The sequence below is a fragment of the Desulfobacula sp. genome (assembly GCF_014237455.1).
Taxonomy (GTDB): domain Bacteria; phylum Desulfobacterota; class Desulfobacteria; order Desulfobacterales; family Desulfobacteraceae; genus Desulfobacula.
The window spans coordinates 1-47,386 of the sequence record NZ_JABZFL010000034.1; the positions used below are offsets into that span (position 1 = coordinate 1).

Below are 47,386 nucleotides of genomic sequence, written 5' to 3' on the forward strand. Positions count from 1 at the left end.
GGCGTTCTTCCGATAATACCATGAAAGCCTTCGTCGATATAATACATTCTTTTTATGGATGCCAGTTCATTCTTATAATTAATATTTTCAGATATATCTTTCAGGGTCTCGACTGCACCAACAATCTCTTTTTTCTCATTAAAAAGCACAGTTGCGCTCTTAACAACTGGTATGGTTCTGTTATGGCTGTTGGTAATCACACATTTTTTTTCCCTGACAAGCTCTTCAGAAAAAAGACTGCACCAGTTCTTTCCTTTACCTTTTCCAATAATCTTGCATCCGGTGCAATTCAAAATCCGGCAGGATTGGCCTTTTAGTTCTTTTTCGGTGTAACCTGTGATCAACTGGGCCATTTGATTGGCTGCAACAAAAATTCCCTTCTCATCAACGATGATAATACCATCCTGGACGGAATCAATAATATGCCGCCATTGTTTTCCAATTTCCATACTACCTCCACAAAGATTAACACTGTTAATCAACAAGTTAACATATCATTAACACACTTGCAATAAAAATAGTTAAAACTCGATAGTAAAAGGAGGCTATATATTTATGAATCTCTTTTAATTTTAATTAGTTATAACAATAAATATTGGATTTTTTTACAATGGCACACTCATTGCTCTATGATTTGATTAACATAATTTACACTGTAACTTTAAGGAGAACAAATGAAAGTAAACAAAGTAAAAATCTTACTTCTGGCCTCGCTGGCAGGTCTGGTACTGCTGACAGGATGTACGGCAACTAAAGCGGTAAAGACCGCAGCAACTCCAGCCGAGGACACCGCATGGATGTTTCATGACATCGTGAATGCCAAATTTGTAAAGGCACATATGGCTGTTCCCATGCCTGAAAATGTGATGATGATTGATGCAAGGCCGTACAAGGGTAAATACGCAAAAGGACATATTCCCGGGGCCATCAGCATTCCTTTCTCGCAATTTGATAAAAAAATAAATCTTCTGCCAAAAGATAAAAACACCCTCCTGATTTATTATTGTGAGGGAGTTAAATGCAAACTCAGCCACAAATCCGCCAAAAAGGCTGAAAAGTTAGGCTACAAAAATGTAAAGGTATATGCAAAAGGATACCCTGAATGGGTCAGCCTGAAAGACAATTATGGTTCTCTCAGCGCTGAACATGTAGCAAAACTGATCGCTGATAATAACACCGTAATTGTTGATGCCAGACCCAAAAAGATTAAATTTGATAAAGGTCATATCCCTACAGCTATCAGTATTCCCTTTTCTCAATTTGATAACTTTAAAGGAAAACTGCCACGGGACCTTAACACCCCGGTTGTTTTCTATTGCGGTGGTCTTAAATGCCGACTAAGCCATAAATCAGCAGCAAAAGCCCTTGAAATGGGCTACACCAACGTAAAAGTGTTTGCTAAAGGATACCCCGAATGGAAAAAAACCTATGGACAATCCAGGGCGACCATTCAGGTGCAAGCTGGTGAAGTTGAAGGGTCAATTGATCTTGAACGATTCAAGTCCATTATCGCAAACAATCCCGAATCCATTCTGCTCATTGACGTAAGAGATGCAGATGAATTTGCAAAAGGATCCTTTAAAACAGCCGTGAATATCCCGATTGAAAAACTTGAGCCCAAAATCAAGGACTTTCCCGATACCAAACCCATTGTTTTTGTTTGTCCAACAGGCGCAAGGAGTGGTGAAGCGTTTTACATGGTAAAAGATGTTAAAAAATCCTTGAAAGATGTCTATTATGTGGAAGCTGAAATTAATTTTAAAAGTGACGGAAATATTGAGATTAAAAAACCTAAATAAACTCGATGTTACCTAATAAATAAGAATCAGAAGGAAAATATAACATGTTTAAAAAGAATATGGCCGCCCTCATGATGATAATATTTTTACTTGTATCCTTTTCCATGGCGTTTGCCTCTGAAGGACCGGACGGCAACGATAGAAAAGGCAAATACACATATCGGAAGGTATATAAAGCCTGTGCCCAAACCGGCGAGGTTGAATCTGCTACCCCTACAATAAGCCCTGCCGATAAAACAATGGTACAGTGGCAAGAGATTTTTGAAAACAAAAACTTTGATGAATTCGGCTGCAAGGATAACTGGGCAGGGCTTCCTGATAAGGATGTCCTTGACGTTTATTCATATTTCTATAAACATGCATCAGATTCGCCCACACCTGCTAAGTGCAAATAATAATTATTTCTAGGCGCAAACAAAAAGGGCGGCCATTTTATCCCGCCCTTTTTAATTAAGAATATTTAACAACCTCATGGAGATGTCTATGGAAAAACGGTATTTTATACTGACAGGCCTGACTATGCTCACTATAACAGCACTCGTTTTATCCTTTCAGGCTGTCTTTGCATCAACGCCCCCTGACGGAAAAGAAGCGTTGGGGCGCACACTTGCCAAACAGGCAGTGAAGAACAGTAAACGGTGGACTACAGTGGATCACGCAAAGATCGATGCGTTAAACCAGAATTTTACATCTGGTGAAGAAATCACTAAAGCCTGCATATCCTGTCATTCCGAAGCGGCTACCCAGTTCCATAAATCCATTCACTGGACCTGGCTGGCTTCCGGGGACAAAAGCGATATGCGATATGGCAAGGCAGGATATTCTGTGAATAATTTTTGTATTTCAGGAAATGCCATGGAAGACAAAAGCTGCCTGGCATGTCATCCTGCCTGGAATAAAAAAGGGTCCCAAGGTGTAGTCAACTGCCTTCAATGCCACAATTCATCGGGATTTAATTTTGAGGAAGCCCTTGGGGACATTGAGGCATTTTCTAAAGATGATGATCCTGACACCAAAGAGATGATGGAAGATATCCAGAATGAAGTCAAAGAGGCTGTGAGCAAGGTGACGTTTCCCACCAGAAAAAATTGTGGCGACTGCCATTTTACCGGCGGAGGCGGAGATGGTGTAAAACATGGTGATCTTGACACCTCTCTGACAAAGCCGAACAGGATGCTGGACGTGCATATGGGAATCGACGGCAAAAACTTTTCATGTACCCGGTGTCACACAACAGTGGATCACAATATTGCCGGCAGAATCTACACAAATCCAGCCGTTACAAAGCGGAAAAGTCTGATTGAAGATGATCTGGCGCCAAAAATCACCTGTGTTTCCTGCCATAGCAGCGAACCCCACAAAAATGATTCAAAATTGAATGACCATACAGATGTGGTTTCCTGTCAGGCATGTCACATTCCAAAATACGCAAGGGTGAACCCCACAAAAATGTGGTGGGACTGGTCTAAGGCAGGAAAGATGAAAGACGGCAAACCCTATGTTGAAAAAGGTCCTTTTGGAAAACCGGTTTATAAATCCATTAAAGGGGAATTCAGATGGGAAAAAAATGTAGTGCCTGAATATTTCTGGTCCAATGGCTCACAGACCAGTACAACAGCAGATGATGTCATTGATCCTGGTCAAATTGTAAAAGTCAGTCATCCCGTTGGCGACAGGACTGATCCGGAAGCCCGGATTTTTCCGTTCAAAATTCATCGGGGAAAACAACCCTATGATAAAGTTAACAAAAAACTTTTAGCGCCTCTGCTTTCAGGGGAAAAGGGTTACTGGACAACACTTGATATGAATGACGCCATTGAACACGGCAATAAGGCCATTGGTATCCCATATTCCGGAGAATTCGATTATGTGGAAACAACCTATGCATTTCCCATCACCCACATGGTTGCACCCAAAGAGAATGCAGTGAACTGCACTCAATGCCATATCAGGGAAAACTCAAGGCTGGCCAATATAACAGGGCTGTATATGCCTGGAAGAGATAAATCATCCCTGTTTGATACCATTGGATGGCTCTCGATTTTTGGTGCCCTGGCAGGTGTATTGCTCCATGGTTTGGGACGATTCTTTACCCGGAACGGCAAGGAGGATTAAATGAAAGACAAAAAAATTATTAAAATTTATCTTTACACAAGATATGAGCGTCTATGGCACTGGCTCCAGGCATTTATGGTTATCAGCCTGATCGTCACCGGACTTGAAATTCATGGAACATATAAATTGTTTGGCTTTCAAACAGCCGTCAATATCCATAATTTTATCGGCCTGTCCTGGCTGATTCTATTTGCCTTTTTTGTATTCTGGCTATTTACAACAGGGGAATGGAAACAATATATCCCCACAACCAAAAAACTGTTTTCAGTAATCCTCTATTACTCCTGGGGAATTTTTCAGGGCAAGCCTCACCCGGTTCAAAAAGCAAAAGGGGCCAAGCACAACCCCCTGCAGCGGCTGGCATATCTTGGCATTTCCGCCATGCTGCTGCCAATTCAAATGGGCACAGGTCTGTTATACTACCTGTATAACGACATACCGCAAGTTTTGCCCCTACCGGTATTGGCTGTCATACACACCCTGGTTGCACTTTTCCTTTTAAATTTTCTGGTCATCCATCTTTATATGACGACCACAGGTCATTCCCTTTTCAGCCATATTGCAGGAATGATTACAGGCTGGGAAGAAATTTACGAAACAACTAAAATTGCAGGCTGGGAAACCCAGGCGACAAAAAAAGAATAAACCAGCTTTCGAATTCAGACCCCGTATTTTTTACAATGCTTTTTATCAACATCCTGGTGATGAATCCTGTTAACCTTAAAGATGTTGTGATACATTGTGAATAACTGAAAGGACTGAACCCGATGAAAAAGAAAATACTGGCGTCAAGGCTATACCCTAAGGCAGGAATCAGGCTCCTGGAAAAAGAGGATTTTCATCTTACTCTGTGGAAAAAAGAACGCCCCATGACACAAGTCGAACTTATTGAACAGGCGAGGACCCATCATGCCCTTCTCTGCACCCTGACCGACCGAATTGATCGACATTTTTTAGATGACTGCAGCCACCTTGAAATCATCTCCCAGTTTGCCGTTGGGTATGATAATATTGATATTGCCTCGGCCACGCGTCTTGGTATTCCTGTCGGGTTTACCCCTGACGCCATGAGTGAAGCCACCGCAGACATCACATTCGGCCTGATGATAGCTGTTGCAAGGAAAATGTTTTTTCTGCATAAAACCATTATCAACGGCCAGTGGGGACATTTCAATCCTACAGGAAATCTTGGCTTTGAGCTGAAAAATAAAACTCTGGGTGTATTCGGGCTCGGGCGTATCGGTATTAAAATGGCCCAGCGCTGTAAAAATGCTTATAATATGGATATCATTTATCATAACCGGACCCGGAATAAAGCGGCGGAAAAACTTTTGGGTGCAGCATATGTCGACTTTGACGATCTTCTGGCGCAAAGTGATGTGCTGTCGGTTCATTGCGCATTGACACCAGAAACAAAAGAAATTTTTAGCCGGTCCGCCTTTAAAAAAATGAAATCCTCAGCAATTTTTATTAATACCGCCAGAGGGCCTATCCATCATGAAAAAGACCTGACCCGAGCCGTCCTTTCGGGTGATATCTGGGGAGCAGGCCTGGATGTGACAAACCCTGAACCCATGCAGCCCGATAATCCCCTGTTATTCATAGAAAATGTCTGCGTTCTTCCCCATGTGGGGTCGGGCACGATAGAAGCCAGAAAGCAGATGTCTGTGCTGGCAGCCATGAATATCATCAAATTTTACCGGAATCGCCGGGTGCCCCATATCGTTAATCCGGAGGTTCTGGAATCGTGACCATTGAAAGCTCCCTGTTACAAAAAATGAGACAAGATGCTGTCCGCATCTTTAATGAGGGACTTGCGGCTGTAGATCCAAAAATTTGTATTCATCGCTGCTGCAGGGTTGAAAACAACGTTCTCAAGGTGAAGAATAAGGCATATAATCTGGATAAATTCGAACGGATCTTTGTTCTTGGCGCGGGAAAGGCCGGGGCATCCATGGCCTGTGCCGTGGAAGAAATTCTGCAGGACAGGATAACTGCCGGAATTGTCATTGTAAAGTATGGCCATATTAAAAACCTGAAAAGAATAGCGATCGTTGAGGCCGCCCACCCGGTGCCGGACACAAACGGTGTTGCCGGTGCAGAGAAACTCTTGAAAATGGCCTGCCAGGCTGATGATAAAACCCTTGTCATCTGCCTGATTTCCGGTGGCGGTTCCGCATTGATGACTCTTCCGGCCCACGGATTGACCCTGGAAGATAAACAGAAAACCACAAGGTTGCTCCTTGACTGCGGTGCCACCATTCATGAGATCAATACCATCAGAAAGCATTTGTCCCGGATAAAAGGGGGTCTTCTTGCAAAAACCGTGTATCCAGCCCCCATGATTTGTCTTGTTCTGTCCGATGTGGTGGGTGACGACCTTGATATCATCGCTTCAGGGCCCGCTGTGGCGGACAAAGGAACCTTTGGGCAATGCCTTGAAATCATTGAAACCTACGGCATAAAAGATCACCTGACCAGAACTGTTCTACAGCACTTTAAGAAAGGTTCCAAAGGCCTTATCCCTGAAACCTTGAAACAGGGAGACTCCGTATTTGAAAATATTTTTCATACCATCATCGCAAGTAATATCAACGCACTTTTAAGCGCTGAAAAAAAAGCAAAACAACTAGGATACCGCACGCAGGTTCTTTCTTCCATGATCGAAGGGGAAACCACTGACGTGGCAAACGTCCATACTGCCATTGCCCGAGAAGTCCTTGCTACAGGACACCCTTTGAAACCACCGGCCTGCATCCTGTCAGGCGGTGAGACCACCGTCACCATAAAAGGGAGAGGGAAAGGCGGCCGCAACCAGGAATTTGCCCTTGCTTCTGCCATAAGGATAAAAGATCTTGAGCATACCGTCATCCTGAGTGCAGGCACGGACGGTACGGACGGCCCCACAGACGCGGCCGGTGCCATTGCCGATCATACGACTATCCAAAGGGCTGTGGCTCTGGACCTGAAGCCCGAACTATTCCTTGAGGAAAACAATACCTATTCATTTTTTGACCGCATTTCAGATCTTTTCAAAACAGGAGCCACCCACACCAATGTTATGGACCTGAGGATTATGCTGATCCGGTAATCCGGATCGACAAAGAGAGGAATCGCAGACAGGGGGGGGGGTTACCTGTTGTCCAGAAGATATCTAATCGTCTTCAGGGACTCTTCTTTACGAACAGGTTTCAGTAAAAAGCCATCCACACCCATATCATGAAAATTATCTTTGTTGATCTGTTCGCTGAAACCTGTACAGATGATGACCGGAATATCAGGCCTGATCTGTTTGATCCTATATGCCAGTTCCAGTCCTGCCACGATCGGCATTGCCATATCGCAGATGACAATGTCAAAAGTCTCGGGCCGGGTCTTAAATTCATTTAATGCATCAAGGCTCTTAATAAAAGGTGTGACAATATACCCATACCGTTCAAAGGTCTTTTGCTGAACTTGCACAATAAAGGGATCATCATCAACAAAAAGAATCGATTCATTCCCATACAGATCCTTTTGTTTGTCATTATTAGCCCGAGTGGTAGTGGTGTCAAAGGGGACATAACCTCGGGGAAGATAGACCCGGAAAAGAGTCCTCCTTCCCGATTCATTGGAAAAACAGATATCTCCACCGTATTTTTTTAAAATATGGGAAATAACGGAAAGTCCGATTCCTGTTCCTTTTTCTTTTGTTGTAAAATGGGGATCAAATATTTTGTTCATTATAGAAGCCTCTATACCCTTCCCGGTATCGCCAACGCTTAAGCAGACATAAGTACCGGGAGTCAGGGCCAGGTCTCCGGGGACATCCCGGGTGATTTCAATCTCTTTCAGTGTTACATCAAGAATTCCGTCATCATTCCCCATGGCTTGAAAGGCATTGGTAATCAGGTTCATGACAATCTGATAAATGTGAGTGGAATCTGCCATGACTGGTCCGCATTCATTGTCAATGGTCTGAATAATTTTTATATTGGCTGGCAGGGTTGACCGGTTCAATTTTAAGACTTCCCTGATAATGGGCTGGATTTTTATGAGGCCGACCTCAAGATCCGCCTGGTGACTGAAGCTGAGAATCTGTTTCACCAGATTGCCGGCCCTGTTGGTACCGATAAGAACATTTTTGAGAGCCGCCTGGAGTTCTCTGTCACAGGCTGCATCTTCTATCAAAATTTCGAGATTACCAACAATAGGATGAAGGATGTTGTTGTAATCATGAACAATGGCGCTTGAAAGTACACCAATGGCTTCCACCTTCTGTCTCTGTTCAAGCTTGCGTTCCAGTTTTGTTTTTTCCTGTTCTGCCTGTTTCAGGCCTGTAATATCACAAAGCATAAGCCTTATCTGCCTGCCGTAAAAATGCAAATTTTCATTAATAGAAACATAGACCCTGATCCATAACAGGTCCTGGCTTTTTTTTAACCGAATATCAAAGGAGTGAGACGTCAGGTCAGAAAGGCTGTTTTTGTCTAACTGGAGGTTTTTTTGATCTTCCTTGTGAACAAAACTAAGAAAATCAGTGTTAATTAAAAGGTCCTTTTCAACACCCAACATTTCAGCAGCAGTCAGGTTGCCACTTTTAATCATTCCTTTTTCATCAAGGGTCACATATCCAATGGGTAGAAAATCATAAAACCGAGATTGATCTTCCCGGAGGATGTCAAGACAATCCGGTACCACCGGAATAGTTCTATGGGGCTTGGAGTTTTGGTTGATTGTCAAGTGAACCTTTTTCTCCTAATCTATCCAACGTAATTTAATTAAAAATTCATATCATCTAGAATAAAAAAGGCAATGATTATGCCAGAGTATTCAATAAATTAAAATTTTATTAACTATTTTAATTTATTGAATAAAAACTTCTTTTCGATCCAATTGGAAAACCAGAAAGATAAAAAAAGTGCACGGGTTTGTGAGCGCAAACCAGGCCAACAACAGCACAAAACATATAACCCCTTGAAATATAAAGAAAAAAAGGAGTGCCTATAAATATGGCTATTTTGCACATATTTATAGGCAAACTACGGGAAACAAGACCCTGCAACATGAAAAAAGAAAAAGAGGAAAAAGAAATCCTCTTTTTCCCTTGTTGCGATTTTGCCTGCACATAAGAATGTGCACTTCTCAAGGAGTATTTGTTTTTGTTCTGTTTTAAATATTAAGAAATATTCTTTTAATTTCAAATGGTTATAAAATATTTTCTGGAAATAAAATCCGTGGCCCCTGCCTTGCTATATTGATAACCAACGAGATGATAATTGTATCGTAATTTTAACTAACCAGGAAAACAAAGGAGAAAAAAGATGAAAAAACTCATGGTAAAATTATTTGTAATTGGTGTTTTGGTTGCCGGATATGCACTGCCTGTTCTGGCATGTGGCAGTGGCGGGCCTTAATTCTTTCTTGAAAAAAATGCCTGTTCATTAAGACAAAACAGGTTAAGAAAAGCACGGTATCCTTTCTCTCGTGCTTTTCTTTGCCAATTGGTCCTGACTTCAGGAACGTTTTAATAAAATTTGAGATACTTGCATATGTATCTTCTCTGTGGTAAATTTTTTCCTCTTTAAACACATATCAATAAGGAGGAAAGATGAACCAGTCAAGCCTGTTTTCATTCTTTTTCACTAGTTTTTTTTTCTTAAGCCTGGTTATCCTGCCAGGCTGTACTAATCAGGAAGAAAAAGAAATAACACAAAAGGCTGTATCCGAACCTGTGCCTGTCTTGGGCGGAATTTACCGGGCACCTTTACGAAGCAATCCTGCCACACTTGATCCCGCTTATGTTCAGAATGAATATGGTGTATCCATAGTAAAACAGTTGTTTGATGGACTTGTCCGGTTTGATCCCTATCTATCGGTTTTACCGGCCCTGGCTGAAACATGGCAGGTAAAAGAAAAAGGGAAAGTATACCGGTTTACCTTAAGAAAAAATGCCCGGTTTCATAACCTGGAACCTGTCACTCCAAAAGATGTGGTTTTTTCCTTCAACAGGCTTTTGCGGGCAGACCCCCCTCCTGCTGTTCTGCCCCATCTGCTTAAAATTTCCGGGGCAAAGGAATACAGGGCCAAAACCCTTGAAAATGTCCCGGGACTGGAAATTGAAAGTGACACAGTTTTTAAGGTCCGCCTGGAAGAATCCCATGTGCCCTTTCTGACTGCCTTGGGCATGTATCAGGCCGCTATTGTTCCTCAAAAAGAGGTGATCCGGCTGGGGAATAATTTTGGAAACCATCCCGTGGGAACCGGCCCGTTCAGGTTTGTGTCATGGGATGGGGGAAAATCTGTCCACCTTAAGCGGTTTGAAGACTATTATGCCGAGCCTGCTTTTCTTGATGAGATCCATTATAAAATCTACCCTGGAGGGCAGGACCCCCTGGTGTTAGCTGATTTTCAGAATGGTATTCTTGACGAAATGGCAGTCTACGGGGATGTTAGAGAAAAACTTGCAAACACAAAGAAGCTTCAATGGTTTCACAGACCCTCCCTGAGCCTCTTTTTCTACGGTATGAACCTGAAACATCCCAACCTTGCAAATCCGGATCTTCGAAAGGCCCTTTCCATTGCCGTTGACCGCACTGCATTTGTCAACCAGATCTATAAAGGTCGGTTTGAAATTGCCAGAACCATTCTGCCACCCGGTATGCCGGGGTATAATCCCTTGAATCGGATGGAGGACAATAACCCGGATCTTGCCCGCCGGCACTTGAACAGATCCTCTGGCAAGACGATGAAGGATCAACCTGAATTGGAAATTGTGTCAGCTCTTCAATTCCCGCGAGTGGAAAAGGAACTATCTATGATCAAAGACTTCTGGGCCGGACTCGGTATAAAGCTCAGGGTAAAATACATCACGGACTGGGAAAAATTTGAAGCCTATTTAAGATCAGACTCTGTCCAGCTCTACCGGTATGCCTGGTTTGCAGACATGCCTGATCCAGACAGCTTTTTATATTCCCTTTTTGCCTCTGAATCCCCAACCAATTTCATGAAATTTCAGGATGAAAATGTGGACCGGATGCTGTTAACTGCCCGGGGGATTGTGGACCCGGTTGAACGGGCAAAGATGTATCAAAAGATCGAAGCAACCGTCATAGACTCCGCACCCCTGATCCCGCTTTTTTATATGAGTGTGGACCGGGTGTATCAATCCTATGTTAAATCCGTGAACGTGAGTGCCCTTGGCGCTCATACCATGCCACTCAATAAAATCTGGCTGGACAAATCTTCACGAAATGACTGACTCTTTACAAAAGAACGGTTTGCACCCGGAAAAAAAATATAGATTTATTTCCCTGCGCTATCGATTCATCCTTATCACCTCAATTATGCTCATGCTCATGCTGGGCACCCTTGCCCTGGTCCTGGGGATGCTTCAAACCCGAACCATCCGGGGGAAAATTGAGGAACAGGGGATGGCTATTGCAAAGAATCTTGCTGCCATATCCATCGAGCATCTGATCACTTATAACTATGTTGCCCTGGAAAAACTGGTCAACCAGGCTGTCAAAAACCCAGAGATCCTTTATGTGATCATCCATGACAAAGAAGGAAGGGTGGCTGGTTACAGCAAAAGGCCTGATCTCCAGAACAAGGTGTTGTCAGACAAAGTCAGCCTTACTGCTGTTGAAGTAAAAGAACCTTTGATTTCAGTCCATTCTCCTGAATCAGGAGGCATCCCTGTCATGGATGTGGCCGTACCTGTATACCTTCCCGGTTCCCGGGACCGGTGGGGAACCATACGGGTCTGCTTATCCCTTGAACTGATGCGCCAGCAGATCCGCCAGACCCTTTGGACCATTCTTATTCTGGGATCTGTGGCTCTTGCCATCGGCACCCTGATCTCCAACTGGGCTGCCCAGCGGGTCACACGGCCTCTGGAAACATTGGTTAAAGCCACCATTGAAGCAGCCCGGGGGAATTTAAAACAAAAAATTTCCATTCACACCCGGGATGAAGTGGAGATTCTGGCATCCAATTTTTCCTTTATGATCCGTGAAATCCTTGCTCAAAAACAGCAATTGGAAAACCACCTCAAAGAAATCAAACGGTTGCAGCAATATGCCGAGAAAATACTGGACACAATGAGTGACGGCCTTTTGGCCGTTGATATGAATAAAATTGTTACGGCTGTCAACCCTGCAGCCCTTGCCATCCTGGGCATCCCTCCGGGCCATACCGTAAAAGGCCGCTCTGTCTTGGAATTTTTTGATAAAAACACACAGTTTTCTGCCTATATACTGCAATCCCTTGAAAACCCTTCAGGGCCAAACCAGCGTGAGATTCATCTGCAACAAGGAGAAGATACAAGGGTACTCCTGGCAGGTTCAGGTGTTCTTGAATCGGATGAAAAAAACTCCAGGCAGCTCATATTCAACCTTAATGATATTACTGCCCTCAAAAGACTTGAGGCACAGATCCGCCAGACACAGCGGCTTGCGGATCTGGGAACCATGGCTGCCGGCATGGCCCATGAAATTCGAAATCCCCTTTCTGCCATCAAAACCTATGTGGCATTGTTGCCGGGAAAAATTGAAAAACCAGATTTCCTGGAAAAGTTTCAAAGGACTGTTCCCAGGGAGATCAACCGGCTCAACACCCTCACTGAAGAACTCTTAGAGTTATCAAGGCCGCCAAAATACAATTTCAGGCTGACAGATATCCGGAAGTTGTTAACCCTGAGCATTGAATTGCTGGAAACGGATTTTAAGGCCAGTGGTATTGACTGCCAATGGGATATTCCAAATGAACTGCCCAAGGTCATGGCAGATGCAGACCAGCTTGAAAAAGTATTTATAAACCTCATGCAGAATGGGGCCCAGGCAATGCCCAATGGCGGGGTGATCTCCATTCATGTATCCTGTAAAAACACTTGGGTGGTCATAGATTTCAGGGACACAGGCCATGGATTTTCAGCTGAACTGGCCCAGAATATTTTTAATCCGTTTTTTACCACCAAGGCCAAAGGGACCGGGCTGGGGCTTGCCATCACTCATAAGGTGATCTCGGAACACGGGGGGCAGATAGAAGCAAAAAGCAAAAAAGGCGAGGGCTGCTGTTTTTCAGTTAGTCTGCCAGGAAAACAGGCTTAGGAAACATTTTTGTCCCGGGTAAGATTCAACGCTTTCATTTTCTGAATAAGGGTGTTCCTGTGAATTCCAAGAAGATTTGCAGCCCGGGTCTGATTCCACCGACAGTTCTGAAGGGCCCGCAGGATGTAGAGACGTTCAAAGGACTGGCGAGCCTGGATCAATCCCTTGTTTTCTCCAGCACCTTTTTGCCCCCCTTTTATGGATTCCCTGTGGAACAAAAGATCAAAGGGAAGGTCTTTTTCATCAATGAATTGATTTTCTGATCCCAGCACCACCATCCGTTCGATAAAATTTTCCAGCTCACGGATATTTCCAGGCCAGGGATAGGCCTCCAGCACGGCAAGGGCAGCCTGGGTAAAGCCTTTTATGCTTTTATTCATCTGACGGTTGAACCTGTCCAGAAAAAAATCTGCCAGAAGCGGAACATCGCCTTCGCGGCTGCGAAGGGGCGGCAGCAATACCGGAACTACATTAAGCCTGAAATAAAGATCATCCCTGAATAAGCCTTCTTTCACCATCTCCTCCAAGCTGATATTTGTGGCGGCAACAATTCGGACATCCACTTTAATGGTGCGATGGCTGCCCACCCGTGTGAATTCCCTTTCCTGGATAAACCTTAAAAGCTTTGCCTGGAACTCAGGTTTCAGGCAGGAAACTTCATCCAGAAAAATGGTGCCCTGGTGGGCAAATTCAAATTTACCTATCGTCTGCTTATAGGCGCCGGTAAAGGCTCCCTTCTCATGGCCGAATAATTCTGCTTCCATAAGTTCTGCCGGTATGGCTGCACAATTAATAACAACAAAGGGCTTATCTGTGCGCAGACTTGCATTGTGAACTGCCCGGGCGACTAATTCTTTTCCGGTTCCACTCTCTCCTGTAATCAGGACATTGCTCGATGTTTCAGCAACTTTTGCAACCCGATCAAACACAGCAGCCATATTTTTTGAGTTGCTGACAATTTCGGTCTGCCAGGACACCGAAACTGCCTGGGACCTATGAAAATTGACCTCTTTGATGAGATTTCGTTTTAACAATACCTTTTCCAGACGGTTCAATATAATTTCATGGTCAAATGGTTTTGTAATATAGTCATAGGCCCCGTGTTTAATGGAATCCGTGGCTTCCTGGGCACGGTCAATGGCAGAGACCATGATGATATCCAGATTCTTGTCATGGGCCTTGATCCGTCTCAAAGCTTCAATTCCATTCATTTCAGGCATTACAATGTCCAGGAAAACAAGGTCAAACACCTGGTTTTTAATCTCTTCAACGGCCTTGAACCCGCTGTCAACACAGACAACATCATAATTATCCTCAAGGATCACCCTTAGGGCATCCCTTATGGCTTCATCATCATCTACCACCAGAATCCGTGCGTGTGTTGAAATAATATTATTCCCCGCCAAAAATGTAATATCCTTTCTTTTTATCCATTCATATCCAAAAGCCTGCCTTCACATCACCACGAATACTACAGATTCTTTTTTTTTACCATAGTTTCAAATGAATTTTCGAAACGATTCTTTTTGTAATGTCATGCAAATGTTGTATAACAGATAAAAACATAATTTTAAAAAAAGGATTTCCCATGAATTTAGACATTTTTAAAACCATGACTAAAAAAGAACTCCAGACCTACATTGAATTTCTTTTATGGAACTACAGGGTCATGGATGCATTCTGGTTTATCAGGATCGCTGAAAAATTTGATCAGCCAACGGCAGAAAAGATCAATGAACAGGTCTGGGACCGTGTAGCAGGGGATGCTGCCAAAGATCTTAAGAAAAAATTTAATATCCCTGAAAAGGGACTTGCAGGGTTTGTTAAGGCATTAAAATTATTCCCCTGGTGTATCCTTGTGGGCTACAATTTTGAGGAAAAAAAAGATGAGGTGATCATTACAGTGCCTTCGTGCCCCACCCAGCAAGCCCGTCTCAAACGCGGCCAGGGAGAATATGTCTGCAAATACATGCACATGAAGGAATTTGAAAGCTTTGTAAAAGTGATTGATGAGCGCATCAACGTGGAATGTGTGTTTGCGCCGCCGGACCCTCACCCGGATGATATGTTCTGCAAATGGCGGTTCACGTTAAACGGTTAAGACAGATCCCCTTTTCTGATCTTGCCAAGGGAAGTACGGGGAAATTGTGATTTAAAGGTTACCTTTTTAGGCCATTTGTATTTTGCAAGCTTGCCCTGACACATGGCAATGACATCCGCCTGAGTCAGGGATGCACCAGATGACACGATAACAAAGGCATGCCCTGTTTCTCCCCATGTCTCATCAGCCATTCCTATGACAGCCACATCCTCAATATCCGGATGGAGTTTGAGAATTTTTTCTACTTCTGCCGGATAAACGTTTTCCCCGCCTGAAATATACATATCCCCTGCTCTTCCCTTCAGGTAGAAAAATCCATCCTCATCCATACGGGCCAAATCTCCTGTCCGAAGAAACCCGTTTTTAATAGTCTCTTCTGTTTTTACGGGGTCCTGCCAATACTCTTTCATCATGATAGATCCCCGAACAACAATCTCGCCTGTTTCACCCGGTTTTGCCGCTCTTCCCCGTTCATCCAGGATGGAGACCTCGGCATGGAAAACAGGCCGTCCCACAGTTCCCGGCTTTTTCAAGGGGTCATCTTCAGACGCCCACAACAGGATTGAGGTTTCTGTCTGACCCATGATCTGACGGAAGGCAAGGCCGGCTTCAGCACATTTTTTGATCAGGTCCTGATTCAGTTTTTCCCCGCCTCCGGCGCAGACCCGCAGGGAGGAAATATCACTTCGCTTTTCCGGATCAACTTTTAATAATTCCCTGTATACCGTAGGAACTCCTAGAAATTTGGTCACCCGATATTTTTCAATATCCCTGTAAATCGTAATAGGATCGAATTTCCTGTGAAGGACAATGGTTGCCCCTTTATAAAAAATCGGGGCTGCCTGGATAAACAGGCCGCCCGAATGAAACAAAGGCAAAAAAATCAGCATGATATCACTGAAATGAAGCTTGAAAAAAATATCGGCATTCAGGCAGTTAAAAAACGTCTTTCGGTGGGACAGAACCGCTCCCTTTGGCTTCCCGGTTGTACCGGATGTATACATGATCACCTGGGGTTCTTCAGGATCAGCAGGCCCAAGAGACCTTGTCAGAAAGGCCCGCTTTCCATCAAAATTTTTTGTTTCTTCAACAAAATCAAACATCCTGCCGTTAAACTGAGCCTCTCCCACAACCGCCACCATCATGGGAGGCAGATAGCTTTCCAGCTCAAGTGCATTCACTGCATCGGCAAATGCGTCTCCATGGACAAAAAGCCTTGGGCGGCAGTTTTTAATAAAATAATCCAGTTCAACCGATGTAATACGAAAATTTATAGGAACAAAAATAGCTCCAAGCCTGGCACATGCAAGAAACAAATCGAGAAACTCGGGACAGTTATTAAGCATCGCGGCCACACGGTCACCCTTTTCAATCCCTATGGACTGAAGCCAGCAGCTTGTCCGGTCCGCCCGCCTGCAAAGCACTTGATAAGAGATGGTCTGTTCTTCAAACAGGATCGCCGCCTTGTCCGGTGTCAGCTCAGCCCAGCGCTGCACCCACCAGGCAATATTCATGGATTTAATCATTTTTATTTCAGCCCGATATTATCAAAAAACTGTTTGCGTTTCATCCGGTATAAATCCTTATCCTCTTTAACCAGATAAAAAAACCGATTGTTATCATCATCAAAACACTCAAACAGACCGGTATAATCTTCCTTGTCTGTTACATCACAGATACGGGACACATCATCATTGAATTTTTGGCAGACCATTGCCCAGTCTTCCTCTTTGGCATCTTTTTTAATGGTGGTTTTTTTTGACGCCTCTTTAAATTCCGCCTGGATGGATTTCATACTTTCTCCCCCAAACCCTATAATATTTGAATAAAAATTAAACTTATCGGAATGATCTTAACAAATGACGGCAGATGATGTAAAACAAATTTAAAAAACACAGAAAAACCAAGGATACAAACATGAAAATCGGTCGTAATGACTCATGCCCGTGCGGCAGTGGAAAAAAATATAAAAAATGCTGTTTGAATAAAAGCAATATCATACCCGCCATTGACCTGGCTTACAGACGCATCTCCAAGGCCTATGAAGAACTTGAACCTAAACTTGAAAAATATATGCTCAAACATTTTAACAGCGAGATCATAGAAGATGCATTGCATGAGTTTTTCTGCTGGCCGGATGAAGAGGATGAATATTTTACCGATGACGCCATGGATTCTCTTCAGGATCTTTACCGGCCATGGATTCTCTATAACTGGGATTGCAAACCGGACCTTGATGAAGCCTGGGCTGAAGAAGAGAGTGAAATCACCATTGCTGAAGCCTATATGAAGGAAAACATCAAAAAAATCAGTAATCTGGAAAAAAAACTTGTCAAAGGCATCAGCCGAAAGCCTTATTGCTTCTGGGATGTCATGGGAGTTAAACCCGGTCAATCCATTGACCTTAAGAATATTATGACCGGGAAGACCGTCACGGTTCAGGAGCATATGGGTTCAGGATACCTTAACCCTAAAAATATTGTTTTTGCCAGAGCAGTTGTCATAGATAATATCGACATGCTCATCGGCATGGGCCGGGCTATCATTCCGACCGGACTGAAACCGGCGTTGATCGAACTTCGGAAAGATATTAAAGAAGGCCGACTTCTGATAACTGATGAAGACCTGCTGGAATGGGATATGGACCTGCGGGAAGCCTATCTCGATATTGACCATCATTTGCACAACCCTCCAAAAATGCAGAACATCGACGGAGAGCTGCTGGAATTTCATAAACTTGTTTTTGAGATAAAAGACCCTGACTCCGCATTTGAAAAACTGGCCTCCCTGTGTACTGTTGAATCCCCCGAGACTATCCGGAAAACAGCCGAATCAGACAAAAAAGGACGAATCAGCAAGGTAAATTTTTCCTGGACAAAAAAAGGGAATAAAAAAATTCAACACTATGATAACACCATCTTAGGCGAAGTGCGTATCGACCATAAAAAAATGATAATACAAATCAACTCTGCACAGCGGGCTGAGCGCATATGCAAAGAGATTAAAACCCGGATGGGCAGTGATGCCAAGTTTAAAGTTGATGTCATTGAAGACATGGATCCGATCATGAATCATCCAGACGAAGATTCCTTTGACCATAAAAAATTTGAGGGGGAACATGATGCCCTGATGAAAAACCCTGAAATACAGCAGCAGTTAAAACAAATGCTCTCCAAGCACTGGGATAACTGGGTGGATATGAAAATTCCTGCCCTTGGAAATATAACCCCGAGGACAGCCGTAAAAACGGCAGACGGACGAGAGGCTGTAGAAGCGTTGCTATATGATATTGAGACCGGAAAAACCCCTGATCCGGTTTTAAATGAGCTGCACCGAAAAGGTGTTCAAAAAGTCAAAAAAGAGCTAGGCCTGGATTAAATGGAATTTTATCATAATTGCATTTTCCCAAAGCTGACCCACTGGGTTTGTTCCCGGAAAGATTTCATATATCAGCGTAAAAAGGTGGTCCCGCAAGCCTTTGGAAGAGTCCTGGAAATCGGGATCGGGTCAGGACTGAATTTGCCATTTTATAACCCGGAAAAAATCGACTTTGTATGGGGGTTGGATCCTTCAAAACAATTGCGGGAAATTGCAGAAAAAAATGCGGAGAAGGTTCCATTCAACGTCGAATTCATAACTTTGTCCGCCGAAGAGATTCCGCTTAAAAAAAATTCAGCAGATACTGTATTGGTTACTTATACCCTTTGCTCGATCCCTGATGTGGTGAAAGCTTTAAAAGAAATGAACCGGGTTTTGAAACCAGGGGGTGAATTGATTTTTTATGAACATGGGAAGGCACCGGATAATCATATTAGCAAATGGCAAAACAGAATGAATCCCCTCTGGAAATTAGTCAGCGACGGGTGTAATCTGAACAGACCCATACCCCGCCTTATCGAAAAAGGTGGTTTTAAAATCAGACATCTTGATATGAAGTATACGAGCAGTCTGAAACCGTTAAGTTTTAATTACTGGGGTACTGCTGTCCATGGATAACGTCTCTCCCTGTCCAAGGCAAAAACTTTCTTAAAACAATCTGCAATCCGCATGAACTGATCAGGCAGCAATCTCTCGAGCAAATTCAATCGCCTGCTGTTGAACCAAATCATTGAGCTTGTCAGGGGTTGTGCACGAACCAATATAAAGCTCACCGGCATTGATGGCCCTGTGGGGGTTCTGCATACGCCTGAAAGCTGTAAACACGCCTTCTGCATTGTCTTCGTAGGGTCCGGCACCCGTCACCAAAAGGGCCTGCCGCTGTCCGGCCACAAGGGATGCATGACCCGGCTGGTGATAGTTTGTGTACAGGCTGTAAGTCCTGTCAATCACTGCCTTGATCTGTGCGGTAAAGCCCCAGAAATACAATGGAGAGGTAAAAATAACCAGTTGTGAACTGACCATTTTCCCCAGGATTTCAGGTACATCGTCTTTTTGAATACACCCTATTGTATCGGGTTTTTCCTTGCACTTGGCGCATCCCATACATCCGTGAAGATTTTGAGAATTCAAGTAGATCGTCTCAACTTCATGACCCAGGGAAACCAGTTCTTCTTCAACCCAGCCAATTACCCTGGCCGTATTACCTTTTTTTCTGGCACTGCCCTGCAATATCGTTATTTTCATTGTATCTCCTTTTATTCAATTCATTTTTCAACTTAAGATTTTATACTCTCTTTTACCGGGGGCATCAATATTATTCTGTTTTTCATATCTTTGTGCCGGCCCCTGCGCCGGTTGCCGATTCCCTTTCAAGAGTTAATCCAGGGCTTTCTGGATGATGATTACACCTGAAAGGGAGAGCACCATTCCCAGAATAAACACTGGTCCCAGGTCCTGATGACCCGGAAGAAATCCCGCTGCCGCCGTTACTGCTGCAAGAAGGGTGGTTGCCGGAGGTTGAGCATTGGTTGTAATCGCTACCTGAACCGGTGTGAGATGCTGTAAAAGGATATTCCACAATATCATCATCACAGAACTTGTGATCACAATCATATATCCGAGCCCAAACCATCCGGCTGTTGAAACCGCGGAAAAATCAAAAGCCATCAGTGGTCCGACTGCTATGGGAAGCATAATGAGAACACCTAAAATCAAGCTCCAGGCTGTGACGGTCAACGCATTCTTCTTCCTGCATATGTCACTGGCCAGAACCGTATACAGAACCCAACAGAAAACAGCGGCGATCAACCAGAGATCACCGGTTCTCATTTCACTGATTTGAGCCCCGGATGCCCAAGGCCTTAAAACGATCACCACCCCTGAAAATGCAATAAAAACGCCTGCAAATTTCCGGAGAGAAGGCATTGTACCGATCCGAATACTTGAAACCAGAAGTACACCAAGGGGAGTCATAGCATAGAGAAGGGCGGAATGCCCCGGAACGGTAAGTTCAAGACCTTTTAAAAAACAATATTGATTCAACGGGACCAGCAACACGCCCAGCCCCAGAAGCCCAAACCATTCCCTTAAGGTGAAATCAGGTTTGGGGATTTTCCATCCGGTAAACATAAGAAAAATCACAGCAGATCCCAGGCCCCGGGAAACGGTTAAGACCATGGGATTTGCAAAGCTGACAGTTGCAGCCTTGCTGAAAATAAATGTGCCGGCTGCACCAAGCACATGAAGCGTCATAAACAGATACAGATAGTTTTTAGACATAACAGATGTTTGCTTCAATGATCCTTCCTTTATATATTAAGCCTGTAATTTAAAGGAATATTTCATTTTTTGAAACACAATTCTTATCTTTTTTTCCTGTGTTCCTTTTTTTTTCAAATCTGTATCTTTTTTCAGACAGCAAGGGCATATTAGACTATATTCAAAAAGGAGAAAATAAAATATGTCAGATATGCTCAAAAAACAGTCTGTTCTTGCTGGCTATCTTTGTGCCATTGGCGCCACAGCCTTATGGTCAGGGAACTTCATTGTCGCAAGAGGGCTCAGTGACAATATCCCCCCTGTCAGCCTTGCTTTCTGCAGATGGATGGTAGCGGTGATTGTTTTCACACCCTTTGCCGTCAAAAATCTTCTTCAAGAATGGCCGATCATAAAAAAACATATCACATACTTTTCAATCACATCCTTTCTGGGTATTACAACCTTCAATACCCTTATTTATTTTGCAGGCCAGACAACAACGGCCATGAATCTCTCGCTGATTTCCATCACATTTCCCATCTTTATTATCCTGTTTTCCAGATTTCTCTACAAAGAAATTTTAACCGTCAAAAAAGGGGTGGGCATCACAATCGTTTTAATCGGTGTTCTGTTTCTGATCACAAAAGGAAAATTCTCCACCCTCTTAAGTATTTCTTTCACTATTGGTGATGTCTGGATGTTAACAGCGGCCATCATATTTGCTGTTTACAGTCTTTTTTTAAAAAATAAGCCAAAAGGGTTAAGTATTAAAGCATTGCAGCTTTCCACTTTTATCTTAGGATTGCTTTTTCTATTTCCATTTTTCTTATGGGAACTCACCACGGTCCATCAATCCTTTTTAAATCAAACCACCATCCCGGCAATCCTTTATGTCGGCATCTTTGCATCGCTGTGTGCCTTTGTACTGTGGAATAAATCCATTGTCATACTCGGGCCCTCCAAGGCAGGCATGGTATATTATACCCTTCCCCTCTTCACTGGTTTTTCAGGGTATCTTTTTTTGCATGAGAGCATCGGCATGGTTCATTTTTACAGCATGATACTTATTTTTTCCGGTATTATCGCCACGAATCATGAATCCAAATGAAACCCAATAATGCTGCTTTAGATTTTAAAGGGGTGCTGCTGCTTATACTTCTTTGTGCAAGCTGGGGGTTTAACCAGGTGGCCATTAAGGTTGCAATTGAGGGTATCTCTCCGGTTCTCCAGGCCGGTATCCGGTCAATCGGTGCAACCATATTAGTGCTGATATGGATGAACGTACGCCGTATTCCTGTCCTGGCAAAAGACAATACCCTTTGGTGGGGAATCGCTGTCGGCCTTCTCTTTTCAATAGAATTTATTCTGATCTACCGGGGCCTTAATTTCACTAATGCATCACGGGCAGTCATTTTTCTGAACACGTCACCATTTGCTGTCGCCTTAGGTGCCCAGCTCTTCATTCCCGGAGAAAAACTCAACAAAATCCAGGTATCCGGTCTTTGCCTGGCCTTTATCGGTATAATTATCGCATTTAATGAATCCTTAAACCTTCCCACCAGACAGATGCTCATCGGGGATATCATGCTGACCGGTGCGGCAGTCATCTGGGGTGCAACAACCGTCGTAATAAAAGCAGGTCCCCTTGCATCTATTGCGCCGAGCAAAACACTTTTATACCAGCTTGGTATTTCTGCAATGGTTCTTCCTGCCGTCTCCCCGGCATTTGGAGAGCCGGGTATCACAAACATGACCCCTTTAGTTATCACCAGTCTTTTTTACCAAATTGTCTGGATCGCTTTTATCACCTATATTGCCTGGTTCTGGCTGATCAGCAATTATGCTGTATCAAGACTGGCATCATTCACTTTTTTAACACCTTTTTTTGGGGTAATTGCCGGGGCCGTATTCCTCAACGAACAGATAACCCTATACCTTATATGTGCTCTTGTTCTGGTAGGGACAGGGATATATCTTGTAAACCGACATTAAAATTAAGGATCTCTTTTTGCTTTAATCTTCAGATTATTATGATTCAGAATGGCAACGATGCCATCTCATTTAAACAATTTCTTCTTGACAACAGAAGAGTATGGCTCTAAAGAAATAAAGGAAGCTATTAATGTCAGATGAATACAAGCAAATGTCAAACAAAAATAATCATAAAGGAAAGTCATGGCACGAAGTGAAATCAAAATGATAGAAGATTTTATTTTTGAGACTGAACTTGCAGTAAGGCTTACAGATATAAGCTATGGTAATCATGTTGGAGATGATGCTTTTGTTTCCCTTATTCATGAAGCCAGGGTAAGGTTTCTGGAAAAATTCGGTTTTCCAAAACCAGATATTTCTGGAAAAGCGTTAGTTATTTCAGACCTTGCTGTTTCATATAAATCGCAATCGGTTTATGGCGATAAATTAAAATTTGAAATGGGCGCAGGTAATTTTACCAAATATGGGTGTGATATATTTTACCGGGTAACAAATACAGAAACCGGCAACTTAGTAATACTTGCAAAAACCGGGATTGTTTTCTTTGACTTTGCCCAAAATAAGATTACGACTCCCCCTGAGGCATTTTCATTTCAATTTGCGCCTGCCTGATTAGATTCAAAATCCTTCCTAATCCGTCCAGTTTTGTTTCCATTCATACTTAAAATCGCCAGAAGAACGATGGCTCCAGACAGCAGACGTATAATGGTAAAGCTGGATGCATCAATGGCTCTCTCACCCAACGCCAGTCGACACAGCACTGAATTTGCAGCAAACGCAATTAGTGCTAAGCCAGTAAAGATAATAGTTTTGACTAAGTAATCAGTGGATTTGTTGATCAATCTCGACTCCATATAAAGCATCATAAGTTGGTTATACAGTTTTGGATCATTGAAGTGGACCCTACGATGGACCCCATTGTTTGGACAGCCTGCTAAGAAAGTTAGGCTATCATTTCGTTGATCATATACCACATTTTTGCACCACTTGAGCAAAAAATTTTTAAGCGTGAGCTCACCTGAAGGCTCCCACATTCTCCCGATATCTATTCCTTTCAACGTACCAATATATAGATCACAATTTGGCAGATTTCAGAAAAATATTTCTCAAGATTTGAACTGCTGGGAAGTGTATCTCCAATAAAGATTAAGGTGATCTTGATTAATTTGAATTTACCCTTTCTTATATATTTGAATTAATTTATGAAAATTTATTTACTTTGCATCACAATATACTGTACGGTGATTATTATTGAAATCTACCAGAATATAAAAATCATTCTGTTGTTGTTACGATTTGGGGAGTGTGCGGAACATGGCAAGTATTCCACACCAAGGATCAAATTCATTCCGATATTGAAAGAGAATTTTTATGTTTGAAAATCTATCCTATGAAAATTAGGTATTCATTCACGGGGTTGTCAAGTGATTATAAGTGGCTGAAATTATAAACAATAATAATTTATTTTGATACTGCATTAGTGATTAACATTTTAAATCGGGTCGGATATTCTATTTTGCATTGTTAATTATGGGATTAGCCTGTTTCTGTATAACATATCATCATAGGATGTTACTCAGAAAAAAACTGGTAAGCTTATTGTTATATTTTCGTCGGCAAGGTGGGACTACGAAAAAACAAAAAGGGAGATGGCAATGGTTCATAACGGCTTTCTAACTCGCAGGGATTTCTTAAGACAGAGCGGGGTATCTGCTTTTGGATTTGCTGTCATTATGCAATCCAGTGGGCTATTAACCGGTTGTGGAACCATGCCAGTTGATGTGGTTAAAGACTTGAAATCTGTTCACTATCCCAGGCTTTCGGGACAAAAAATACAATCCCCAGACCATTATGGGCAACACGGGTGCATGGTAGGGTATTACTATGGCCAAAAACTTGTTGGTAGACCTATCAAAATTTTTCCTGAGGTGATTGAGCGTTATATTCGGATCATAGGAAAGCCACCTTCTGTAATTTATCAACCAAACCCCTTTTACAGAAATCAACCCAACGTGGAATTTGCAAAGGATCAAGCAATCACGGCTGCAGAACATGGCGTAATTCCTTCCCTTATCCTTGACGTAAGAATGCTTTACGAAGCACGCCGGAGTCATCTCCTCGAGGATATTATTCGCGGGAAAGCCGATGCCCGTCTAAGGAGATATGCAAAAGAGAGCGTCAAATTTGGCAAACAATACGGAGGCTTTTTTTTCAGAACACTGATTGAAGCCAATGGGGGGACTTATCCCTGGCGGGGTCAGCCGGAAAAAGTCAAAGAAGCCTGGCGGCACATGTGGGAGTTATTCGAAGTGGAGGGAGCCAATGAATATGTAACCTGGGTATGGGATCAATTCTATCAGGGCTGGTATATTTCGAATAGCAATATTGTCAAATGGTCCAGCTGGCCAGATGATTACTATCCGGGTAACCGTTATGTTGACTGGATAGGAATGAACGTCTGGAATTTTGGCGACTCGCAATCATATAGCCACTGGGAGTCTATTGATGAAGCTCTTGGTTTCGGGTATTCGAACGTTCGAAAGAACCATCCTGACAAGCCTGTGATGCTCGCTGAATTTGGATGCCACGAACAGGCGGGTAAAGCAAAGTGGGTAAAGGATACCTTTAAACAGGTAAAGGAGAAATACAAAGGGATTAAACTTATAGGCTGGATCGACTTTCCATGGTACATGCCGGAAAAAAATTCTCCTACCAAAAATATTGTTAATTCATCTATAGATTCTTCCGAAGCATCTTTACGTGCTTTTGTAAAGGGAGTAGCAGATCCTTATTACTTGGGAAAGGTTCCCTATCGAACTTTTTAATATAACCACACACAAACTGGAAAGTGGTCTTGGGGATGGGTCAAGAGATTATTGTATGATTTCTCATAGATAAAGGTGCATGGTTACAGAGGTGTGCATTCTACCCATCTTCCTTTTGAGACAATAAAAAGTGGTAAAAGCGACACCAAAAACCGATATTCAATATATACTCCTTGTATATATTTCTTGACAAAAAGCATTTACTTATCCATTGAATCAGCTTAGAATTTTAATTTATGGCATTTGATCTGCTCTCAGTGTTAAGAAGGAGGTCTTTATGGTCCCTCAAAACAATACCTTAATAAAGTATTTATTGACAATTTTATTATGTTCTATTGTTGGAGGATGCACTTCATTAGGTCCAACGAAACCTAATGAACCATTCCATGGCCCTTATACTGATTTATTTAAAGAAATTATAGAAAGTAATGCTTTGCTCGCAAAAGAAATAGGAAAATTACCAGATATTCAAGATGGAATTTCATCTGATGAAATGATTGCGTTGAAAAGATTGGATAGGATATATAATGAAAATCCAATACATTTTGATGAATATTTTGATATAATGTACCAGATCGGTTTACCGGAAGTTAGAAAGTATTGTACGCCATTGCAGGCCCTTTTTTGGCTTTTACAAAAAAATCCTGAGTTAGCCTACCGACGTATCAAAGAAAAAGAAATCAACTGGTTGTTATCGTCGGCATGGTTTTCTTATTATGACAAATCAAGGTGGGGGAATCCACAAGATGTCATGGATCGTTTAAACGCTCCAATTGTGTTTGAACTTTGGCTCAGGAGAAATTTTAAATATAATTGGAAAAAATTACCTGTAAGAAATCCTATATCTGCTCTTCAAACGGCGAAACAAACACTCAAAATAAAGAAGGGTATATGTACTGATGCAGCGTACCTCGCTTATATATGCCTTGGTAAAGCTGGTTACGAGACAATCCCTTTGCGGGCGTATTTTCACAAAGAGTCGAGTAAAAGCCCATTAGGGTATGTCGTGGGCCACACCATTTGTGTGATAAAAAAAGGGAATGAATTTTACATGGCAGGCGATTCAAATGCAATGGAAGCAATGGAAACGACAAAACGTCCATTTAGAAATCTAAAAGAAATAGCAGAATATATGGCAGAGTTCCAAGGGTGCCATTTACAAGGTTACACTACCGGTTTTGATGCATTTTACCGTTTGAGATTTTAGTTGGTTTTATGATGAACTTATTGATCCTACCCCAATAAACTGGAGACCGAGTTAAGCCACATTTTTCAGGTTATACCATTCCTGCTCACAGTGAGCAGGCGCTTTCCAGCCATTGGCCGAATGTTTCCTTCTTTGATTATAATAAACCTCAATATATTTAAAGAGAATTCTTTCAGTCTCTTCAAAACTATTAAAACGAATATGGTAGACCAACTGTGTTTTTAATGTATGAAAAAATGATTCTGCAACAGCGTTATCCCAGCAATTTCCCTTACGGCTCATGCTTTGAATAAAACCATGTTTCTTAAGTGCTTTTTTAAAATCTTGACTGGCGTATTGCACACCACGATCACTGTGGATCATCAATCCCTTCCCAGGCCTGCGGCGCATGATAGCTTTTTTCAATGCCAGAATAACCGAGTGCCTTTCAAGGGAACCGCTTAAATCCCAGCCTACAACACATCTGGAAAACAGATCTATAAAAATAGTCAAATAGTACCATTGCCTGCCAATCTTTAAATATGTAATATCGGTTACCCATACTGTGTTCGGTGCTTCAACATCAAATTCCCTGTTCAACAGGTTAGGGGCCACTGGCTCATTATGTTTGGAATCAGTGGTGACAACAAATTTCTTTAATCTTTTACATTTCAGATTCATGTCGCGCATCAGACGAGCAACTCTATTTTGACCAACATTATAAAATTCGGGGTCATCATGGAGGTCTGCTGTGATCAGTGGGCTGCCAGCCATACCATTATGCTCTGAAAACAATTCAAAAATACGTTTTTTTAAATGCTCGTTTCTCATAGCCCGTGCTGATGGTGCCCTGTTTTGCCAATGATAGAAACCGCTCATAGATAGTTTCAATACCTGGCACATCTTCTTCATCGTAAATTTAGAGCGGTGAGCTTTAATAAATTGATATCTCATTTCGATGTCCTGCTGAAGATGGCCATGGCTTTTTTTAATATGTCTCTCTCCATTTCAGTATCCCGAAGCTTTTTTCCAAGCTCCCGAATTCGTTTCTGATTTGGGGTCAATGCCTCAACACCATTGCCGGGGAATACATATTGCCCGCTTGCCCGGTGGTACTCACGTCGCCAGCGATATAGGAGATCTTTGCCAATACCTAAATTTTCTGCCACCCCAGTAACAGATCGCCCAGGTTCAGAGCATAATAGAACTGCATTCCTTTTGAAATCCTGATCAAATTTTCTTCTGGATTTCGAACTCATGTTTTGTCCTCCTTAATTTTCATTATAGAGGCTTAACTGAGTGTCTACAATACCGGGGGAGGATCAAAAAAACATTCGCCAGACTTTTGTTTTAAAAACCATTCATATTAATTTTTGTTCATACCTGTTCAAATTTTTCAAGAGCTTTTGTCCAGATATATTTATATCTTTGCCCTATTCAAGACGTATGTAACAAATATTTTTTAACCTTGGAGGAAATGTCGATTAATAAAGCCAAGCCATGTATTAAAAAATACTGCTATTTTAATGGTTTAGATAGGTTTTTAAAAATCGACTCTACCTGTTCCACATCAATGATTTCCGGTCGCTTCAATGGGTTCTATTGCCGATAAATTTTCTTTTATTCATAGATGGTGTGAAGCTTCGGATCAAAGGCTTCTCGTATGCCTTCACCGATAAAGGTGACCGTCATAAGGGTTGTTACAAGGGCAGCTACGACAGAAGAGACAATCCACCAGGCCTCCATGTTCTGCCAGCCCTGTGACAACAATTCCCCCCAGGAAGGTGTCGGGGCAGGCAGCCCGAACCCCAGATAATCAAGGGATGTTAAAGCGACAATCCCCCCTGAAATGGCAAAGGGGGCATAGGTCACGATTACGGAAATGGTGTTGGGGATAATGTGTTTGAATATGATCCTTGCATGGGATGCTCCAAGAGACCGCACTGCCAGAATATATTCCCTTTCTTTTTCTTTATAGGTCATGGTTCGCATGACCCAGGTAATGCCGATCCACCCGAAAAAGGCCATGATCAAAAGCAAAATCATGAAATTTGGAATCACAATGGAGGCAATGATAATGATCACATATAAAAACGGGACATTATTCCAGATTTCGATGATCCGCTGGAAGATTAAATCAAATTTCCCTCCGAAATATCCCATGGAACAGCCAATGGTAATCCCGACGCTATAGTTCATGATCAAAAGAACAAAAGAAAAAAGAATGGCGGTTCGAAACCCGTAGACAAGGCGCGCAAGAATATCTCTGCCCACATTGTCGGTTCCCAGAAAATGCTTTTCTTTAAATGAGGGGGGAAACGGCGGATACGAATTGAGTTTCAAATCATTCTCATAAGGGTTATAGGGAACCGGGGGCAGGATGACAAAATTGGATGACGTCTCAAACTTTTTTTTAAGATCCCTGTAATTGGTTTCATACTCATAGCCAAGATTAAAAACAGAGCCCGGGATCATAGTGGTATAGGTTGGAAAATAAAGAGTGCCGTTATAATAAACCAGCAATGCCCGCGAATTGATAAAGGCCTCGGCAAAAAAAGAAAAAAAGATCATTAAAGAAAGAATAACAAATGACCAGAATCCTCTTTTAATGGATCGAAACCGTTTGATCTTTTTTATGGTAACAGGATTTAAAGATATCATTTAAACCTCACCCTGGGATCGACAAGCGCAACACAGATGTCGGATAGAATATTACCAATCATGAACAAGAGGGATGAGATAACAAGGATACCCATCACCACCGGGTAATCCCTGTCAAGAATGGATTCATATCCCAAAAGCCCCATACCGTTGATATTGAATACTTTTTCAATCAAAAATGATCCCATTAAAAGGATGGAGATATTATTTCCAAAGCTGGTTGCCAGGGGAATCAGACTGTTTTGCATGGCATGATTCAGTACAGCTTTTTTAAAGGGAAGCCCTTTGGCAATGGCTGTTCTGACATAATCGGAAGACAGATTATCCATAAGGGTGTTTTTCATCAAAAGTGTCATCACGGTAAAAGAACCAATGACATAGGAAAACAGGGGTAAAATGGTATGCCAGGCAATATCCAGAATTTTTTCAAACAGATTCATCTCTTCAAACAATTCGGACACAAGCCCTCCCAAAGGGAACACATCATAATTGGATGCAAACAAAACCAGCATGAATACGCCTGCCACCCATCCGGGAATGGCATAACCCGTAAAAATAATGATGGATGTAATATTATCAAATCCGGTTTTATGCCGAATGGCCTTTGCAACGCCAAGGGGAATACAGACCCCGTAAATCATGATCAGGCTTAAGATGCCAAAATAAAGAGAGATGGGAATTCGGTCTCTTATCATATCCCAGACCGGATCATAATATCGTGTGGATTGACCCAGATCTCCTCTCAACACTTTGCCAAGCCAGATAAAATAGCTGGTTAATACAGGTTTATCAAACCCGTAGTATTCTTTTAATTTTTGGATTTGTTCGTGGGAAAGGGGTTGCTCGCTACCTGGGCCGGACATGGAAGATGAACCTGATCCGCCGTGGCCTGTCTGCATGGCCCTTGTATCGGTAATAATTCTTTCAATGGGGCCTCCGGGTACAAAACGAGTGATGGTAAAAACCATAATGGTAATACCGATGAATGTCGGTATCACCAGAAGCAATCGTCTTATGAAATATGCGGTCATGACATTGTTTTAAATACGGATTCAAGTGCCTTATCAAGGTTTTCAGGTTTTGTGCCGCCGGCCTGGGCCATATCGGGACGGCCACCACCGCCGCCGCCAACTATTTTAGCCGCTGCTTTTACAATATCGCCTGCTTTATATTCTTTTGTCAAATCCTCGGTCACAATAGAAATCAATAACGCTTTCCCACCGGATTGGGCGCCAAGAAGGACGACCCCGGATCCTATTTTTGTCTTGAATTTATCAGCCAGATCTCTTAACTGGGACGGATTTTCAATCTCCACCCGCCTTGAAATCACTTTGACACCGTTTATTTCCCTTATGGCATCATCAATATTTTCAACAGATTTTGACGCCATTTTTGCTTTCATGGATTCAAGTTCTTTTTCAAGAGTCTTCTTGTCTTTTAATACCACCTCAATCTTTGATACCACGTCCTCTTTTGCCCCTTTCAACCGATCTGCTACAGAATCAATCAGATGCTGATCCTTGTGAACGGTATCAAGTGCCGCCTGGCCGGTTACAGCTTCGATTCTTCGAACGCCGGAAGCAATCCCGCCTTCTGACAAAATTTTAAACAGTCCGATATCACCGGATGATTTTGTATGGGTTCCCCCGCAAAGCTCCCGGGAGAATGACCCTTGGGAAACCACCCTTACCACATCCCCGTATTTTTCTTCAAACAGGGCGGTAGCACCTGCTTTAACCGCCTCATCCATGTTCATCTCTTCTGTCTCAATTGAATGATTTTCACGAATCCTTAAGTTGACTTCATTCTCTATGGCCTGAATATCCTGGATAGAAATAGATGAAAAATGGGTAAAATCAAATCTTAATCTTGTGTCTGTTACAAGAGAACCGGCTTGTTTAATATGATCCCCCAGGACTTTTCTCAAGGCCGAATGAAGGATATGGGTGGCCGTATGGTTCACTGCTGTATTTTGTCTTTTCTGTGCATCTACCTTGAGTATAAATGTATCCCCTTTTTTAACCTCGCCTTTTTCAACCATACCTTTATGGATGGCAAGCCCGGTGGGATCTTTCACCGTGTCCGTAATCGTGATGACGCAAGTTTCATTTTCAAATCCGCCTGCATCTCCCGCCTGGCCGCCGGATTCTGCATAAAAGACTGTAGCGGCGGTTACAATTTCTATGATATCGCCCTGTTTAGCCGTTTCAATTTCCTTATCATCCTGGACAATGATGAGCACATCCGACTCTCCTTCAATAGTGTCATAGCCCTCAAAAGAAGTCTTTATCCCTTTTGAAGTCAGGGCTTTATAAGCAACACCCACGCCTGCAAATTTTTTAGTGGACTTTGACCTTGCTTTTTGTTCTGCCATGGCCTGGTCAAACCCTACCATGTCAAGATCAATATCCATCTCTTTGACGTGATCGACAATGATGTCCACTGGAAATCCATAGGTATCATAGAGCTTGAAAATCATATCCCCAGTAATTTCTCTTTTTGGTATGAACTCTTTACCGTCTTTCACAAAAATAGGCCCATCTCGATCCGGAAGGTCTTCAATTACGACTTCCAGAAGTTTCATCCCGGCATCCAGGGTTTCAAGAAATTTTTCCTCTTCATTCTTCACCACATTCAAAATAAATGCAGCAGAATCTTTCAACTCGGGATAAGCTTCATCCATAATTGCAAAAACCGTCTGTACCGTCTCATGCATAAAAGGTTTGACAAGCCCGATACTTCTTCCATACCGAATGGCCCGCCTCATGATGCGACGAAGCACGTACCCGCGTCCTTCATTGGAGGGCATCACTCCGTCACAAATCAGGAAAGCAGATGCCCTGGAATGATCGGCAATGACCTTCATGGCCACTTCAACCAGATCAGACTCATGCCGTTTTTTATTGGAAAGTTCCCCGACTTTTTCCATAATAGGCACAAAAAGGTCTGTGTCATAATTTGTGGGAACCCCCTGGAGAACCGAAATCACCCGTTCAAGACCCAGGCCCGTATCTATACTTGGTTTTGGCAATGGTGTCATATTGCCCTGTTCATCTTTTTCAAACTGCATGAACACAAGGTTCCATAATTCCAGCCACCGGTCACAGTCACACCCGACAGCACAGTCTTTGCTGTCACAGCCAAATTCTATGCCACGGTCAATATGAATTTCACTGCAGGGTCCGCAAGGCCCTGTGTCTCCCATAGACCAGAAGTTATCCTCTTCTCCAAGCCGCACAATTCTTTCCGGAGGAACACCCGCGACTTTCTGCCAAAGGTCAAAGGCCTCATCGTCATCAAGAAAAACAGACACCCAGAGTTTATCCTTGTCAAACCCATAGCCGTTTGTGAGAAGATCCCAACAAAAGTCAATGGCTTTTTCCTTAAAATAATTACCAAAGGAAAAATTGCCCAGCATTTCAAAAAAAGTATGATGCCTTGCCGTATACCCGACATTTTCAAGGTCATTATGTTTTCCGCCGGCCCTGACACATTTTTGAGAGGTTACCGCAGTTAAATAATCCCTTTTTTCATCTCCCGTGAAAACCCGTTTAAACTGCACCATTCCGGAATTCACAAACAAAAGGGTCGGATCATCCTGTGGTACAAGGGAAGACGATCTTACCTGCTGATGATTGTGTTTTTTAAAATACTCGATAAACATCTTTCTGGCATCATTGCCTGTCATATCACAACTCCTAATTCACTAAATCATTATGCCTTGGTTTCTTTATTATTATCATTGCTGCCAGGGACTGCGATCCCAAGCTTTTCACGGACTTGAACTTCAATTTTTTCAAATATGTCGGGGTTATCAATTAAAAAGAGTTTTACATTTTCTCTTCCCTGGCCGATTCTTTCACCTTCAAATGAATACCATGAGCCGCTCTTGTCCACAATTCCAAGCTCAGCTCCCATATCAAGCAGATCTCCTGTTCTTGAAATGCCTTCTCCATACATGAGATCGAATTCCACATTTTTAAACGGAGGCGCCAGTTTGTTTTTCACAACCTTTACCTTGGTGCGGTTCCCGATAATGTCCTGGCCTTCTTTGATCGGAGAGGCTCTTCTGATTTCAAGGCGCATAGATGAATAAAATTTCAAGGCATTACCGCCTGTAGTGGTCTCAGGGTTGCCATAGACCACACCGATTTTCATCCGGATCTGATTAATAAAGATGAGGGTGGTATTGGTCTTGCCAATGGTGCCTGCAAGCTTTCTTAAAGCCTGGGACATGAGTCGTGCCTGGAGTCCCATGTGGGAATCCCCCATGTCCCCTTCAATTTCAGCTCTTGGCACAAGGGCTGCCACAGAGTCTACAACCATAACATCAACGCCGCCGCTTCTGACCAGCATATCCGCAATTTCAAGGGCCTGCTCCCCTGTATCGGGCTGGGACACTAAAAGTTCATCACAATCCACTCCCAGGCGTTTGGCATACGCCACATCCAGAGCATGCTCGGCATCAATAAAAGCTGCAATCCCGCCATCCTTTTGTGCCTCGGCAACTGCATGGAGTGCCAGGGTTGTCTTTCCCGAAGATTCAGGACCGTATATTTCAATCACCCTGCCCCTTGGATATCCGCCTACCCCAAGAGCCTTATCCAGTGCCAGGGAGCCTGTTCGTATGACAGGAACGGCTTCAATTGCCCTGCCGCCCAGTTTCATGATAGATCCTTTGCCGAATTGGCGTTCGATCTGGCTCATTGCCGTTTTTATCGCTTTTTCTTTTTCCAAATTATTCTCCATCCCTTTTCTCCTAAAATATACCCGATAAATATAGAATTTTTAACACTATTGCAGATAAAACACCTGCCATAATATCATCCAGAACCACCCCTGCACCTCCTGGAAAATTATTTTCAAAATATTTCACCGGTCCAAGTTTTACAATGTCAAAAAACCGGAATATAAAAAACCCGGCCACAAGCGTATAGATATTAACGGAAACCAAAGACATCGTCACCACAAATCCTGCAATCTCATCAATAACAATACAGCCGGGATCTTTTTCCCCCAATATCTTTTCAGCCTGATCCGAAAAATAAATAGCTGCAAGGATTAAACCTGCAATATAAACCCCATAAAAAGATGAAGGAATAATTAAAAAAACAAGCACAAAAGGAATCGCTGCAATCGTTCCAAACGTACCGGGTGCAAACGGGATTTTACCGGAATAGCATCCTGTGGCAAAAAACATTATGACTTTCTGGTTTAAGGTCATTTTGAAGTTCTATATTCTGCATCAATCCTTGTCAAGAGGATTGGGTACGTGAATTGGCATCAGATAAAATTTGAGTGTAAACATCTTTTAACGGAATCTTTTTTTCCTTTGCCACTTTTTTTGCAACATCATACTCCGGAACAAACCGGAGACTATTGTCAGGATTGATTACTTTTTTTGCCTGCAATTTCCCATATACGGTTTCAACAAACGCTGTTTCCCTTAAAAGAAAGGATCGTTCACATTCATGATGCCTCACTCCGATGGATGTGGTCTGAGTGAGTATGATGTGAACAACATTGTCCAGATCCTCTTTGCGGCAGATGACCTCGATCTGGGTCCCGGGTCTGTTTTTCTTCATCTGAACCGGAACATAACAAACATCAAGCGCCTTATTTTCAAACAGGATTTCCATTAAAAATCCTGAAATTTCAGGGCTCATGTCATCCACGTTTGTTTTGACAACACAAATGGTCTCTTTGTTAATGGATATTCCATTTTCCTTTTGGTCTGTTACCTTCTCCCCTAAAACAATGCGCAGCAGATTGGGAAGGTCTGAACCGGTATCTCTTTTTCCTGAACCATAGCCGACCTTTTTTATGGTCATTTCCGGCAACTCCCCAAAAGAGGACGCAAGGGTGATAATAATGGCTGCCCCTGTCGGTGTAACAATCTCTGTCTTTGCATCTGAAGGCTTGACAGGGATATCTTTTAAAATTGACAGGGTTGCCGGAACCGGAACCGGAATTTTTCCATGGGAGCACGTTACAAATCCTGATCCTAAAGGAATACAGGAGGCATATACCTTTTTAATGCCAAGATACTCCACACCCAGAAAAGATCCAATAATATCCACAATGGAATCTATGCCACCGATTTCATGAAAATGAACCGTTTCAATATCTTTGCCATGAATTCGCGACTCAGCCCGGGCTATTTTTTTAAAAGCAGAAAGACTGTTCTCCTTTACCTTTTCAGGCAAAGAACTGTTTTTAATCAAGGCCTTAATATCTCTGTAATTCCTTGATGATCTTTCTTTATCAGCAGTAACATCCACAATTAAATCCGTTGCCTTTAAATGATGCTTATATACGATATTTGTCTTCAGTTGAAATCCTTTTAAAACACTTGACAATTCCTTTTTTATCCAGTCAACAGGTACGCCAAGATCAATCAAGGCGCCTAAGGTCATATCCCCGCTGATACCGGAAAACATATCAACATAAGCGATCATCTATGATATTTCTCCTGCTGCATGAACCTTTAAAATCTCAAGCACCAGCTTTGCTGAGGCCTCCATATCTTTGATGGCAATAGATTCATTTAAGGTGTGGACATCGGTCATGCCGGTTCCGAGGACGCCTGCAACAATGCCTTTGCCAAAAAAAATATTTGCATCTGCACCGCCGCCAATGGTCTTGCTTGCCAAATCAATACCAAGATTGTCTGCGGCTTTCCTGGCAAGTTTAATCGCCTTGTGATCCTCGGAAATATTTGTATTGGGAAAATCATTTTGGACAATGGCTTCTATCCTGGGAAGATCCGGATCACCTTTAAACTTCTCTGCCGCAGTCTGAAACGTATTGACAATATTATCCGTAACTCTCTTTAATTTTTCGACACTATGACTTCTGGCTTCTCCCCGGATTTCAACAAAGTCAGGGACAATATTGGTGGCAATCCCACCTTTTATAATTCCAAGATTACAGGTCGTCTCTTCATCCATCCGGCCCAGTTCAAGCTTTGAAATGGCTTTAGATGCGACCATAATGGCATTCACCCCGTTTTCAGGCTCCGCACCTGAATGGGCAGCCTTGCCATATATTTTAATCGTAATTTTGTTGGCAGCAGGCGCTTTTGTAACAATCCCCTGTGTATCGGTTGAATCAAGAATATAACCGAACTTTGAATCTATTAAGGAATAATCAAAATGCTTTGCGCCTAAAAGACCGATTTCTTCACAAATTGTAAAAATGATCTCAACCGGCGGGAAATCTATTTTATTTTCAAAAATTACATCCATGACTTCAAGAATAATGGCAAGTGCAGATTTGTCATCCGCACCCAGAATGGTAGTTCCGTCGCTTCTGAAAATACCATCTTCAAACCGGACTTTTATACCCTTTCCCGGGCCAACCGTGTCCATGTGACCGCATAAAAATATCGGGTCGGCATCAACATTTCCCTTAAATTTAGCCACAAGGTTGGAACAATTGCCACCCACCTGTTTTCCGGCAGTGTCATAACTGACTATTGCACCCATTGCTGTCAATATTTTTTCAAGCTCCATTGCAACATCCCGTTCCTGCCGGGAGAGAGAATCAATCTTAACAAGGGCCTGAAATCTTTGTGCCAGTCTCTGTGAATTGATCATTTATTATTCCTTCATTTAATAGCGAGTTATATATGCAACTTGATAAATCAAAGGAATAATATATACTATTTTTTTTTTATTAATTCTATAATTAATTACAAAAGTGCGCGGCTCACTCGCGGGTGATTAAATGCTGCAATGTATACATGAAAAATATTGAGAATAAAAAGGAATGATCAAGCATGGATATTCTTGAAAAAGTTCGGAAAGAGGGTCTTGTTTTTGATGGTGCCATGGGTTCAATTCTTATCGGCAAAGGTATTACAGGTGGAGAAGCATCTGAACTATGGAACTTGAAACATCCTGACATTATCATGGAAATACACCGGGCCTATTATGATGCCGGATCAGATGTGGCATGTGCCAATACATATGGCGCATCCGCAATAAAACTAAAAAAAATGGGCGTTACCCAAAGTGTGGAAGAAGTGAACCGAACCGGGGTCAAGATTGCAAGAAAGGCCTGCGGTAAGGGTCAGTACGTTGCAGGTGAATTAGGTTCCCTTGGTGATATGCTTCACCCCATGGGTCCTGTTTCGTTTAATGAAGCAGTGGACTGTTTTGCCCACCAGGCGGGTTTCCTTGAAGATGAAGGGGTTGATGTTTTTCTGATTGAAACTATTTTTGATATTAATATTGCATTGGCAGCCATCAAAGCAATTCAATCAGTGTCTGAAAAGCCGGTTTTTTGTTCCCTTACCTTTAAAAAAATGAAAAAAGGCTTTTTTACTATTTTTGGAAACACTCCAAAAGACAGCATGAAATCACTGGTTGACGCCGGTGCTTCAGTTGTTGGAGCCAATTGTTCAATGGGGAGCAAGACAATGATTGACCTGGCAGGTGAAATTAAAAAGGAAATTGATATTCCTGTAATCATTATGCCGAATGCCGGTATGCCGGAGACAACAAAAGACAATGCCGTCTTTTATCCAGAGGACGAAACCTTTTTTGCAAACAATATCAAAAAAATTAAAGGACTTGGTGTGGAAGTTGTTGGCGGCTGCTGCGGTACAACACCGGAATACATCAAAAAAATCAAAGAAATCATTTAAACCAAAGAGTATCACACGTAAAACGGTCACTGTTGTCCTCAGAATTAACATGAAAATGTATTGAAAAATACCCTGAATTTTCTTTGTATTTTTAAATGGAAAACAGTAAAACAGGTTGACAAACAAGGCTCTTCAGGTGTATTATTTTTCTCTGTTTCGATGCGGAAGTGCGCGGCTCACTGGTGGGGCCCTCGGACTTCAAATCCGATGTGGGGCGCTAGAACCGTCCCGGGTGGGTTCGATTCCCATGCACTTCCGCCAATTTATCCTATAATTTCAATAGATTATTCTTTCTGATATCATCCCAAAAATAGTACCAGCGAAAAGTAGAGATTTTTGGGAAATCCTTTGGGAAATCCTTGATTGACGAATTGTGGGGGGACACTAAGAACCATCCGTTGATATTGCTGGATCTATGGGCACTCTTATGAGACTCTTATGGGACGATATCCAGACCGGGTGGGCGTGTTGGGCTTTTTGAAAGTTGTGTTTTTTGGATGGTTTTATTTGTCAAAATATTTTGGAGCGTTTTCTTGATTTTTGACAAATAAAACCATCCGCCTTTTTGATTATAGTAAAGCTCTGAAAGCCTTTTAGAATAGTCTTTTTAAGCCATATTACTATTTCAATTCAGCGCATTTTTTAGCTTTTTGGGCTGGCCCGATTCTTCAATAAATCAGTAGAGCCGGAAATGGGTCGGGAATAGATTGAAAAATTGATATCTCATTTAATATCTATAGGTTATATGAAATATTGTAAAAATCACGCTAAAAAGAGTCGGAAACGGCAAGCCGCATTTTTTTTAAAAAACGAAGCAATTTTCTATAAATTTTGATTTTTGGCCCGGATGATTTAAAATCGATTTTACTTATTTTTTTTTATCATTTGTTTAACTAAAGATAATTGTTCAACAACCTCAGTTAAGAGGTTATGAGTTATTTTTTTTTTCACAAAGTCAACAAAAACCATTCTATCTTTATCTTCAAGCACAACCCCTGTTTCATCCATAGCCTTGAACACTAGCATTTCGGCAAGTTGAGAATCAAATGGTAGTGTACTAATCCAATTATAAAAACTCAAATCACCATCTCTAAAAGGAGTAAACCACATTTCTGTATCGGATAAAGATATTATTCCAGTTATTAACCACATCATATCGACTTTTGGGAATTGTTTATTTAGATTATCTAAAAATTTTTTCCCCGGACTTTGCTCTCCTTTCAGATATCTAAATATTTGTGTTCTGCTAATCTGACATCGGGAAGCGAACTCAACCTTTGTCAATCCAGTTCGTTCGATTATATATTTTAAGCGGTCCTTAAAATTTTCAATGGGTTTAGACTCCATAGTTCTTCCTTTAAATTGTGAAAGTAACGCAAAATTAAAAAAAAGATGCTAATTAGGTATTTTTTTAATTGACAAGCCCCTAATTAGGTACTATATCACATAAATATGGTACTTATTACAATTTACAACATACACCAAGAATTGAAGGGATGCAATTATGATTTTTAAAAATGTTAAAAAAGAAATGATAGACCAAGATCTTACAAATAAAAATCTTGCCAAAATTTTGGGGTATAGAACGTCGCATATATGCGGAGTAATAACCGGTCGTATTCATTCGATTAAAGTCCGAAAAAGCATAGCACTTGCCCTTGGCAAAGATTACGATTTTCTTTGGGATGAGAAGAAAACAAGGCGGTAATAAAATGGAACCGGCGCTCACTACAAAAAATATTTCCATCTGTCTTGAACAGACTCCAAGAGCAGTATTGGCCAGGGCAAACAAAGAACAATGGCCTTCAGAAATAATTAGAGGCCGTGGTGGGAAAAAACACACTTATAATTTTGACACGCTGCCGGATGATGTACGGGTCATGATAATTGCAAAATACCCAGCCCTTAAACCTGAACAAGGTATGGTTCAAGCCTCTTCAAATCTTCCGATCTCTCAAACTGCCCAAAATGACCACCTATTAACAAAAAATCATATTGCCATTCATGGTGCTAAAGTTGACATCATTCAGTTTTACAATAAGCATATTAGACAAGCACCGACAGGCAAGAAAAGCGCTTTTAAAAATGAATTTATAAAAAAATATAACACCGGTAAACGCTATCCAAAACTTTTCAAAATTGTTGGTAAAATCGGCAGTTGGAGAACTGTTCAGGGATGGCAAAAACAACTACTCAAATCTAAGACCCCATACCCGTTAGCTGACACCAGGGGTTTCCATCGAAAGGATAAAAGCAGACTCACTGAAGAACAAAAGGAAATCCTTGTAAAACACGCCCTTCACCCTAATCAACCCTTGATTTCTGAAGTCATACGGATAGCCAAATCAACGATAGCGGCCAGGGGAATTCCAATAAAGGTCAGTGATAGAACTTGCCGCCGGTGGCTTCAAAAATATATGGAAAAAAATTATCCCTCCTGGGTGTTCAGCCGTGAAGGCTCCAAGGCCCTTAATGACAAATGTCTCCCATACATCGAGCGAGATTATAGTAAAATTGCCGTTGGTGACGTTCTCATTGCTGATGGTCACACATTAAATTTTGAAGTCTTAAACCCTTACACCGGCAAACCTGGCCGTCCTACCCTGATACTCTGGTATGACATGAAATCAAATTTTCCATTAGGTTGGGAGATTATGCCGACAGAGAACACCCAGGCTATTTCTTCTGCCCTACGTCGGGCTATTATACGTCTGGGCAAATACCCCAAGGTGGTTTACCTGGATAATGGAAAAGCTTTCCGCGCTCGATTCTTTGAAGGCCATAACTTTGAAGAGGATGGTTTTTCAGGGCTTTATGACCGTCTTGGTATTAAAACAATCTTTGCATGGCCATATCATGGGCAGTCTAAAACGGTAGAGCGGTTTTTTAAAGATCTTGCTGAATTAGAGAGGTTAATCCCTACCTGTGTTGGAAATTCAATAGCCAATAAGCCACCCAGATTAAACCGGGGAGAAAAAATACACAGAAAGGTTTATAATAAGGCATTCCCGGCGCAATTCATAACCCTTGAACAGGCAAACATAGCTATTGCAAGCTGGTTTGATCTGTATGTAACACGGAACCAATTAGGCCATTTAGAAGGGCAAAACCCCCTTGAACTTTACCTTGAAGGCAGAGGTCCTGGGGTTGATCTCATAGAACTTCGTCACCTCATGATGAATATTGAAATAAAAACCATTAACAGGAATGGTATCCGTTTCCGTAAGAAAAATTATTATCACCCAAAACTATTCACCCGCAATCATCCTGTAACCATCAAATACGATCTTCAGGACGATTCAAAAATTTATGTTTTTGACCAGGACGAAACTTTTATTTGTGAAGCCTCACCCGTTGGGAAAGTTCACCCCGCTGCAACCCACCTGGGCACGGATGAGGATAGAAAAATACTCAAGGAAAGTATCGAGTTTAAAAAACGGCTGGAGAAAGACGCTACAGCATCAGCCAGGGCTTTTCTTTTGTCGGATGTCCTGCCGGAACAGCAGCGTCGGCTTAAACGCCTGGGCATTGATCAGCTTGGAATGCCTCTTGATGCTTCCAGAAAAAAGCCCATTGAACCGGACATTTTGACCCCAGCAAAGGAAAAAAAAATAAGGGTAGAGATTGAGCTACAAAGAAAACTTCAGCAGGAAGGAAAAACCGCTATTTCTCAAGAGCCTGAATATATTCCAGAGATAATCAACGAGGCTACTGATATCCGCGATCAATTAAGGGAAATGGATGAAATGGAGCGTTATGAAAAAATTACGGAACTTGAAGTCAGAGGCTTAATGATACCGAAGGAATATCAAGCGTTTACAACGTATTTCGAGTTAACCCCGGAATACAAAAAATATAAAGATTACTTTGAAGAGTACCGGGCAAAAATGGCTTTAATGTATCAAGTTGATATTGAAAACAATAACCAAAAAAACAGGGCGGATGCTGGCACACCCACCCCTAACCCAACAAGGATTTAATATGAAAACAATACAATTAAAACCGACCTTTGTAAAAACAAAAAATGTCAGGAAAACCGAGGTGATGATGGATGCTCTTGGCCTGAACCAGGGAGAGGGTTGTTTCGGCATGATCTACGGTCAGGCCGGACGTGGAAAGACAAGGACTGCCCAGTGGTACACCGCCCATAATGACACTGGTTATTTAAGAATTTTAAGTATTTATAGAACATCGGAACTAGCCTTCTTATATGATTTATGCAAAGCCCTGGGCATCATCACACCGCCTAAAAGAAAAGCCCAAGCGTTTGCCGCCATTGTTGACAAGCTTACGGATTATCCCAAGCCTGTATTTCTTGATGAAATCGAGAAGATGCCGAACACCTTTCTTGAGATAGTCCGCGATATTGCAGATATTGCAGGTGTCCTTTTTGTTTTTATTGGTGAGGATGAGCTTGTAGGCTATCTGGAAAGAAACCGGAGAGTATGGTCCAGAACTTTTAAACAGCTTGAATTTAAGCCTATTGAGATTGCGGATATTATCGTGTATGCCGTTGAAACCACGGGTCTTAAACTTTCCATTCAGGTTGCATCAATACTTCATAAAGCCTCCGGAGGTGATTTCCGTTTGATTCGCCGGGATCTGATTGGATTGGTACAGGCTGCCAATGCCAACCAGACAGACACCATCACTGAAAAAATGGCTAATATTATTATTAAATCTGGCTTTTCAGGGAAATAGGACTCTATGGCATGAAAGGATTTACTCAAATCGTCAGGAACAAAATCAAGGAAATAGGAGAGAAAGGCACTGAAATCAAAGCGGCTCAGCTTGCAGAGGCTTTAAATTTAACAAGTCGGAAGGACAAAAACCCTTTGTACCGAACCATTCAGGATTTTGTTGTAAGAGGAGAGGTTAAGCGGCTAAGACACGGAGTTTATAAGTATGTTGAATTACCCTCTAAAAACGAATTGAAAAGCATAATGTGGCGGCTTCTTCGGGCAAGGAAAATCATCACTATTGATGACCTTGAACAGCTTTCTGGAGCCTCCAGAGAATATGTAACTGAATGGCTGAGGATGCTTGAAAAGCGAAAAATTGTGAAACGCCTCGAAGACGGCAGATGCCGCCTTATCAACGACACTGTTATTGAACCGAAAGACAACGATAAAGCTTTTAAGTACAGGAAAATCAGAAGGAAGAAAAAGAGAGAAGCTTTGACAGCATTAGACCAAGCTTCCGCCGCTATTAAAACCGCAAAGGAAGCCTTGCAGGCTTTAGATGCCGGAAACAGCTAAATAAGGAGGTTCTCCCAATGGCACAACAATCAACGCTAAGGACTTATAATCAACAAAACAGAACCATCCATAAGGCGCTTCAAATGTCGGGAATGTCATATAATGAAGACAAAGAAGAGTTGATGGAGCTTATAAATTCCATGACCAGACGAAAAATAGACGGTTTAAGCGCCCTTACCATTGGCGAGAGGGATAAGCTTATCAGACATTTTCAAAAACGTGGTTTAAATCTGTTTAAGCCGTTTGTGAATAAAGAATTTATGGGATGGCGCAAGGGAGATGCAGAGATAAAGGAAATCACCACCTCAAGACCATTGCGGGTGCCGGAAGACAGACGGCGGCTTGTTGGAAAAATAGGGGCTGTCCTGGCTGATCTGAAACTTCCCTGGTCTTATGCTGACGGTATTTCAACCAAAATGTTTAATATCAACAAGGTTGAATGGTGCTCTCCTCAGCAGCTTTACAAGATTGTTGCGGCCCTGGCAATATATCAAAGGAGGCAATACGCTTAGCATGAAAAACCTATCTGAAAAATCCTTAGAGGTATGGGGTCTACTTGATGACCAAGAGAGAAGAGCCATTCGAAAGGATAACCCCTTCAGGGCTGATCGAAACGAAGCTATCAAGGCATTACGCAGGCGGGGTGTTGGAATGGACATTATAGCCGAAATAGCGGGTTTTCATATTGGCCATATTAAGAGACTTGCAGGAAAAATCAAACCCGTTGCCTGGGAGTTTAATCATAAAAAAATTGAAAGCAAAATCAACAGAATTGAAATTGTAATCGCCGACTTGCTCAAGGAGCTTTCAGAAATCAAAACAAATATTTTAACCAACATCAAGGATAATTAAAGGAGAAGACATGGAACAACTTTTTTTAACACGCGACCGGACAGAGGATCTTCTTGGGTGGGCAGCAAAATTAGAATGCTTAGGCAACATTATTGCATTTCTGGGCGAATCAAAAGATGGTGATTTAGCACTCCAATACAATGACGGTGCTTTGGGTAATATCATTATGGATTACGCCCATGCCTTGAAAGAGACTATAAGAGAATCATATCCGGCTATTTCAAAGACAATAGACAGTTTTGACTGGTCAAACATTGGGGCAATAGAACGAAGCAGCAAAACGGCTATATTTCAACGCAATAGCCAAGGTATTAAGCAAAATCTTCAAGCTATTAACGAAGTTAAAGAAAAATTCAAGCATCTTTATGCCCTGGAAGAAGTTTTAAAAAAAGAACTGGAAAGCACTGCAATTTAAACGTTTAACCATACTGCTTTTGTATAAAAATTACTATAAGCAGCAAACACTTATAAGGAGAAACCATGAAAACTATAATTTCATCGGGACCAATCAACAACGCATTACATGAGTTCCAGTTATTTCCTTATGGGGAAAGCGAACTCGAAGGTCAGCATGTGACAAAAATAACGGTGGACAAAGAAAGTATGTCACACATTATTGCTGAGTTCGAACGGAGAGGAAATGACGTGGTTGTAGACTATGAGCACCAGACAATTAGAGAAGGCAAAGCCCCTGCTGCCGGATGGATTTCAAAATTGATCGACAAAGGATCTGAGGGATTATGGGCAGCCGTAACCTGGACAGAAAAGGCCAAATCCTTTTTAAAAAACAAAGAATATCGCTACTATTCGCCGGTATTCCACGTCCGCAAAGCAGACAGCCGAGTTATAAGAATTTTAAGTGTTGCTCTAACAAATATGCCCAGGCTTAATAATTTAAAACCAGTTTATGCTAAATTAAGACTTGTTACAGGCAAGGCAGGACATCTTGTGATAAGCCAGGATCAGCAACGTTTGAATGAAATGATGGGTTTAGAGCTTGAGGACTATTTGGAATATGCAAGTGAAATACCTAATAGTTTACAACTTTTTGAAACCGATGAGGAAAAAATAAATCATCTTTTACCAAACGATTAAAGCCTGAGATTGGCTGGATATTAACAATCAAGCAAAGGGGTATAAAATGTTAAATTATAATAAAATTGAAAGAGAGCTGGGAAATATATTAGGACATTCTGGAGGCATTACAAGCTTTTCTTTAGGATTTAATAAAGAATTGCTTAGCCTGGATTGGGTTGACGATTACATTGAAGACAAAAAACTTCAGGATGAAATAGACACTCTTGAGAAATCCATCATGGAAACCAGGACAAATAAAATCAGCAAAGATGAGCTTAGAGCCTGGCTTGAAGGTGCCATGCAGAAATATAGAAAATTTCAACTCGAACAGCTTCAAACGCTAATAAAAGAACTTCAAAACAGGGAACTTCCTTTTTTTTCATTCGCCGATAAAATAGGTGCACATAAGATCCTTGGCGGTGATATACATCCCTATGTTTTTAGCTTAACCAACAAGGAAAAGGACGCTATTTTTGCAGGTCTTGAGGGTGGTATGACTGTCCAGGAGATAGATTCTACCATAAAAGAAAATCAGGCAAGAATTGACCAATTAAAAGCTGTAAGAGAAGAAAAATTTAGCCCAAGATCCAGGTGGATTTATAAAGACACGGGCGAGGCCCTGCCTTACCCTAACGGGTGTAGATGGACCATATATGTCAAACTATGGAAACTTGTGGCAGGGCGTTTTGAAGGAGTCGTTGATAATATCGGCTACAAAGTGACATCAGACAAGATGCTTACTGCATACATAAAGTTGGGGATAGACAAACAGCAGAAACGGCAACCTGCTATAACCCCATTTGAGTAATACTGATGGAGCACGGACCTCCTTGCTGTCCTCCTGCGGTGTTTAAGGAAGGTGCCTTGTTAGGGGCCTTCCTTAACCTTTTTATACAGAGTTCAACAACTTAACAAGGTTTAAATAGACATGGCTCAAAATAAAAAACATATGATCAACGACAGCCTGAATCCGTTCACTAAGATCGAAAATTTTAACGAACTGATTCAGACTGTTGTTGATGTGATAGGCATAGATTCTACAGTAAAACTCATCAAAGAATTTGGCGGTGAAGCCTTGTATCTCCCAAAGCTTGAATCAGTTATGCGAAATAGTAGAAATAGAGATATCCGCAAGGATTTTACAGGGAACAACCATAGGGAATTGTCAAAAAAATACAGGCTTACGGTGCGTCAGATCCGGTATATTCTAAGAAAAAAAAAGGGGGTGGGGATAACAAAATTTAGATAATTCAACAACCTGGATCGGATCAAATCAAATAGTTTGAATCGAACAGGTTTTTTGCGTCCAAAATTTATCGCACTTTTTACGGATGGTTTTATTTGTCAAAAGTCGGATTTTAAATGTCACTCTACACGAATTTCCTCAGACGTGCTAATTTGAATTTTAGTAATTTCGGTTTTATTGAAACAGATATTCTCCTTATTCTAATCAGATCGATCCCGTGATTTTTTGGCTTTCAGAATGGAAAAATGTCATCAGAGTTCATATTCATATGGGCACCTGCTCTGAAGGTCGCCCTTTCTTGGTGAGCAAGAAAGATTGAAAACTTCACATGTTGTGCCCTTTTTTAAACAAATATAACAAGGAGGTATTATCATGGCTGTTAAAATTTTTATTAAGAGAAGCTTTAAAGATGGTAATTTGCAAAAAATTTCTGAAATGTTAATCCAGGCCCGATCCAATGCTATGGGAGAGCAAGGTTATATCTCTTCTGAAACCCTTAGAGGCTGTGACGATCCAAATGAAATCGTTGTGGTCTCCATGTGGGAAAAAAAAGAAGATTGGGATAGATATAAAGACAACGCGTCACGAAAGGAACTTGAGGCAAAATTCTCAGAACTGCTTAATGGTTCGACTGTATATGCTGCCTATAATTTAGGCTTGTACGCATAACAAAAAAAACGGCATTTGAAGTCTCCAAAATTATTGTGACAAACTATAGCAGATCAATATCTTGAAGGAAGATCATTATTGTGATCCATATGCTTTTGGCAAACAGCATCTTGATGGTGCACTTTGCGTTTATCCTGTTTGTGATATTCGGCGGCCTGCTCGTGTTTTACAAGGAATGGATACTATGGCTGCACATTCCTGCGATTTTCTGGGGGGCATTGATTGAATT

Annotated in this window: 45 protein-coding genes, 1 tRNA gene and 1 pseudogene; 30 read left to right on the forward strand and 17 right to left on the reverse strand. The window is 41.9% G+C overall.

From position 1 onward, the window contains the following. The coding region (locus HGJ91_RS05355; RefSeq protein WP_291346676.1) for a PAS domain S-box protein at window positions 1–449 on the reverse strand (449 nt) is incomplete at its 3' end. Between the two features lie 225 nt (window positions 450–674). On the opposite strand from HGJ91_RS05355, the gene HGJ91_RS05360 reads away from it, so the two are divergent. The 6 genes from HGJ91_RS05360 to HGJ91_RS05385 all read left to right on the forward strand — a co-directional run bounded on the left by HGJ91_RS05360 (window position 675) and on the right by HGJ91_RS05385 (window position 7,005). Further along, a complete protein-coding gene (locus HGJ91_RS05360; RefSeq protein ID WP_291346677.1) occupies window positions 675–1,799 on the forward strand; it encodes a rhodanese-like domain-containing protein in 1,125 nt (374 codons plus the stop codon). Between the two features lie 44 nt (window positions 1,800–1,843). After that, window positions 1,844–2,194, forward strand: coding sequence for a cytochrome c family protein (locus HGJ91_RS05365; RefSeq protein ID WP_291346678.1), 351 nt, complete (start codon window positions 1,844–1,846; stop codon window positions 2,192–2,194). An 88-nt stretch (window positions 2,195–2,282) separates the two neighbouring features. After that, window positions 2,283–3,914 (forward strand): tetrathionate reductase family octaheme c-type cytochrome, encoded by a 1,632-nt coding sequence (locus HGJ91_RS05370; RefSeq protein ID WP_291346679.1) that lies wholly within the window; start codon window positions 2,283–2,285, stop codon window positions 3,912–3,914. Further along, window positions 3,915–4,559, forward strand: a complete 645-nt coding sequence (locus HGJ91_RS05375; protein WP_291346680.1) for a cytochrome b/b6 domain-containing protein — start codon at window positions 3,915–3,917, stop codon at window positions 4,557–4,559. Window positions 4,560–4,681: 122 nt separating this feature from the next. Further along, window positions 4,682–5,665, forward strand: a complete 984-nt coding sequence (locus tag HGJ91_RS05380; protein ID WP_291346681.1) for a D-glycerate dehydrogenase — start codon at window positions 4,682–4,684, stop codon at window positions 5,663–5,665. After that, on the forward strand, window positions 5,662–7,005 hold the full coding sequence (locus tag HGJ91_RS05385; RefSeq protein WP_291346682.1) for a glycerate kinase: 1,344 nt from the start codon (window positions 5,662–5,664) through the stop codon (window positions 7,003–7,005). Before HGJ91_RS05380 ends, HGJ91_RS05385 begins: the two co-directional genes overlap by 4 nt. A gap of 41 nt (window positions 7,006–7,046) precedes the next feature. On the opposite strand, the gene HGJ91_RS05390 is transcribed toward HGJ91_RS05385, so the two are convergent. Next, the gene (locus HGJ91_RS05390) at window positions 7,047–8,636 is read right to left on the reverse strand and encodes a response regulator (RefSeq protein ID WP_291346683.1); all 1,590 of its coding nucleotides are present in this window, start codon (window positions 8,634–8,636) and stop codon (window positions 7,047–7,049) included. An 868-nt stretch (window positions 8,637–9,504) separates the two neighbouring features. On the opposite strand from HGJ91_RS05390, the gene HGJ91_RS05395 reads away from it, so the two are divergent. Both HGJ91_RS05395 and HGJ91_RS05400 read left to right on the forward strand, forming a co-directional pair. Beyond that, complete coding sequence (locus tag HGJ91_RS05395) at window positions 9,505–11,154, forward strand: ABC transporter substrate-binding protein (protein ID WP_291346684.1); 1,650 nt, start codon at window positions 9,505–9,507, stop codon at window positions 11,152–11,154. Continuing rightward, window positions 11,147–13,003, forward strand: a complete 1,857-nt coding sequence (locus HGJ91_RS05400) for an ATP-binding protein (protein ID WP_291346685.1) — start codon at window positions 11,147–11,149, stop codon at window positions 13,001–13,003. The genes HGJ91_RS05395 and HGJ91_RS05400 overlap by 8 nt, the downstream gene beginning before the upstream one ends. Here the strand turns inward: HGJ91_RS05400 and HGJ91_RS05405 are convergent. Next, the gene (locus HGJ91_RS05405) at window positions 13,000–14,409 is read right to left on the reverse strand and encodes a sigma-54 dependent transcriptional regulator (RefSeq protein ID WP_291346686.1); all 1,410 of its coding nucleotides are present in this window, start codon (window positions 14,407–14,409) and stop codon (window positions 13,000–13,002) included. The genes HGJ91_RS05400 and HGJ91_RS05405 overlap by 4 nt on opposite strands. A 182-nt stretch (window positions 14,410–14,591) precedes the next feature. Between HGJ91_RS05405 and HGJ91_RS05410 the strand changes: the two genes are divergently transcribed. Next, window positions 14,592–15,104: a DUF6125 family protein gene (locus HGJ91_RS05410; protein WP_291346687.1), complete on the forward strand. Its 513-nt coding sequence runs from the start codon at window positions 14,592–14,594 to the stop codon at window positions 15,102–15,104. Here the strand turns inward: HGJ91_RS05410 and HGJ91_RS05415 are convergent. Together HGJ91_RS05415 and HGJ91_RS05420 are read right to left on the reverse strand one after the other, a co-directional pair. Continuing rightward, window positions 15,101–16,630 carry a class I adenylate-forming enzyme family protein gene (locus HGJ91_RS05415; RefSeq protein WP_291346688.1) on the reverse strand — a complete coding sequence of 510 codons (1,530 nt, stop codon included), beginning with the start codon at window positions 16,628–16,630 and terminating at the stop codon, window positions 15,101–15,103. The two genes, HGJ91_RS05410 and HGJ91_RS05415, sit on opposite strands and share 4 nt — an antisense overlap. Before the next feature lie 2 nt (window positions 16,631–16,632). Continuing rightward, window positions 16,633–16,899 carry a hypothetical protein gene (locus HGJ91_RS05420; RefSeq protein ID WP_291346689.1) on the reverse strand — a complete coding sequence of 89 codons (267 nt, stop codon included), beginning with the start codon at window positions 16,897–16,899 and terminating at the stop codon, window positions 16,633–16,635. A gap of 122 nt (window positions 16,900–17,021) precedes the next feature. Between HGJ91_RS05420 and HGJ91_RS05425 the strand changes: the two genes are divergently transcribed. Together HGJ91_RS05425 and HGJ91_RS05430 are read left to right on the forward strand one after the other, a co-directional pair. Next, on the forward strand, window positions 17,022–18,482 hold the full coding sequence (locus HGJ91_RS05425; RefSeq protein ID WP_291346690.1) for an SEC-C metal-binding domain-containing protein: 1,461 nt from the start codon (window positions 17,022–17,024) through the stop codon (window positions 18,480–18,482). Beyond that, window positions 18,483–19,100, forward strand: a complete 618-nt coding sequence (locus tag HGJ91_RS05430) for a class I SAM-dependent methyltransferase (RefSeq protein WP_291346691.1) — start codon at window positions 18,483–18,485, stop codon at window positions 19,098–19,100. A 60-nt stretch (window positions 19,101–19,160) separates the two neighbouring features. Here HGJ91_RS05430 and HGJ91_RS05435 read toward each other — a convergent pair whose 3' ends face one another. Both HGJ91_RS05435 and HGJ91_RS05440 read right to left on the reverse strand, forming a co-directional pair. Then, window positions 19,161–19,727: a flavodoxin family protein gene (locus HGJ91_RS05435; RefSeq protein WP_291346692.1), complete on the reverse strand. Its 567-nt coding sequence runs from the start codon at window positions 19,725–19,727 to the stop codon at window positions 19,161–19,163. Between the two features lie 132 nt (window positions 19,728–19,859). Beyond that, the gene (locus HGJ91_RS05440) at window positions 19,860–20,780 is read right to left on the reverse strand and encodes a DMT family transporter (protein ID WP_291346693.1); all 921 of its coding nucleotides are present in this window, start codon (window positions 20,778–20,780) and stop codon (window positions 19,860–19,862) included. Window positions 20,781–20,943: 163 nt separating this feature from the next. Here HGJ91_RS05440 and HGJ91_RS05445 point away from each other — a divergent pair, with 163 nt between their 5' ends. The 3 genes from HGJ91_RS05445 to HGJ91_RS05455 all read left to right on the forward strand — a co-directional run bounded on the left by HGJ91_RS05445 (window position 20,944) and on the right by HGJ91_RS05455 (window position 23,345). Then, window positions 20,944–21,849: a DMT family transporter gene (locus tag HGJ91_RS05445; RefSeq protein WP_291346694.1), complete on the forward strand. Its 906-nt coding sequence runs from the start codon at window positions 20,944–20,946 to the stop codon at window positions 21,847–21,849. Then, window positions 21,846–22,733 carry a DMT family transporter gene (locus HGJ91_RS05450; RefSeq protein ID WP_291346695.1) on the forward strand — a complete coding sequence of 296 codons (888 nt, stop codon included), beginning with the start codon at window positions 21,846–21,848 and terminating at the stop codon, window positions 22,731–22,733. Before HGJ91_RS05445 ends, HGJ91_RS05450 begins: the two co-directional genes overlap by 4 nt. Before the next feature lie 183 nt (window positions 22,734–22,916). Then, complete coding sequence (locus HGJ91_RS05455) at window positions 22,917–23,345, forward strand: thioesterase family protein (RefSeq protein WP_291346696.1); 429 nt, start codon at window positions 22,917–22,919, stop codon at window positions 23,343–23,345. On the opposite strand, the gene HGJ91_RS05460 is transcribed toward HGJ91_RS05455, so the two are convergent. Then, window positions 23,327–23,575, reverse strand: a complete 249-nt coding sequence (locus tag HGJ91_RS05460) for a hypothetical protein (protein WP_291346697.1) — start codon at window positions 23,573–23,575, stop codon at window positions 23,327–23,329. The two genes, HGJ91_RS05455 and HGJ91_RS05460, sit on opposite strands and share 19 nt — an antisense overlap. 813 nt (window positions 23,576–24,388) lie before the next feature. Between HGJ91_RS05460 and HGJ91_RS05465 the strand changes: the two genes are divergently transcribed. Then, window positions 24,389–25,558 (forward strand): hypothetical protein, encoded by a 1,170-nt coding sequence (locus tag HGJ91_RS05465; RefSeq protein ID WP_291346698.1) that lies wholly within the window; start codon window positions 24,389–24,391, stop codon window positions 25,556–25,558. A gap of 277 nt (window positions 25,559–25,835) precedes the next feature. Then, entirely contained in the window at window positions 25,836–26,765 is a 930-nt protein-coding gene (locus HGJ91_RS05470) for a transglutaminase-like domain-containing protein (protein ID WP_291346699.1), read from the forward strand. 51 nt (window positions 26,766–26,816) lie between these two features. Here the strand turns inward: HGJ91_RS05470 and HGJ91_RS05475 are convergent. The 8 genes and pseudogenes from HGJ91_RS05475 to HGJ91_RS05510 all read right to left on the reverse strand — a co-directional run bounded on the left by HGJ91_RS05475 (window position 26,817) and on the right by HGJ91_RS05510 (window position 37,003). Further along, window positions 26,817–28,003: pseudogene (locus HGJ91_RS05475) on the reverse strand (IS3 family transposase). 361 nt (window positions 28,004–28,364) lie between these two features. Then, window positions 28,365–29,405 carry an ABC transporter permease gene (locus HGJ91_RS05480; RefSeq protein WP_291346700.1) on the reverse strand — a complete coding sequence of 347 codons (1,041 nt, stop codon included), beginning with the start codon at window positions 29,403–29,405 and terminating at the stop codon, window positions 28,365–28,367. Continuing rightward, a complete protein-coding gene (locus HGJ91_RS05485) occupies window positions 29,402–30,436 on the reverse strand; it encodes an ABC transporter permease subunit (RefSeq protein WP_291346701.1) in 1,035 nt (344 codons plus the stop codon). Before HGJ91_RS05485 ends, HGJ91_RS05480 begins: the two co-directional genes overlap by 4 nt. Next, on the reverse strand, window positions 30,433–33,093 hold the full coding sequence (alaS, locus tag HGJ91_RS05490) for an alanine--tRNA ligase (RefSeq protein WP_291346702.1): 2,661 nt from the start codon (window positions 33,091–33,093) through the stop codon (window positions 30,433–30,435). The genes HGJ91_RS05485 and alaS overlap by 4 nt, the downstream gene beginning before the upstream one ends. Window positions 33,094–33,119: 26 nt before the next feature. Next, complete coding sequence (recA, locus tag HGJ91_RS05495) at window positions 33,120–34,154, reverse strand: recombinase RecA (RefSeq protein WP_291346703.1); 1,035 nt, start codon at window positions 34,152–34,154, stop codon at window positions 33,120–33,122. A 10-nt stretch (window positions 34,155–34,164) separates the two neighbouring features. After that, window positions 34,165–34,605, reverse strand: coding sequence for a phosphatidylglycerophosphatase A (locus tag HGJ91_RS05500; RefSeq protein WP_291346704.1), 441 nt, complete (start codon window positions 34,603–34,605; stop codon window positions 34,165–34,167). Between the two features lie 55 nt (window positions 34,606–34,660). After that, on the reverse strand, window positions 34,661–35,863 hold the full coding sequence (gene larC, locus HGJ91_RS05505; RefSeq protein ID WP_291346705.1) for a nickel pincer cofactor biosynthesis protein LarC: 1,203 nt from the start codon (window positions 35,861–35,863) through the stop codon (window positions 34,661–34,663). Then, on the reverse strand, window positions 35,864–37,003 hold the full coding sequence (locus HGJ91_RS05510) for a M20/M25/M40 family metallo-hydrolase (protein ID WP_291346706.1): 1,140 nt from the start codon (window positions 37,001–37,003) through the stop codon (window positions 35,864–35,866). A gap of 182 nt (window positions 37,004–37,185) precedes the next feature. Between HGJ91_RS05510 and HGJ91_RS05515 the strand changes: the two genes are divergently transcribed. Together HGJ91_RS05515 and HGJ91_RS05520 are read left to right on the forward strand one after the other, a co-directional pair. Then, entirely contained in the window at window positions 37,186–38,055 is an 870-nt protein-coding gene (locus HGJ91_RS05515; protein ID WP_291346707.1) for a homocysteine S-methyltransferase family protein, read from the forward strand. Between the two features lie 163 nt (window positions 38,056–38,218). Beyond that, window positions 38,219–38,316: transfer RNA gene (locus HGJ91_RS05520), tRNA-Sec, on the forward strand. Between the two features lie 603 nt (window positions 38,317–38,919). On the opposite strand, the gene HGJ91_RS05525 is transcribed toward HGJ91_RS05520, so the two are convergent. Then, the gene (locus tag HGJ91_RS05525) at window positions 38,920–39,402 is read right to left on the reverse strand and encodes a helix-turn-helix transcriptional regulator (protein WP_291346708.1); all 483 of its coding nucleotides are present in this window, start codon (window positions 39,400–39,402) and stop codon (window positions 38,920–38,922) included. A gap of 157 nt (window positions 39,403–39,559) precedes the next feature. On the opposite strand from HGJ91_RS05525, the gene HGJ91_RS05530 reads away from it, so the two are divergent. The 12 genes from HGJ91_RS05530 to HGJ91_RS16495 form a co-directional block, all read left to right on the forward strand. Continuing rightward, a complete protein-coding gene (locus HGJ91_RS05530; RefSeq protein ID WP_291346709.1) occupies window positions 39,560–39,763 on the forward strand; it encodes a hypothetical protein in 204 nt (67 codons plus the stop codon). A 4-nt stretch (window positions 39,764–39,767) separates the two neighbouring features. Beyond that, entirely contained in the window at window positions 39,768–42,035 is a 2,268-nt protein-coding gene (locus HGJ91_RS05535) for a Mu transposase C-terminal domain-containing protein (RefSeq protein ID WP_291346710.1), read from the forward strand. 1 nt (window position 42,036) lies between these two features. Next, a complete protein-coding gene (locus HGJ91_RS05540; RefSeq protein ID WP_291346711.1) occupies window positions 42,037–42,756 on the forward strand; it encodes an AAA family ATPase in 720 nt (239 codons plus the stop codon). Between the two features lie 11 nt (window positions 42,757–42,767). After that, a complete protein-coding gene (locus HGJ91_RS05545; protein ID WP_291346712.1) occupies window positions 42,768–43,313 on the forward strand; it encodes a hypothetical protein in 546 nt (181 codons plus the stop codon). A 17-nt stretch (window positions 43,314–43,330) separates the two neighbouring features. Continuing rightward, window positions 43,331–43,825 carry a phage protein GemA/Gp16 family protein gene (locus tag HGJ91_RS05550; protein ID WP_291346713.1) on the forward strand — a complete coding sequence of 165 codons (495 nt, stop codon included), beginning with the start codon at window positions 43,331–43,333 and terminating at the stop codon, window positions 43,823–43,825. Between the two features lies 1 nt (window position 43,826). Further along, the gene (locus tag HGJ91_RS05555; protein WP_291346714.1) at window positions 43,827–44,165 is read left to right on the forward strand and encodes a hypothetical protein; all 339 of its coding nucleotides are present in this window, start codon (window positions 43,827–43,829) and stop codon (window positions 44,163–44,165) included. Between the two features lie 10 nt (window positions 44,166–44,175). Continuing rightward, window positions 44,176–44,580, forward strand: a complete 405-nt coding sequence (locus HGJ91_RS05560) for a hypothetical protein (RefSeq protein ID WP_291346715.1) — start codon at window positions 44,176–44,178, stop codon at window positions 44,578–44,580. A gap of 65 nt (window positions 44,581–44,645) precedes the next feature. Then, window positions 44,646–45,260 carry a phage protease gene (locus HGJ91_RS05565; RefSeq protein ID WP_291346716.1) on the forward strand — a complete coding sequence of 205 codons (615 nt, stop codon included), beginning with the start codon at window positions 44,646–44,648 and terminating at the stop codon, window positions 45,258–45,260. Window positions 45,261–45,306: 46 nt separating this feature from the next. After that, complete coding sequence (locus HGJ91_RS05570) at window positions 45,307–46,050, forward strand: hypothetical protein (protein ID WP_291346717.1); 744 nt, start codon at window positions 45,307–45,309, stop codon at window positions 46,048–46,050. A 120-nt stretch (window positions 46,051–46,170) separates the two neighbouring features. Beyond that, window positions 46,171–46,491 (forward strand): Mor transcription activator family protein, encoded by a 321-nt coding sequence (locus HGJ91_RS05575; RefSeq protein ID WP_291346718.1) that lies wholly within the window; start codon window positions 46,171–46,173, stop codon window positions 46,489–46,491. A gap of 369 nt (window positions 46,492–46,860) precedes the next feature. Next, entirely contained in the window at window positions 46,861–47,157 is a 297-nt protein-coding gene (locus HGJ91_RS05580) for an antibiotic biosynthesis monooxygenase (RefSeq protein ID WP_291346719.1), read from the forward strand. Between the two features lie 89 nt (window positions 47,158–47,246). Next, on the forward strand, window positions 47,247–47,386 hold a 140-nt coding region (locus HGJ91_RS16495), incomplete at its 3' end, for a DUF2784 family protein (protein WP_367142577.1).

What these genes read in the sequence shown, in the direction of transcription:
- HGJ91_RS05360 (WP_291346677.1), top strand. Translation starts at nt 675, where the DNA reads ATGAAAGTAAACAAAGTAAAAATCTTACTTCTGGCCTCGCTGGCAGGT.
- HGJ91_RS05365 (WP_291346678.1), top strand. Translation starts at nt 1,844, where the DNA reads ATGTTTAAAAAGAATATGGCCGCCCTCATGATGATAATATTTTTACTT.
- HGJ91_RS05370 (WP_291346679.1), top strand. Translation starts at nt 2,283, where the DNA reads ATGGAAAAACGGTATTTTATACTGACAGGCCTGACTATGCTCACTATA.
- HGJ91_RS05375 (WP_291346680.1), top strand. Translation starts at nt 3,915, where the DNA reads ATGAAAGACAAAAAAATTATTAAAATTTATCTTTACACAAGATATGAG.
- HGJ91_RS05380 (WP_291346681.1), top strand. Translation starts at nt 4,682, where the DNA reads ATGAAAAAGAAAATACTGGCGTCAAGGCTATACCCTAAGGCAGGAATC.
- HGJ91_RS05395 (WP_291346684.1), top strand. Translation starts at nt 9,505, where the DNA reads ATGAACCAGTCAAGCCTGTTTTCATTCTTTTTCACTAGTTTTTTTTTC.
- HGJ91_RS05400 (WP_291346685.1), top strand. Translation starts at nt 11,147, where the DNA reads ATGACTGACTCTTTACAAAAGAACGGTTTGCACCCGGAAAAAAAATAT.
- HGJ91_RS05410 (WP_291346687.1), top strand. Translation starts at nt 14,592, where the DNA reads ATGAATTTAGACATTTTTAAAACCATGACTAAAAAAGAACTCCAGACC.
- HGJ91_RS05415 (WP_291346688.1), bottom strand. Translation starts at nt 16,630, where the DNA reads ATGATTAAATCCATGAATATTGCCTGGTGGGTGCAGCGCTGGGCTGAG.
- HGJ91_RS05420 (WP_291346689.1), bottom strand. Translation starts at nt 16,899, where the DNA reads ATGAAATCCATCCAGGCGGAATTTAAAGAGGCGTCAAAAAAAACCACC.
- HGJ91_RS05425 (WP_291346690.1), top strand. Translation starts at nt 17,022, where the DNA reads ATGAAAATCGGTCGTAATGACTCATGCCCGTGCGGCAGTGGAAAAAAA.
- HGJ91_RS05430 (WP_291346691.1), top strand. Translation starts at nt 18,483, where the DNA reads ATGGAATTTTATCATAATTGCATTTTCCCAAAGCTGACCCACTGGGTT.
- HGJ91_RS05435 (WP_291346692.1), bottom strand. Translation starts at nt 19,727, where the DNA reads ATGAAAATAACGATATTGCAGGGCAGTGCCAGAAAAAAAGGTAATACG.
- HGJ91_RS05445 (WP_291346694.1), top strand. Translation starts at nt 20,944, where the DNA reads ATGTCAGATATGCTCAAAAAACAGTCTGTTCTTGCTGGCTATCTTTGT.
- HGJ91_RS05450 (WP_291346695.1), top strand. Translation starts at nt 21,846, where the DNA reads ATGAAACCCAATAATGCTGCTTTAGATTTTAAAGGGGTGCTGCTGCTT.
- HGJ91_RS05455 (WP_291346696.1), top strand. Translation starts at nt 22,917, where the DNA reads ATGGCACGAAGTGAAATCAAAATGATAGAAGATTTTATTTTTGAGACT.
- HGJ91_RS05465 (WP_291346698.1), top strand. Translation starts at nt 24,389, where the DNA reads ATGGTTCATAACGGCTTTCTAACTCGCAGGGATTTCTTAAGACAGAGC.
- HGJ91_RS05470 (WP_291346699.1), top strand. Translation starts at nt 25,836, where the DNA reads ATGGTCCCTCAAAACAATACCTTAATAAAGTATTTATTGACAATTTTA.
- HGJ91_RS05480 (WP_291346700.1), bottom strand. Translation starts at nt 29,405, where the DNA reads ATGATATCTTTAAATCCTGTTACCATAAAAAAGATCAAACGGTTTCGA.
- HGJ91_RS05485 (WP_291346701.1), bottom strand. Translation starts at nt 30,436, where the DNA reads ATGACCGCATATTTCATAAGACGATTGCTTCTGGTGATACCGACATTC.
- alaS (WP_291346702.1), bottom strand. Translation starts at nt 33,093, where the DNA reads ATGACAGGCAATGATGCCAGAAAGATGTTTATCGAGTATTTTAAAAAA.
- recA (WP_291346703.1), bottom strand. Translation starts at nt 34,154, where the DNA reads ATGGAGAATAATTTGGAAAAAGAAAAAGCGATAAAAACGGCAATGAGC.
- HGJ91_RS05500 (WP_291346704.1), bottom strand. Translation starts at nt 34,605, where the DNA reads ATGTTTTTTGCCACAGGATGCTATTCCGGTAAAATCCCGTTTGCACCC.
- larC (WP_291346705.1), bottom strand. Translation starts at nt 35,863, where the DNA reads ATGATCGCTTATGTTGATATGTTTTCCGGTATCAGCGGGGATATGACC.
- HGJ91_RS05510 (WP_291346706.1), bottom strand. Translation starts at nt 37,003, where the DNA reads ATGATCAATTCACAGAGACTGGCACAAAGATTTCAGGCCCTTGTTAAG.
- HGJ91_RS05515 (WP_291346707.1), top strand. Translation starts at nt 37,186, where the DNA reads ATGGATATTCTTGAAAAAGTTCGGAAAGAGGGTCTTGTTTTTGATGGT.
- HGJ91_RS05525 (WP_291346708.1), bottom strand. Translation starts at nt 39,402, where the DNA reads ATGGAGTCTAAACCCATTGAAAATTTTAAGGACCGCTTAAAATATATA.
- HGJ91_RS05530 (WP_291346709.1), top strand. Translation starts at nt 39,560, where the DNA reads ATGATTTTTAAAAATGTTAAAAAAGAAATGATAGACCAAGATCTTACA.
- HGJ91_RS05535 (WP_291346710.1), top strand. Translation starts at nt 39,768, where the DNA reads ATGGAACCGGCGCTCACTACAAAAAATATTTCCATCTGTCTTGAACAG.
- HGJ91_RS05540 (WP_291346711.1), top strand. Translation starts at nt 42,037, where the DNA reads ATGAAAACAATACAATTAAAACCGACCTTTGTAAAAACAAAAAATGTC.
- HGJ91_RS05545 (WP_291346712.1), top strand. Translation starts at nt 42,768, where the DNA reads ATGAAAGGATTTACTCAAATCGTCAGGAACAAAATCAAGGAAATAGGA.
- HGJ91_RS05550 (WP_291346713.1), top strand. Translation starts at nt 43,331, where the DNA reads ATGGCACAACAATCAACGCTAAGGACTTATAATCAACAAAACAGAACC.
- HGJ91_RS05555 (WP_291346714.1), top strand. Translation starts at nt 43,827, where the DNA reads ATGAAAAACCTATCTGAAAAATCCTTAGAGGTATGGGGTCTACTTGAT.
- HGJ91_RS05560 (WP_291346715.1), top strand. Translation starts at nt 44,176, where the DNA reads ATGGAACAACTTTTTTTAACACGCGACCGGACAGAGGATCTTCTTGGG.
- HGJ91_RS05565 (WP_291346716.1), top strand. Translation starts at nt 44,646, where the DNA reads ATGAAAACTATAATTTCATCGGGACCAATCAACAACGCATTACATGAG.
- HGJ91_RS05570 (WP_291346717.1), top strand. Translation starts at nt 45,307, where the DNA reads ATGTTAAATTATAATAAAATTGAAAGAGAGCTGGGAAATATATTAGGA.
- HGJ91_RS05575 (WP_291346718.1), top strand. Translation starts at nt 46,171, where the DNA reads ATGGCTCAAAATAAAAAACATATGATCAACGACAGCCTGAATCCGTTC.
- HGJ91_RS05580 (WP_291346719.1), top strand. Translation starts at nt 46,861, where the DNA reads ATGGCTGTTAAAATTTTTATTAAGAGAAGCTTTAAAGATGGTAATTTG.